At 61.6% G+C, this 53,684-nt stretch carries 68 protein-coding genes (1 of these 68 running past the window's edge); 13 read left to right on the forward strand and 55 right to left on the reverse strand.

The window, feature by feature from the left end; translation table 11 throughout:
* Positions 1-194: 194 nt before the first annotated feature.
* The 3 genes from ACODSZ_RS21285 to ACODSZ_RS21295 form a co-directional block, all read right to left on the reverse strand.
* Positions 195-1,133, reverse strand: coding sequence for a delta(1)-pyrroline-2-carboxylate reductase family protein (locus tag ACODSZ_RS21285; protein WP_488928499.1), 939 nt, complete (start codon positions 1,131-1,133; stop codon positions 195-197).
* A gap of 18 nt (positions 1,134-1,151) precedes the next feature.
* A complete protein-coding gene (lhpH, locus tag ACODSZ_RS21290) occupies positions 1,152-2,162 on the reverse strand; it encodes a trans-3-hydroxy-L-proline dehydratase (protein WP_488928500.1) in 1,011 nt (336 codons plus the stop codon).
* Positions 2,163-2,370: 208 nt separating this feature from the next.
* Entirely contained in the window at positions 2,371-3,507 is a 1,137-nt protein-coding gene (locus ACODSZ_RS21295) for a branched-chain amino acid ABC transporter substrate-binding protein (protein WP_175344730.1), read from the reverse strand.
* Positions 3,508-3,885: 378 nt separating this feature from the next.
* Here ACODSZ_RS21295 and ACODSZ_RS21300 point away from each other — a divergent pair, with 378 nt between their 5' ends.
* Positions 3,886-4,350 carry an Lrp/AsnC ligand binding domain-containing protein gene (locus tag ACODSZ_RS21300; protein WP_008334229.1) on the forward strand — a complete coding sequence of 155 codons (465 nt, stop codon included), beginning with the start codon at positions 3,886-3,888 and terminating at the stop codon, positions 4,348-4,350.
* On the opposite strand, the gene ACODSZ_RS21305 is transcribed toward ACODSZ_RS21300, so the two are convergent.
* Entirely contained in the window at positions 4,340-5,311 is a 972-nt protein-coding gene (locus tag ACODSZ_RS21305) for an AraC family transcriptional regulator (protein WP_175344729.1), read from the reverse strand. The two genes, ACODSZ_RS21300 and ACODSZ_RS21305, sit on opposite strands and share 11 nt — an antisense overlap.
* 152 nt (positions 5,312-5,463) lie before the next feature.
* Here ACODSZ_RS21305 and ACODSZ_RS21310 point away from each other — a divergent pair, with 152 nt between their 5' ends.
* Positions 5,464-5,997 carry a carboxymuconolactone decarboxylase family protein gene (locus ACODSZ_RS21310; protein ID WP_488928501.1) on the forward strand — a complete coding sequence of 178 codons (534 nt, stop codon included), beginning with the start codon at positions 5,464-5,466 and terminating at the stop codon, positions 5,995-5,997.
* A gap of 169 nt (positions 5,998-6,166) precedes the next feature.
* Here the strand turns inward: ACODSZ_RS21310 and ACODSZ_RS21315 are convergent, their stop codons facing one another.
* The 7 genes from ACODSZ_RS21315 to gpmA form a co-directional block, all read right to left on the reverse strand.
* The gene (locus ACODSZ_RS21315) at positions 6,167-8,239 is read right to left on the reverse strand and encodes a TonB-dependent receptor (protein WP_175344727.1); all 2,073 of its coding nucleotides are present in this window, start codon (positions 8,237-8,239) and stop codon (positions 6,167-6,169) included.
* A 181-nt stretch (positions 8,240-8,420) separates the two neighbouring features.
* Complete coding sequence (locus ACODSZ_RS21320) at positions 8,421-8,822, reverse strand: hypothetical protein (RefSeq protein WP_488928502.1); 402 nt, start codon at positions 8,820-8,822, stop codon at positions 8,421-8,423.
* 79 nt (positions 8,823-8,901) lie between these two features.
* A complete protein-coding gene (gene dksA / locus ACODSZ_RS21325; protein ID WP_175344725.1) occupies positions 8,902-9,387 on the reverse strand; it encodes an RNA polymerase-binding protein DksA in 486 nt (161 codons plus the stop codon).
* Between the two features lie 444 nt (positions 9,388-9,831).
* On the reverse strand, positions 9,832-10,587 hold the full coding sequence (locus tag ACODSZ_RS21330; RefSeq protein ID WP_008334218.1) for a HesA/MoeB/ThiF family protein: 756 nt from the start codon (positions 10,585-10,587) through the stop codon (positions 9,832-9,834).
* An 83-nt stretch (positions 10,588-10,670) separates the two neighbouring features.
* Positions 10,671-12,167: a S41 family peptidase gene (locus ACODSZ_RS21335; RefSeq protein ID WP_175344724.1), complete on the reverse strand. Its 1,497-nt coding sequence runs from the start codon at positions 12,165-12,167 to the stop codon at positions 10,671-10,673.
* Positions 12,168-12,170: 3 nt separating this feature from the next.
* Complete coding sequence (locus tag ACODSZ_RS21340; RefSeq protein ID WP_175344733.1) at positions 12,171-13,538, reverse strand: murein hydrolase activator EnvC family protein; 1,368 nt, start codon at positions 13,536-13,538, stop codon at positions 12,171-12,173.
* A gap of 137 nt (positions 13,539-13,675) precedes the next feature.
* A complete protein-coding gene (gene gpmA / locus ACODSZ_RS21345) occupies positions 13,676-14,422 on the reverse strand; it encodes a 2,3-diphosphoglycerate-dependent phosphoglycerate mutase (protein ID WP_008334213.1) in 747 nt (248 codons plus the stop codon).
* A 159-nt stretch (positions 14,423-14,581) separates the two neighbouring features.
* On the opposite strand from gpmA, the gene ACODSZ_RS21350 reads away from it, so the two are divergent.
* From ACODSZ_RS21350 to ACODSZ_RS21370, 5 genes are all read left to right on the forward strand, one after another.
* Complete coding sequence (locus ACODSZ_RS21350) at positions 14,582-14,995, forward strand: rhodanese-like domain-containing protein (RefSeq protein WP_008334209.1); 414 nt, start codon at positions 14,582-14,584, stop codon at positions 14,993-14,995.
* A complete protein-coding gene (gene grxC / locus ACODSZ_RS21355; protein ID WP_008334207.1) occupies positions 14,992-15,252 on the forward strand; it encodes a glutaredoxin 3 in 261 nt (86 codons plus the stop codon). The genes ACODSZ_RS21350 and grxC overlap by 4 nt, the downstream gene beginning before the upstream one ends.
* Positions 15,253-15,303: 51 nt before the next feature.
* Positions 15,304-15,798: a protein-export chaperone SecB gene (gene secB / locus ACODSZ_RS21360; RefSeq protein ID WP_008334205.1), complete on the forward strand. Its 495-nt coding sequence runs from the start codon at positions 15,304-15,306 to the stop codon at positions 15,796-15,798.
* Positions 15,799-15,916: 118 nt separating this feature from the next.
* Complete coding sequence (locus tag ACODSZ_RS21365; protein WP_241822344.1) at positions 15,917-16,366, forward strand: SH3 domain-containing protein; 450 nt, start codon at positions 15,917-15,919, stop codon at positions 16,364-16,366.
* A 17-nt stretch (positions 16,367-16,383) separates the two neighbouring features.
* Positions 16,384-17,388, forward strand: a complete 1,005-nt coding sequence (locus tag ACODSZ_RS21370; RefSeq protein WP_008334202.1) for an NAD(P)H-dependent glycerol-3-phosphate dehydrogenase — start codon at positions 16,384-16,386, stop codon at positions 17,386-17,388.
* Between the two features lie 164 nt (positions 17,389-17,552).
* Here ACODSZ_RS21370 and ACODSZ_RS21375 read toward each other — a convergent pair whose 3' ends face one another.
* The gene (locus ACODSZ_RS21375; protein WP_008334201.1) at positions 17,553-17,807 is read right to left on the reverse strand and encodes a hypothetical protein; all 255 of its coding nucleotides are present in this window, start codon (positions 17,805-17,807) and stop codon (positions 17,553-17,555) included.
* Between the two features lie 228 nt (positions 17,808-18,035).
* Here ACODSZ_RS21375 and ACODSZ_RS21380 point away from each other — a divergent pair, with 228 nt between their 5' ends.
* Complete coding sequence (locus ACODSZ_RS21380) at positions 18,036-18,209, forward strand: hypothetical protein (protein WP_192811596.1); 174 nt, start codon at positions 18,036-18,038, stop codon at positions 18,207-18,209.
* Positions 18,210-18,242: 33 nt separating this feature from the next.
* On the opposite strand, the gene ACODSZ_RS21385 is transcribed toward ACODSZ_RS21380, so the two are convergent.
* From ACODSZ_RS21385 to ACODSZ_RS21405, 5 genes are all read right to left on the reverse strand, one after another.
* Positions 18,243-18,833, reverse strand: a complete 591-nt coding sequence (locus tag ACODSZ_RS21385; protein WP_034351565.1) for a GNAT family N-acetyltransferase — start codon at positions 18,831-18,833, stop codon at positions 18,243-18,245.
* Between the two features lie 68 nt (positions 18,834-18,901).
* On the reverse strand, positions 18,902-19,549 hold the full coding sequence (locus tag ACODSZ_RS21390; RefSeq protein ID WP_008334199.1) for an HAD family hydrolase: 648 nt from the start codon (positions 19,547-19,549) through the stop codon (positions 18,902-18,904).
* A gap of 59 nt (positions 19,550-19,608) precedes the next feature.
* Positions 19,609-20,763 carry a c-type cytochrome biogenesis protein CcsB gene (gene ccsB / locus ACODSZ_RS21395; RefSeq protein ID WP_008334198.1) on the reverse strand — a complete coding sequence of 385 codons (1,155 nt, stop codon included), beginning with the start codon at positions 20,761-20,763 and terminating at the stop codon, positions 19,609-19,611.
* 78 nt (positions 20,764-20,841) lie between these two features.
* Positions 20,842-23,007, reverse strand: a complete 2,166-nt coding sequence (locus ACODSZ_RS21400; RefSeq protein ID WP_488928503.1) for a cytochrome c biogenesis protein ResB — start codon at positions 23,005-23,007, stop codon at positions 20,842-20,844.
* 283 nt (positions 23,008-23,290) lie between these two features.
* Complete coding sequence (locus ACODSZ_RS21405) at positions 23,291-23,953, reverse strand: c-type cytochrome (RefSeq protein WP_008334189.1); 663 nt, start codon at positions 23,951-23,953, stop codon at positions 23,291-23,293.
* Between the two features lie 204 nt (positions 23,954-24,157).
* Between ACODSZ_RS21405 and yihA the strand changes: the two genes are divergently transcribed.
* The 4 genes from yihA to ACODSZ_RS21425 all read left to right on the forward strand — a co-directional run bounded on the left by yihA (position 24,158) and on the right by ACODSZ_RS21425 (position 27,777).
* On the forward strand, positions 24,158-24,892 hold the full coding sequence (gene yihA, locus ACODSZ_RS21410) for a ribosome biogenesis GTP-binding protein YihA/YsxC (protein ID WP_175344721.1): 735 nt from the start codon (positions 24,158-24,160) through the stop codon (positions 24,890-24,892).
* A gap of 291 nt (positions 24,893-25,183) precedes the next feature.
* Entirely contained in the window at positions 25,184-26,203 is a 1,020-nt protein-coding gene (hemB, locus tag ACODSZ_RS21415) for a porphobilinogen synthase (RefSeq protein ID WP_175344720.1), read from the forward strand.
* Between the two features lie 26 nt (positions 26,204-26,229).
* A complete protein-coding gene (gene sigJ / locus ACODSZ_RS21420) occupies positions 26,230-27,192 on the forward strand; it encodes an RNA polymerase sigma factor SigJ (RefSeq protein ID WP_488928504.1) in 963 nt (320 codons plus the stop codon).
* 123 nt (positions 27,193-27,315) lie between these two features.
* On the forward strand, positions 27,316-27,777 hold the full coding sequence (locus ACODSZ_RS21425; protein ID WP_008334185.1) for a carboxymuconolactone decarboxylase family protein: 462 nt from the start codon (positions 27,316-27,318) through the stop codon (positions 27,775-27,777).
* 148 nt (positions 27,778-27,925) lie between these two features.
* Here ACODSZ_RS21425 and ACODSZ_RS21430 read toward each other — a convergent pair whose 3' ends face one another.
* From ACODSZ_RS21430 to ACODSZ_RS21440, 3 genes are all read right to left on the reverse strand, one after another.
* Positions 27,926-29,137, reverse strand: a complete 1,212-nt coding sequence (locus ACODSZ_RS21430; protein WP_175344718.1) for an ABC transporter substrate-binding protein — start codon at positions 29,135-29,137, stop codon at positions 27,926-27,928.
* A gap of 119 nt (positions 29,138-29,256) precedes the next feature.
* Positions 29,257-30,846 carry an aldehyde dehydrogenase (NADP(+)) gene (locus ACODSZ_RS21435; protein ID WP_008334183.1) on the reverse strand — a complete coding sequence of 530 codons (1,590 nt, stop codon included), beginning with the start codon at positions 30,844-30,846 and terminating at the stop codon, positions 29,257-29,259.
* 140 nt (positions 30,847-30,986) lie between these two features.
* A complete protein-coding gene (locus tag ACODSZ_RS21440; RefSeq protein ID WP_488928505.1) occupies positions 30,987-32,126 on the reverse strand; it encodes an iron-containing alcohol dehydrogenase in 1,140 nt (379 codons plus the stop codon).
* A 218-nt stretch (positions 32,127-32,344) separates the two neighbouring features.
* On the opposite strand from ACODSZ_RS21440, the gene ACODSZ_RS21445 reads away from it, so the two are divergent.
* Complete coding sequence (locus tag ACODSZ_RS21445; protein WP_488928506.1) at positions 32,345-33,289, forward strand: LysR substrate-binding domain-containing protein; 945 nt, start codon at positions 32,345-32,347, stop codon at positions 33,287-33,289.
* Between the two features lie 10 nt (positions 33,290-33,299).
* On the opposite strand, the gene ACODSZ_RS21450 is transcribed toward ACODSZ_RS21445, so the two are convergent.
* The 35 genes from ACODSZ_RS21450 to rpsJ all read right to left on the reverse strand — a co-directional run.
* On the reverse strand, positions 33,300-34,280 hold the full coding sequence (locus ACODSZ_RS21450; RefSeq protein WP_488928507.1) for a type VI immunity family protein: 981 nt from the start codon (positions 34,278-34,280) through the stop codon (positions 33,300-33,302).
* A 6-nt stretch (positions 34,281-34,286) separates the two neighbouring features.
* Complete coding sequence (locus ACODSZ_RS21455; RefSeq protein WP_488928508.1) at positions 34,287-34,793, reverse strand: hypothetical protein; 507 nt, start codon at positions 34,791-34,793, stop codon at positions 34,287-34,289.
* Between the two features lie 18 nt (positions 34,794-34,811).
* A complete protein-coding gene (locus ACODSZ_RS21460; RefSeq protein WP_488928509.1) occupies positions 34,812-35,396 on the reverse strand; it encodes a DUF4150 domain-containing protein in 585 nt (194 codons plus the stop codon).
* A 909-nt stretch (positions 35,397-36,305) separates the two neighbouring features.
* Positions 36,306-36,944: a peroxiredoxin gene (locus tag ACODSZ_RS21465; protein WP_008334172.1), complete on the reverse strand. Its 639-nt coding sequence runs from the start codon at positions 36,942-36,944 to the stop codon at positions 36,306-36,308.
* A 111-nt stretch (positions 36,945-37,055) separates the two neighbouring features.
* A complete protein-coding gene (gene dsbD, locus ACODSZ_RS21470) occupies positions 37,056-38,846 on the reverse strand; it encodes a protein-disulfide reductase DsbD (protein WP_488928510.1) in 1,791 nt (596 codons plus the stop codon).
* Positions 38,847-38,880: 34 nt separating this feature from the next.
* Positions 38,881-39,228, reverse strand: a complete 348-nt coding sequence (gene cutA / locus ACODSZ_RS21475; protein ID WP_488928511.1) for a divalent-cation tolerance protein CutA — start codon at positions 39,226-39,228, stop codon at positions 38,881-38,883.
* 150 nt (positions 39,229-39,378) lie between these two features.
* Entirely contained in the window at positions 39,379-39,774 is a 396-nt protein-coding gene (rplQ, locus tag ACODSZ_RS21480; protein WP_008334167.1) for a 50S ribosomal protein L17, read from the reverse strand.
* A gap of 187 nt (positions 39,775-39,961) precedes the next feature.
* Positions 39,962-40,939: a DNA-directed RNA polymerase subunit alpha gene (locus ACODSZ_RS21485; RefSeq protein ID WP_006464909.1), complete on the reverse strand. Its 978-nt coding sequence runs from the start codon at positions 40,937-40,939 to the stop codon at positions 39,962-39,964.
* Positions 40,940-41,045: 106 nt separating this feature from the next.
* On the reverse strand, positions 41,046-41,669 hold the full coding sequence (gene rpsD, locus ACODSZ_RS21490; RefSeq protein ID WP_008334157.1) for a 30S ribosomal protein S4: 624 nt from the start codon (positions 41,667-41,669) through the stop codon (positions 41,046-41,048).
* 162 nt (positions 41,670-41,831) lie between these two features.
* Complete coding sequence (rpsK, locus tag ACODSZ_RS21495; RefSeq protein ID WP_006464911.1) at positions 41,832-42,236, reverse strand: 30S ribosomal protein S11; 405 nt, start codon at positions 42,234-42,236, stop codon at positions 41,832-41,834.
* Between the two features lie 42 nt (positions 42,237-42,278).
* Complete coding sequence (gene rpsM, locus ACODSZ_RS21500; protein ID WP_006464912.1) at positions 42,279-42,644, reverse strand: 30S ribosomal protein S13; 366 nt, start codon at positions 42,642-42,644, stop codon at positions 42,279-42,281.
* 28 nt (positions 42,645-42,672) lie between these two features.
* A complete protein-coding gene (gene rpmJ / locus ACODSZ_RS21505) occupies positions 42,673-42,786 on the reverse strand; it encodes a 50S ribosomal protein L36 (protein WP_006464913.1) in 114 nt (37 codons plus the stop codon).
* Between the two features lie 30 nt (positions 42,787-42,816).
* Positions 42,817-43,035 (reverse strand): translation initiation factor IF-1, encoded by a 219-nt coding sequence (gene infA, locus ACODSZ_RS21510; RefSeq protein ID WP_005663428.1) that lies wholly within the window; start codon positions 43,033-43,035, stop codon positions 42,817-42,819.
* A gap of 33 nt (positions 43,036-43,068) precedes the next feature.
* A complete protein-coding gene (gene secY / locus ACODSZ_RS21515) occupies positions 43,069-44,400 on the reverse strand; it encodes a preprotein translocase subunit SecY (RefSeq protein ID WP_034351560.1) in 1,332 nt (443 codons plus the stop codon).
* A 19-nt stretch (positions 44,401-44,419) separates the two neighbouring features.
* Positions 44,420-44,854, reverse strand: a complete 435-nt coding sequence (gene rplO, locus ACODSZ_RS21520) for a 50S ribosomal protein L15 (protein ID WP_008334147.1) — start codon at positions 44,852-44,854, stop codon at positions 44,420-44,422.
* Positions 44,855-44,880: 26 nt separating this feature from the next.
* Complete coding sequence (rpmD, locus tag ACODSZ_RS21525) at positions 44,881-45,060, reverse strand: 50S ribosomal protein L30 (protein WP_006464916.1); 180 nt, start codon at positions 45,058-45,060, stop codon at positions 44,881-44,883.
* A gap of 10 nt (positions 45,061-45,070) precedes the next feature.
* Complete coding sequence (gene rpsE, locus ACODSZ_RS21530) at positions 45,071-45,589, reverse strand: 30S ribosomal protein S5 (RefSeq protein ID WP_006464917.1); 519 nt, start codon at positions 45,587-45,589, stop codon at positions 45,071-45,073.
* A gap of 12 nt (positions 45,590-45,601) precedes the next feature.
* A complete protein-coding gene (gene rplR, locus ACODSZ_RS21535) occupies positions 45,602-45,964 on the reverse strand; it encodes a 50S ribosomal protein L18 (protein WP_008334143.1) in 363 nt (120 codons plus the stop codon).
* A gap of 12 nt (positions 45,965-45,976) precedes the next feature.
* Positions 45,977-46,510 carry a 50S ribosomal protein L6 gene (gene rplF, locus ACODSZ_RS21540; protein WP_008334141.1) on the reverse strand — a complete coding sequence of 178 codons (534 nt, stop codon included), beginning with the start codon at positions 46,508-46,510 and terminating at the stop codon, positions 45,977-45,979.
* A gap of 10 nt (positions 46,511-46,520) precedes the next feature.
* Complete coding sequence (gene rpsH / locus ACODSZ_RS21545) at positions 46,521-46,916, reverse strand: 30S ribosomal protein S8 (RefSeq protein ID WP_006464920.1); 396 nt, start codon at positions 46,914-46,916, stop codon at positions 46,521-46,523.
* Positions 46,917-46,930: 14 nt separating this feature from the next.
* A complete protein-coding gene (gene rpsN / locus ACODSZ_RS21550; RefSeq protein ID WP_008334139.1) occupies positions 46,931-47,236 on the reverse strand; it encodes a 30S ribosomal protein S14 in 306 nt (101 codons plus the stop codon).
* Positions 47,237-47,243: 7 nt separating this feature from the next.
* Positions 47,244-47,783, reverse strand: coding sequence for a 50S ribosomal protein L5 (rplE, locus tag ACODSZ_RS21555; RefSeq protein WP_006464922.1), 540 nt, complete (start codon positions 47,781-47,783; stop codon positions 47,244-47,246).
* Between the two features lie 5 nt (positions 47,784-47,788).
* Positions 47,789-48,103: a 50S ribosomal protein L24 gene (rplX, locus tag ACODSZ_RS21560; RefSeq protein WP_034339785.1), complete on the reverse strand. Its 315-nt coding sequence runs from the start codon at positions 48,101-48,103 to the stop codon at positions 47,789-47,791.
* Between the two features lie 9 nt (positions 48,104-48,112).
* Positions 48,113-48,481: a 50S ribosomal protein L14 gene (gene rplN / locus ACODSZ_RS21565; protein ID WP_006464924.1), complete on the reverse strand. Its 369-nt coding sequence runs from the start codon at positions 48,479-48,481 to the stop codon at positions 48,113-48,115.
* Positions 48,482-48,677: 196 nt separating this feature from the next.
* Positions 48,678-48,950: a 30S ribosomal protein S17 gene (gene rpsQ / locus ACODSZ_RS21570; RefSeq protein ID WP_008334137.1), complete on the reverse strand. Its 273-nt coding sequence runs from the start codon at positions 48,948-48,950 to the stop codon at positions 48,678-48,680.
* The gene (gene rpmC / locus ACODSZ_RS21575) at positions 48,947-49,141 is read right to left on the reverse strand and encodes a 50S ribosomal protein L29 (RefSeq protein WP_006464926.1); all 195 of its coding nucleotides are present in this window, start codon (positions 49,139-49,141) and stop codon (positions 48,947-48,949) included. The genes rpsQ and rpmC overlap by 4 nt, the downstream gene beginning before the upstream one ends.
* A gap of 13 nt (positions 49,142-49,154) precedes the next feature.
* On the reverse strand, positions 49,155-49,574 hold the full coding sequence (gene rplP / locus ACODSZ_RS21580; protein ID WP_008334136.1) for a 50S ribosomal protein L16: 420 nt from the start codon (positions 49,572-49,574) through the stop codon (positions 49,155-49,157).
* 2 nt (positions 49,575-49,576) lie between these two features.
* Positions 49,577-50,395: a 30S ribosomal protein S3 gene (gene rpsC, locus ACODSZ_RS21585; protein ID WP_008334135.1), complete on the reverse strand. Its 819-nt coding sequence runs from the start codon at positions 50,393-50,395 to the stop codon at positions 49,577-49,579.
* 9 nt (positions 50,396-50,404) lie between these two features.
* The gene (gene rplV, locus ACODSZ_RS21590) at positions 50,405-50,737 is read right to left on the reverse strand and encodes a 50S ribosomal protein L22 (RefSeq protein WP_008334132.1); all 333 of its coding nucleotides are present in this window, start codon (positions 50,735-50,737) and stop codon (positions 50,405-50,407) included.
* 6 nt (positions 50,738-50,743) lie between these two features.
* Positions 50,744-51,019: a 30S ribosomal protein S19 gene (gene rpsS / locus ACODSZ_RS21595; RefSeq protein ID WP_006464930.1), complete on the reverse strand. Its 276-nt coding sequence runs from the start codon at positions 51,017-51,019 to the stop codon at positions 50,744-50,746.
* A 10-nt stretch (positions 51,020-51,029) separates the two neighbouring features.
* Positions 51,030-51,857, reverse strand: a complete 828-nt coding sequence (gene rplB / locus ACODSZ_RS21600) for a 50S ribosomal protein L2 (protein WP_006464931.1) — start codon at positions 51,855-51,857, stop codon at positions 51,030-51,032.
* Positions 51,857-52,174, reverse strand: a complete 318-nt coding sequence (rplW, locus tag ACODSZ_RS21605; RefSeq protein ID WP_006464932.1) for a 50S ribosomal protein L23 — start codon at positions 52,172-52,174, stop codon at positions 51,857-51,859. Before rplW ends, rplB begins: the two co-directional genes overlap by 1 nt.
* Entirely contained in the window at positions 52,171-52,791 is a 621-nt protein-coding gene (gene rplD, locus ACODSZ_RS21610) for a 50S ribosomal protein L4 (protein ID WP_006464933.1), read from the reverse strand. Before rplD ends, rplW begins: the two co-directional genes overlap by 4 nt.
* A 2-nt stretch (positions 52,792-52,793) precedes the next feature.
* Positions 52,794-53,462 carry a 50S ribosomal protein L3 gene (gene rplC, locus ACODSZ_RS21615; RefSeq protein ID WP_013232185.1) on the reverse strand — a complete coding sequence of 223 codons (669 nt, stop codon included), beginning with the start codon at positions 53,460-53,462 and terminating at the stop codon, positions 52,794-52,796.
* 151 nt (positions 53,463-53,613) lie between these two features.
* A protein-coding gene (gene rpsJ / locus ACODSZ_RS21620; RefSeq protein ID WP_006464935.1) for a 30S ribosomal protein S10 crosses the window boundary here: on the reverse strand, positions 53,614-53,684 show its 3' end. Its footprint extends 247 nt past the window's final position; 71 of the gene's 318 nt are visible here — the last part of the coding sequence; its start codon lies beyond the right edge, outside the window; it ends in the stop codon at positions 53,614-53,616.

The following is a 53,684-nucleotide window of genomic DNA, read 5'->3' on the forward strand; positions in this document are numbered from 1 at the left end:
AGCCCAGGGCGATCAGTGCGTACATGCTGCCTAGCACCAATCCGTTGATGATCTGTTGGAGGAAAATATCCATGAAACGGTGTCTCCTTCAGGAGGATGATTGTTGTGAAACGTCAGGAAACCGCAAACGCGTGAACGTCCGCGAAAAAAGCGTAAATTATTTATCAAATTAGGCGCGCATGCACGCGCAAATTTCAAAGCCCCAGTGTGGTGCGCATCACGCGCGCTGCCGCCAGGTCCCATGCAGCCTGGCCCACGGTCTTGAACACCGGCAGCGCCCCCGCGCCATGCAGTGTATCGACAGGGGTCTTGCCGGCCAGCACATCGCCGATGCCCACCACCCCGGACCAATCAACCTTGGCCTGGATCAGATCCCCGGCTTCGTGATGCGCACCGGCCAGGTCGTCGACCACAATGCGGCGAGCGTGCAGCAGGCTGGCCGGGAACTCCACCATGTCCGGCTTGAAGGCGCCCACGCCGATGGCCAGCGTATCAGCGGCGATCTGTTCAGGAATCACGGCCACGCGCGACGTGGTCAAGGCAATCACCACATCGGTGCGTGGCAGATCCTGTTGCAACATCTGTGCCGGGAGTGGACTGGCCACCACTTGCGGATGGCGTTCGCTGATGGCCTGGCAGAAAGCCTGGGTACGCGCGAGGTCACGCGCGGCCACCCAGAATTGACGGACACCGAATACTTCGGCCAGCGCATCGGCATGTGCCGCTGCCTGGGCGCCGGTGCCGATGAGCAGCGCCGATTGCGGCCTGCGCGGCAGCAGCGTACGAATGCCCAGCATGCTCATGGCAGCGGTGCGACGCGCGGTGACGGTGGGACCATCCATCAAGGCCAGGCGGCGGCCGGTGTGGGTCTCGAAGACGATCACCTCACCCTGGATCGCCGGCAGCTGATGGCGTGCATTGTCGCCATGCACGGTGATGAGCTTGGTCACCGAGAGATCCTCGGCAATGGCCGGCATGCCCAGCAAGACGCTGTTGCCATCGATGGGAACGACCTGGCGTTCGGGCGCGCGGATGGCGCCGCTGGCCAGTTCCTGCGCGGCCCGCGCGAGGGCATCGACCAGCGCGGCATAAGGCAGGGCAGCGGCGGTCTGGCGGGATTCAAGAATGTGCATGGGAATCCTTGGAGAAGGTCAGCGCAGGAAGAAGCCGGTCGGGAAAGGATCGGCGTCTTCCAGCACCCACTGGTTGGTACTCATGATGTGGGCGTAGCCGCTCACTTCGGTGAGTGCACCGTCGAAATCGCCCACCTTGGTGGCAGCGGTCACGCGCACGCCGAAGTTGCTGCCGACGATGCTGCCGTTGACGTAGGACTGGTTCAGCGCCAGCCGGCCGCGCAGGAACAACTGGGCCGCACGGCCCGAGGTGCCGGTACCGGTGGGCGAACGATCCACTTCGCGGTCGGCGAAGATGCAGACGTTGGACTGGTCCGCCCCCGGGAAATTGGGTTCGCTGTCGATGATGGTGCCGTACAGCGTATTGAGGCCGGGCTCCAGCGGATGCGCGATGGCGACCTTGGCCATCACCGCAGCCTTGGTTTCGGCGCCCAGCTGGATCAGTTGGCGTACCAGTTCCGGCTTGACCGTCAGGCCGGCCTGCCCGGCATTGATGTAGTAGTAGAAGGCGCCACCGAAGACGATGTCACCGACGATCTTGCCAAACCCGGGCGTCTCGACTTCGACGTCACGGCGATAGATGAAAGCGGGTACGTTGTTGAAGCTGACCTTGCCGGCGCGCACGCCATCCCACTCGACGAAGGCTTCGATGAAGCCGGCCGGGGCATCGAAGCAGATGCGGGTCTGCGGCTGGGTGCGTTCGACGTAGCCCATCTCGACCAGCACCTTGCCCAGGGCAATGATGCCGTGGCCGCACATGTCGCTGTAGCCTTCGTTGTGAATGAAAATGACGCCGAAGTCGGCACCGGCCGTGACCGGCGGCAGCAGGTAGGCGCCGTACATGTCGGCATGGCCACGCGGTTCGTTCATCAGGAAGCGGCGCAGGTCGTCGCGATGTTCACGCAGCCAGGCACGCTGCTCCAGGATGGTGCCGGCCGGGATCTTGGGCAGGCCCGAGACCACGATGCGCAGCGGTTCGCCGCCGGTGTGGGCATCGATGGTCTGGACGGTACGGGTATAGCTGAGCATGGTCTTCCTTCCGGGTGTGCTGCGGGTCCGCCAGGGCAGAGGGTAACACTGCCGGGGATGAGGTCGGCACCGCAAGCGGGTACGGCAAACCGCTCCCGGGCCGGTCGAAACCGGCGGGAAGCGGGGCACTGCACAGTGGAGCTGGGCTGGAAGCCTGGCAAGCCGCCCGCCATGGCGGGCGGCAGGATCAGGCCAGGGGAAGGAGCGATCAGTAGCTGGTCAGGGGGACCGGCAGACCGTCCTTGAAGCGATAGACCGTCACCGGCGATTGCTTCAGGTCGTGGTTGGCGTCGAAGTCGTACTGGCCGGCCACACCCTTGTAGCTGATCTTGGCCAGGGCCGGACCGAAGGCCTTGGGCTCGACCGAGTTGGCCTGCTTCATGGCCTGGGCGATGAGCATCATGCCATCGTAGAAGGAAACTGCATAGGTCTCGGCAGGACGGCTGTATTTCTTCTGGTAGTCGTCAGCGAAGACCTTGCCATCCTTGGCCTTGTCCAGCATGGTGCCGCCCTGGGTGCAGTAGACGCTCTCGCCGATGGCATCACCACCGAGGCGACCCATTTCCGGCGAGCAGATGCCGTCGCCGCCCATCAGGGGCACGTCGATGCCCAACTGCTTCATCTGGCGCTTGATCGGACCACCCTGGGGAGCGTAGCCGCCCAGGAACACGGCGTCGGGCTTCTTGCCCTTGATCGAGGTCAGGATGGCGGTAAAGTCGGTGGCCTTGTCGTTGGTGAAGTCCTTGCTGATGACTTCAATGCCGTTGGCCTTGGCGACCTTGGTGAATTCCTCGGCCAGGCCCTGACCATAGGCGGTGCGGTCATCGATCACGGCCACGCGCTTGAACTTCAGTTCCTTGGCAGCATACAGGGCCATCTTGCCGCCCAGCTGGCTGTCGCTGGCGGCCACGCGGAACAGGGTGGCGAAACCTTGCTGGGTGATCTTGGGATTGGAGGCCACGGTAGCCACCACGATGCCGGCATCGTTGTAGACGCGCGAGGCGGGGATGGTCACGCCCGAGTTGTAGGGACCGACGATGGCCTTGACGCCCTCGTCAGCCAGCTTCTGTGCCACGGCCACGCCCTGCTTGGGATCGGCCTGGTCATCTTCGGCGATGACTTCGAACTTGATCTTCTTGCCGCCCACGGTGATGGGTTGCGCATTCAGACGCTCGACGGCCATCATCAGGCCGCCCTGGTTGTCCTTGCCGGCCGATGCCTGGGGACCGGTCAGCGGGCTGGAGAAACCGATCTTGACGACCTGGGTATCCTGCGCCATGGCGAAAGCAGGGATCAGCGCCAGCGAGGCGGCGATGATGTTGAGTCCGGAGACGCGCTTGAACATGGGGTGTTTCCTCTCTTCTAGAAAGTCAGACTGCGGTGGGTAATTGCATTGAAAACGCCGGAAAAGCAGGATCTGCACCATCCCCCGCCTCGTGGGCCGGAGCGGTGCATTCCGTTGATGCCGTGCTGGCCGCGTGAGGCCGGTCTTTACCGCCACGCGCTGGCAAGCCTGCAAACAAAACTCGTCAACATCCATTGCCGAGATACTGCTGTGATCCGCGCAGAAGCGAGGTGAACTTCGCTTCATGCCCGCATTACGTTATGTTTTTTATGAGGGAGGATTCTATTGACTCTTCCTTGATATTAGGCCCGCTTATTCCCCTTATAATCGGAATAAAATTTTCTCAATATATTTTTAACTGAATAAAGTTCAGAAACCATGGCCGGACTCGACAAGATCAGCAAGAAAATTCTGGCGGAGCTGCAAAACGATGGCCGCATCAGCAACGTCGACCTGGCCGCGCGCGTGAACCTGTCGCCGGCCGCTTGCCTGGAGCGGGTTCGCAAGCTGCAGGAAGCCGGCTACATCCTGGGTTATGCAGCGCAATTGAATCCGGAATTGCTGGATGTCTCGCTGCTGGTCTTCATCGAAGTGGTGCTGGACCGCACCACGCCGGATGTCTTTGCCGAATTCAAGAAGAGCGTGCAGAGCATCCCCGAGATCATGGAATGCCACATGGTGGCCGGCGGCTTCGACTATCTGGTCAAGTCGCGCGTCAAGGACATGAACGCCTATCGCGAATTTCTGGGCAAGTCGCTGCTGCAATTGAAGGGCGTGCGCGAAACCCACACCTATGCCGTGATGGAAGAAGTGAAGAACACCATCCGCCTGCCTATCCGCTGATCCCCTGCGGCGGCGCCTGCCGCCCAGTGCGCCGGTAGGCGCCCGGTCCCATCCCGCTGAATTTCTTGAACACCCGGTTGAAGGCCGCCTCCGACTGATACCCCACCGCTTCGCCGATCTGCGCAGTGGGCAGTTTGCTGTAGCTCAGCAGTTGTGCGGCGCGCGCCATGCGCAATTGCTGCAGGACCTCACCCGGCGTTGTATTGCCGACCGCCTGGAAACGCCGCACGAAGGTCGCGCGCGACAGGTGGCACAGCGCGGCCAGGCGAGGCAAGGTCCAATCCTGTTGCGGTGCCTCCAGCATGGCCTGCATCGCGGGCTGCAGGCCGGGATGGGCCAGCAGCGCCAGCAAACCCGGCTGCGGTCCGCCCTGGGCCAGCCAGGCGCGCAGGGCCAGTCCGAACAGCGCCGCCGCCAGCCCGGCCACCACGGCCTGGGCACCGGCGCGCAATTCTCCACGGCCATCGGCACCGCCGCATTCGCTGCGCAGCAGCGTAGCCAGTGTGCGCAGGCCATCGCCCTCGGGCAGCAAGGCTCCCCTCACCAGCAAGACTTCCGGCAGGGCCTGCACCAGAGCGTTGGAATGCGGGGCATCGAAATGGAATTGTCCGCAAAGGAAATCCGACAAGGCTTGCGCACCGCCGGCCGCATCATCGTTCACATGCAGCCGCACCGGCGCCGCCGTCACGTCCAGACGCGCCCCGATGGCCTCGGCGGCGGGCGCAATGAAGAGATCATGGGCCGCACCCCGCGTGAGTACCACCAGGTCGCCCGCTTCCAGCGGCAGCGCCGCACCCGTGGCCAGTTGCAGCTGCGCCCTGCCCTCCAGGATGAAGTGATATGGCGCCACCCCAGCCGGCAAGGCCGCATGCGGGAGATTCCACGGCTGGCCGAAGCGGCAGCGGATGTCCAGCGCAGCACGCACCGGGTGCAGGGACAGGAGGCGACTGAGGGCATCCATGGATTTCCTTCAATGAGATTGATGAGCAATTTTATGTCATTTTCTGGCATTAATAATTTCATTCAAGAGGCCTACAGTACGTCCATGCGCAACACGGACCACCGGCAATCCCGCCCAGGCCGCCGCGCTTGTCCTCATCAAGGAGAACCATCATGTCCCGTTTGAACATTGCCCCCCTCAGCGAAGCCAGCGGTCAGGCCGCCCAACTGTTTGCCGCCATCAAGTCCGCCGTGGGCATGGTGCCCAATGCCTACGCCGGCATCGGCACCTTGAGCCCGGTGGCGCTGGAATCAGCCCTGCATCTGGACGGCGCGCTGCGCAAGAGCAGCCTGTCGGCCAAGGAAATCGAGGCCATCAAGCTGGCCGTGAGTGAACAGGCCGGCTGCGACTACTGCGTGGCGGCCCACGCGCTCATGGGCAAGAAGGTCGGCCTGCCGGCCCAGGCCATCGATGGCGTACGTCACGCCCGGCCCTCGGGCGATGACAAACTGGACGTACTGGCCGATTTCGCCCGCAGCCTGGTGGCCACACGCGGCACCGTCGAGGCCAGCGCGGTCGAGCGCGTGCGAGCCGTCTACAGTGATGCCCAGATCGTCGATACGCTGCTGGCGGTCACTGCCATTACCTTCACTAATCTGTTCAACCGTGTGAACGATACTGTTCTGGATTTCCCTCCGGCACCGTAATCGGCCAGAAAAAAATCCGAAAAATTACCCATTCGTTCATACGCGAAAAAAAAGCCCGGCGGCCTCCTTGCGGAGGCAGCCGGGCAAGCCGCGCTGGCGGGAGGCGCAGTCTCCCGCTGGCACCCGGGGACGTCGCTGCCTGAGGCAGCTGACGTTTCATTCATATCGGTCAAAAAGCGGTGCGTACCCCCACGATGAAGTTGCGGCCCCCCAGCGGTACCGTCTCGCGCAGCACCGAGGTGGACAGGCGGATGTCCTGGTTCAGCAGGTTGCGGGCCAGCGCGAACCAGGTCAGCTTCACGCCGTTGAGGCGCTGGGTGTAGGACAGGTTGGCGTCCAGCTGGGTATAGGACGGGGTCTCGTAGGTTTCGAAGGACGCCAGGCGATCCTGCTTTTGCGCGCGCAAGACCTTCACGCCGCTGGCCCAGGGGCCGGTCTTGTAGCCCAGTTCGATACCATAGCGGGTGGCCGGCTGCAGGGGCAGATTGCCCTGGTTGTCGAGCGTACCGCGCGAGGTATCGGCAAATACCCGGCCGGAGACGCCTTCGCCATTCCAGTTGTAGGTGACCTCGGCTTCCACGCCGCGAATGGTGGCGTCGCCCTGCGACCAGAAGCGCTGCGTGAACTCGCCATTGGCATCGGCCGTGCCGGTATCGTCGACCTGGCCATTGGTCCGGCCGTAGATGTAGTTATTGACCTTGTTGCGGAACACGTTGCCCTTCCAGCGCACCAACCCCTCGGTCTTCTGCAGGCTCAGTTCGATGTTGTGTGACGTTTCCTTCTTCAACTGGTTGTCGCCGATGTCGTAGGTCGAGGTCGATTCATGCGGACCGTTGGAGTACAGCTCCTCTACCGTCGGCGCACGCTGGGCGAAGGAGTAGGTCAGGCCCAGGCCGTAACCGGGCTGGAAGCTCCACAGCCCACCGGTGGACCAGGAGATCAGGCTGAAATTGCGTCCCGGCAGGCCGCTACCGCTGTCCGGACGCCGGCTCACGCTCTCGGCGCGCAGGCCGGCGCTGGCCAGCACCTGGCCAAACTGGCGTTCTTCCACCAGGAAGCCGGCAAAGGAGGATGAGCGGGTCGGCGGGGTCAGTTCGGACACGCCGGTATCGGGTGTCAGGGCCGAGTAGTTGCTCTGCTCGGTCTGCACGCCGAAGGTGCCGTGCCAGCCGGCCAGGGGTGCGTGCGTCAGCTCCCAGCGGGTCTGTTGGGAGCGGTTGGAGAAGACCGTGTTGGGCGTACCATCCTGCGCCTTCTCGATGTGGGTGTAGTCGGTGTAACCCATGCGGACCCGGAACTTCTCGATACCGGCGAAGGGCTGGTTGACCACGGTGTCGAGGTCGTAGCGGTTCTGGTGCAGGTCGATGAAGGACATTTCATCGGTCGGGATACCGTAGTGATCATCCAGGGTCGCCGCCGACAGGCCGATGTAGCCCCAGTTGGTCACGTAGGAAATGCCGGCACCCAGGCTGGTCTCATGCGTGAAGGAGTTGGGCAGGCGGCCCGAGGCACTGCTGCTGTCGCCCTGGCGGGCGTTACCCGGGATCTTGTAGTTGTCGGTGTCGCGATAGTTGCCGTCCAGGTGCAGGCCGATCTGGCCGGCCGAGGTATCCAGCGAGAAAGAGCTGTTCTTTTCGCCGTCAACCGTACCGTAACGTCCTTCGACGGTGCCGGTGGGCTTGCCGACCAGCTCGGTGGGGATACGGTCATTGACCACGTTGACCAGGCCGCCGATGGCACCCGAGCCATACAGCAGCGCCGCCGGACCACGCAGGATCTCGATCTGGCGGGCAGTGGCCGCTTCGGTGGCGACCGCATGGTCGTTGGAGACGGTGGAGACGTCGGAGACGCCCATGCCGTTCTGCAGAATCATCACGCGCGGCCCTTCCATGCCGCGGATGATGGGACGGGAAGCCCCGGCACCGAAGGCCGAAGCCGATACGCCCAGTTCGTTGGAGAGCGTGTCACCCAGCGAATTGCCAAGCTTGTTGCGCAGTTCGTCACCGGTAATGACCTTGGCCGGTGCCAGCACCTGCACATCTTCCTCCGAGGCGAAGGGGGTGGCGGTGACGACGATGGGTTGCAGGGCCGGTTGGGCCGCAGGGGTTGTAGAAGTATTGGCGGTGTTAGCGGTATTGGTAGTGGCAGCGGTGCTGTCTGCAGTCTGCGCTGCAGCGGAAACAGACCAGGCCGCCAGGGCCGTGAGGACAGCCGAGGCAATGTGTTGGCGTTGAAGAGCCATGTGAATTCCTTGTTGTGCACGAAGCGCCGCCCGCTCTGTCGTGAGGGTGACGGGGCGGCGCGGATACACCGGCCGTCGGCACGCGATCACGCGCGGCGGCGTCAGGACGACGCAACGCCGCGCACGGATGCGCGAGGGACAACCGGTAACCAGTCATGAGGGTCTTGCAGGAGGAAGGAATTCAGCGCGGCGGGGCGCGCGAGAAGAAATGGCAGTTCAGCGGGGCGTCCCAGGACGCGAAGGCCTGCCACAGGGCCAGTACGCGCACCGGCGGCAACAGCGGCAGGGGAGGAAAATCAAAGTATGCACCCGCCGACAGGGCGGCCGCATCATAGGCGACGCAGGAGTGGTGCAGGTCGTGGGCATGGTGGTGATGGGCAGGCTGCCCATCGGCGGCAGCGAGTTCGGCATGTGCCTCCTCGCCCTCATCGAACAGGGCTTCGCTGATCAGCGAATGGACCGTTCCCGGTGCCCAGCCGGCGTGCGCAATCCCGTGCACGAAACCCAGCATCTGCGCGAACAACAGCGACATCGCCAGCAAGGCGATGACGATGGAGCTTCGCAGGGCGCGCAGACGGTTCATGGGACAGTACCAGGTAAAAACGACAGCGGCACTGCACCTGCGCACCGCAAGGCGCAGGCGTCATCGTGCGTGGCGAGGATCAGTCGCCGTAGAGTTTCTGCTTCAGTTCGCGGCGTTGCTGGGCTTCCAGCGACAGGGTCGCGGTCGGACGCGCCAGCAGGCGGGGGATGCCTATCGGTTCACCCGTTTCTTCACACCAGCCGTACTCGCCATTGTCGATGGCCACGATGGATTGCTGCACCTTCTTGAGCAGCTTGCGCTCGCGGTCGCGGGTGCGCAATTCCAGGGCGTGTTCTTCCTCGATGGTGGCGCGGTCGGCCGGGTCCGGCACCAGCACGGTTTCGCGCAGGTGTTCGGTGGTTTCGTCCGCGTTCTTGAGCAGATCCTTTTCCAGTTGCTGGAGACGGGCCTTGAAGAAAGCAAGCTGCGCTTCGTTCATGTAGTCCTTCTCGTCCATCTTGAGGATCTGTTCCTCGGTCAGCAACTGCGCTGCAGGGGTAGTTTTGGGAGTCTTGGTTGCCACTTCGCTTACTTTCAATACTACGGGTTTTTCAACTATATCCATTATCCCGGCTGATGCACGGCTGCCGGAACAGGTCGCTTGTGAATCCACTTCCCTTGCCGCGTTGGCACCTCTTCGATTGACGTTGACGCGATCGGCTGGCCCGCCCGGTGTCTCCAGGCCGCGGCGCTGCGGATGGCGCACGCTTTTTCGCGGTCAAGGATTGTACACCAACGATTCCGGATGCCAAGCCTTTGGCGCAGCGGCCCGGGTGCCATCATGGCGGGGGGCGACGTGCGGCCAGCGGTCCGGTTCATGGAGCGGTTCATGACTTCCCCTGTGACGGGCTAGGCGGGGCGGGCTGATCGCGCTTATGAATTGTCGTCGTTCCGAACATCAGCCTGGCGCATGCGGCATGCTATTTGCATTGCAACATCCATCCGTGTTTATACCAGAAGAACGGGGCAGGATGGAAGCGGCGAAGCGTGCGGCCTGCGGGCGCCGTGATTATCCGTGTCGCCGGGCGCACACCGGGCACTGGCGGTCGCGTCCGATGGCAATGCGGGTCCACTCCATCTCGCGCGCATCCAGAATCAGCAGGTACCCGGCCAGCGAACGGCCAATGCCGGCCACCAGCTTGATGGCCTCAGCCGCCTGCATGGTGCCGATGATGCCCACCAGCGGCGAAAACACGCCCATGGTCGCGCATTGCACTTCCTCGAATTCACGCTCCGGCGGGAACAGGCAGGCATAGCAGGGACTGGCGTCCTGACGCGGGTCGAACACGCTGACCTGGCCATCGAAACGGATCGCCGCGCCCGATACCAGCGGTACCCCCGCCGCCACGCAGGCGCGGTTGATGGCGTGGCGGGTGGCGAAGTTGTCACTGCAGTCCAGCACCACGTCGGCTGCGGCCACCAGGGCCTGCAGGCGCTCCCCCTCGACCCGTTCGGCCAGGGCGGTGACCTGCACGCCGGGGTTGATCTGCTGCAACGCCTGGCGACCGGATTGCACCTTGGGCTGGCCCACGCGCTCGGTGGTGTGCATGATCTGGCGCTGCAAATTGGTCAGGTCGACGGTGTCGTGATCGACCAGGGTGATGTGGCCCATGCCGGCCGAGGCCAGGTACATGGCCGCCGGCGAGCCCAGGCCGCCGGCTCCGATCACCAGCGCATGACCTTGCAGCAGGCGGGTCTGGCCTTCGATATCGATCTCGTCGAGCAGGATGTGGCGCGAGTAGCGCAGCAACTGTTGGTCATCCATCGTCAGATCTGCCCTGATTGATATGAAAAAAAGGGCCGCTGGCAAGTGCTAGCGGCCCGATGTGCCTGCCCGGAGGCGGCGTATTACTTGGTGGTATCGATCTTCTCGGCCGGCGCCTTGTTGTCACGGCGCTCGTCCTTGACCGGGGTGGCGTTCTTGCCTTCTTCGTTGCGCACTTCGGGCTTGGCGTTGGAGACCTTGACCGGCAAGCCCTTGAGCTGGTTCAGGGCCTGCATCAGCTGGAAGTCGTCCTTGCTGCCGAACTCCAGCGGCTTGCGCTTCTTCTCGGCGGCGATCAGGCGTTCTTCGGACTGTTCATCCATCGATTGCGCCTTGACCTCGGCGGACTTGTCCGTGTCGTTGGTGAGGTGCTTGGAGAGATCGGCCTCACGCAGGCGCAGGCCGTTCAAGCCATCGCCATCGGGATACTCGTCCACCATGATGTCCGGCACGATGCCACGGGCCTGGATGGAACGGCCCTTGGGCGTGTAGTAACGGGCGGTGGTCAGCTTGACCGCGGTGTTCTTCTCGGGCGGCAGCGCGATCACCGATTGCACCGAACCCTTGCCGAAGGACTGCGTGCCCATGATGGTGGCGCGCTTGTAATCCTGCAGGGCGCCGGCCACGATTTCGGAGGCCGACGCCGAGCCGCTGTTGATCAGAACCACCATCGGTACCTTCTTGATGGCATCCGGCAGGCGCGACAGCGGATCCGACAGCGGGTTGGAAGCGTAGTACTCGCGCTTGGCGTAGAAGGTCTGCTTGGAGCTGGGAAGCTGGCCGTTGGTGGAGACCACCACCGAATCCTTGGGCAGGAAGGTCGCGGCCACGCCGATGGCGCCCGGCAGCACGCCACCCGGGTCATTGCGCAGGTCCAGCACGAGGCCCTTCAGGTTGGGTTCCTGGGCGTAGATGGCAGCGAGCTTCTTGGACATGTCGTCCACCGTCGGTTCCTGGAACTGGGTCACGCGCACCCAGGCATAACCGGGCTCGACCACCTTGGACTTGACGCTCTGCACACGGATTTCCTGGCGGGTGATGGTCAGGATGATGGGCTTGTCTTCGTCCTTGCGGGCAATCGTCAGGGTGATCTTGGTGTTGGGTTCGCCGCGCATCTTCTTGACGGCTTCGTCCAGGGTCAGGCCCTTGACCGGGGTGCTGTCCAGACGGGTGATCAGGTCACCGGCCTTGATGCCGGCGCGGAAAGCCGGCGAATCCTCGATGGGAGAGATGACCTTGACATAGCCGTCCTCCATGCCGACCTCGATGCCCAGGCCCACGAACTTGCCCATGGTCCCTTCGCGCAGCTCCTTGTAAGCCTTCTTGTCCAGATAGGCGGAGTGCGGGTCGAGCGAGGCGACCATGCCGGAAATGGCTTCGGTCAACAGCTTCCTGTCATCGACCGGCTCGACGTAATCCGATTTGATGAGACCGAATACGTCGGCCATCTGGCGCAGCTCCTCCAGGGGCAGCGACGCCGTTGCATTCTTTTGCGCGATGGCGTCGAACTGAATCATCGCAGTGGCTCCAGCCACCATGCCCAAACCGATCAAACTGATATTCTTGAGTTTGCTGCCCATGTGTCACCTAGAAGTTACCCACCCCTGTGGGTCGAATGCGCGGCCTTGATACCGCATTTCAAAGTATAAACCCGATTGCTCATTACCGCCGCTGTTGCCTGCAGTGGCGATGGTTTCCCCGGCCTTGACCAGGTCGCCGGCGCGTTTCAATACCGACTGGTTGTTGCCGTAAATCGTCATGTACTGGTTGCCGTGGTCCACGATGATCAGATTGCCAAACCCGCGCAACCAATCCGCGAAGACCACCCGTCCTGCCGCCACCGCGCGCACTTCGGCCCCTTCAGGGGCGCGGATGAACAGGCCACGACTGGCCGGTCCGTCGCCGCGACGGGTGCCGAATTTCGACATCAGTTCACCCTTGACCGGCAGGTGCAATTGTCCGCGCAGGCTGGCAAAGGGCTTGCCAAAATTGTCCGCCTGCAGCTCGGGCAGGGTATCGTTGCGGCCCAGTGAGGCCTGTTGCGGCGGTTCGTCATCATCGATGGCGTCGGCCGGATCGGGCATCTTCGGTGCCGGCTTGCCTTCCCTGGCGGCCCGGGCCGCTTCGGCGGCGCGCTTCTCGGCGCGGGCGCGCTGTTCGGCCAGACGCTTCTCGCGTTCGGCCCTGGCTTTGGCCAATTGTTCCTGACGACGTCTCTCGCGGGCTTCGGCTTCGGCCTTTTTCTGCTGCTCGATGATCTGCGCCAGCTTGTCCACCAGGCTGGACAGACGCCGCTGGTCCTGCTCGAGATGGCCGGCTTGCTGGCGCTGGGCATTGAGTTTGGTGGACAGCTGCGTCAACAGGGCCTGGCGACGGCCCTTTTCGCGTTCCAGCACTTTCTTCTGCTCCAGTTCTTCCTGGGCGATTTCTTCCAGTTCGAACTTGGCGTTCTGGGTGTCGGCCTTGTTGGCGCGGATCGCCTGCTGGTTGGCGCGCAGGGTGTCGATCAGCCTGGCCTGGGCCTGCGAGACATAGCCCATGTACTGCAGCTCGCGGTTGATGCGATTGGGATTGTCACCGGAGAGCAGCAGCTTGATGCGGTCCTCATTGCCGGCTACGTATTGCTCGCGCAGCAGCCTGGAGAGCTGCGCCTGCTGGGCGTTGACCAGCACGGTCAGTTCGTTCAACTGCTTGACCAGTTGCGCCAGGCGCGCTTCGGTGGCCTGCTGTTCCTGTGCCAGATCGCGCAGTGAACGATTGGCCTTGGAAATGGCCTGTTCCGAGGCCGCCAGCGCGTCGGCGGCATTGTCCTTGGCGGTTTCGGTCTGGTCGATATCGCGCTTGAGCGCGGCGAGGCGTTGTTGCAGGTCGGCCTGCTCCTTCTCGGCGGCCTGCTTCTGCCGAGTGCGCTCGGTGAGCGGTTGGCCCTGCACCGCAGCGCACAGCAGCATGCCCGCCGCCAGCGCCGAGAGCAAGCGCACAGCGACTCGCGGCGCGCCCGACAACAGGGCCGAACGCGCCGGTGGAATGCACTTGACGGTAAGGGACGCCGCCTGTGCGGCCGGCGTCTTGCTGGAGAAACGCAGTTTTATTTCGACTTCCCTTGATTGGCCACCGCCTTGAGGGCTGCCTCGATGGCGGACTGGTCGCCCAGATAGTAACTCTTGATGGGCTTGAGGTCGGCATCCAGTTCATAGACCAGCGGCTGGCCGTTGGGGATGTTCAGGCCGACGATATCGTCATCGCTGATGCCGTCCAGATACTTGATCAGGGCACGCAGGCTGTTGCCGTGGGCCGAAATGATGATCTGCCTGCCGGCGCGGATGGCCGGGGCGATGGCGTCATTCCAGGCCGGCAGCACGCGGGCCACGGTGTCCTTGAGGCACTCGGTCAGCGGCACCTGCTCGCGCGAGAGACCGGCGTAGCGGGCATCGCCAAACGCGTCGCGCTCTTCGCCCGGGGTCAGGGGATTGGGCGGGGTGTCGTAGCTGCGGCGCCAGACCAGCACCTGCTCGTCGCCATACTGGGCGGCGGTCTCGGCCTTGTTCAAGCCTTGCAGGGCGCCGTAGTGGCGTTCGTTCAAGCGCCAGTCGTTCTTGATCGGGATGTACATCTGGTCCATTTCGTCCAGCGTGGTCCAGAGGGTGCGGATGGCGCGCTTCAACACTGAGGTATAGGCCAGGTCGAAGGAGAAACCGGCTTCCTTGAGCAGCTTGCCGGCCTGGCGGGCTTCGGCCACGCCCTTCTCGGTCAGGTCGACATCGACCCAGCCGGTGAAGCGGTTGGCCAGGTTCCAGGTCGATTCGCCGTGGCGCATGAATACGATTTTGTACATAGCAGGACTAGATTGATGATGGATAAACCGCTGCGGCTGCCCTAAAGATCGACTACGCGAAACCGGATACAAGCCGTAGACTAGACTGTTCGGTCCGAATGCAAACCGCGAATGCTTCTATTTTATAATGCCGGGATTCAGTAAACTCATTGGACTGCCGTGAAATTCATCATCGACAATATTTTCCTGATCGCCCTGGCCTTGGTCTCCGGCGGTGCGCTGCTGGTTCCCTACCTGCAGCAGCGCGGCAACAAGCTGAGCCTGCTGCAGGCCACGCAGATGCTCAACCAGGGCAAGGTACTGGTGCTGGACGTGCGTGAGGCCGAGCAATTCGCCGCCGGCCACCTGCGCGACGCCCGCAACATCCCCCTGAAAGAGTTGCCGCAGCGCATCGGCGAGCTCGACAAGCTCAAGGCCCGCCCGGTCATCGTGGTCTGCCAGACCGGCACCCAGGCCAACCGCGCCGAGGCTTCGCTGAAGAAGGCCGGCTTCACCGAGGTCTACGGCCTGAACGGCGGCATCGCCGCCTGGCAGGGCCAGGGCCTGCCGCTGACCACCAAGGAGGCCAAATGAGCGCTTCCGTAACCATGTACTGCACCGCCGTGTGCCCGTACTGCATGATGGCCGAGCGTCTGCTGGCCAGCAAGGGAATCACGCAGATCGAGAAGATCCGCGTGGATCTCGACCCTCAGCAGCGTGAGCTGATGATGCAAAAGACCGGCCGCCGCACCGTGCCCCAGATCTATGTCGGCGACACCCATGTCGGCGGCTTCGATGATCTGAGCGCGCTGGACCGCGCCGGCAAGCTGGACCCGCTGCTGCAGGCTTGATGCCAGGGCAGCAAACTCCCCCTATCGATTCACCGAACCTGAAAGAGATCCATGTCGGAACAGAACCAAGAAGCCCAACAGCAACCCGTTTTCCAGATCCAGCGCGTGTACCTGAAGGATCTGTCGCTGGAACAGCCGAATTCCCCGGCCATCTTCCTGGAACAGGAAGCGCCTTCGATCGAAGTGTCGGTGGACGTCGGTGCCGAAGCGCTGGCTGAAGGCGTGTTCGAATCGACCGTGACCATCACCGTCACCGCCAAGGTCAAGGACAAGGTGGCCTTCCTGGTCGAGGGCAAGCAGGCCGGCATCTTCGAGATCCGCAACGTGCCCGCTGAACAGCTGGACCCGCTGCTTGGCATCGGCTGCCCCAACATCATCTATCCGTACCTGCGCGCCAACATCGCCGACGCCATTACCCGCGCCGGCTTCCCGCCGGTGCACCTGGCCGAGATCAACTTCGAGGTGTTCTACCAGCAACGCCTGCAGGCCCTGGCCGAGCAGCAAGGCGCCACCCTGGTCAACAACGGCTCCAACGCCGTCAACTGATCGGACTTCACCCGCTGTCCGCCTGCCGGGCGCCCCGCATCCCCGGCGGCAGCCCGGTACGACAACAAGCCGCCGCAGCCTGTGCTGCGGCGCTTTCCCTTCTGCGGAGACCTTCACGATGAAACGCCTTCCCCTGATTCTTTGCGCTACCCTGCTCGGCGCCTTCATGGCCAAGGACGCCCTGGCCCTGGACTTCAAGTCGGTCGGCGCCTCGCCTGCCATCATGTACGACGCGCCCTCCGAAAAGGGTCGCCGCGTCTACGTGGCGCCGCGCGGCATGCCGGTCGAGGTGGTGCTGACCTATGGTGAATGGAGCAAGGTACGGGATGCCGCCGGTACGCTGTCCTGGATCTCCTCCAAGGCGCTCACGCCCAAGCGCATGCTGGTGGTCTCGGTGGCCAATGCGCGCATCTTCGGCGCCGCCGATGAGAGCAGCCCGGTGGTCTTCACCGCCGACAAGTCGGTCCTGCTGGAGATGCTGGAAAGTCCCAACAATGGCTGGGTCAAGGTGCGCCACCGCGATGGCCAGAGCGGCTTCGTGAAGGCCGGCGAGGTCTGGGGCGATTGAGCGAAGAAGCAGCGACAATGAAGATCTCCATTCTGGGCGCTGGCGCGTGGGGTACTGCGCTGGCCATTCCCCTGGCCCGCAAGCACCAGGTCGTGCTGTGGGGACGCAATGCCCAGGCCATGCAGCACGCCAGCCTGCAGCGCGAGAACAGTCTGTACCTGCCGGGATTTGCGCTGCCGCCTGAACTGACGGTGAGTTCGGATTTCGATGCCGCCGTGCGGCATGTCTGCGACGAGCCTGAAGATTCGCTGCTTATTGCGGCCTCGTCGGTGTCGGGCCTGCGTGAGCTGGCCGGACAATTGCGCGCCTATCCCATCCCCAACCTGGTCTGGCTGTGCAAGGGACTGGAAGAAGGTACGCGCCTGCTGCCGCATCAGGTGGTGCAGGAAGTACTGGGTTCGACGCTGGCCGCCGGCGTACTCTCCGGGCCCTCCTTTGCCCAGGAAGTGGCGCGCGGCCTGCCCTGCGCACTGACCATCGCCGGTGCCGACGCGGCCCTGTGCGAACGCGCGGTCGCAGCCGTGCACGGCAACAACATTCGCATCTATTCCAGCGATGACCTGGTGGGCGTGGAGATCGGTGGCGCGGTCAAGAACATCCTGGCCATTGCCACCGGCGTGGCCGACGGCCTGCAACTGGGCTTGAACGCCCGCGCCGCCTTGATCACCCGCGGCCTGGCCGAAATCACCCGACTCGGCGTAGCGCTGGGTGGGCGTGCAGAAACCTTCATGGGACTATCGGGCGTGGGCGACCTGATCCTCACCTGCACCGGCGACCTCTCGCGCAACCGGCGTGTGGGACTCGGGTTGGCACAGAACAAGAAGCTGGAAGATATCGTCGCCGAACTCGGTCACGTGGCCGAGGGAGTGCGCTGCGCACAGGCCGTGCGCGCCCTGGCGCACGAAAAAGGGATCGAGATGCCGATCACCGATGCGGTGGCGGCGGCCTTGTTCGACGGGGTATCGGTGCAGGACATGGTGGCCCGGCTGCTGGCGCGGGACCCGCGCGAGGAAAGCCTGTAGGCAGGCCTTTCCCGCGCCTCCATCCGGGCGGGAGATTCACCAATCCTCACTGCGCAAGTAAAGCCAAGAAAATGACAGCCGGAGCAGACATGCCTCCGGCTGTTTTTTTATCACGCGGGGATTCACCGGGATCCAGGCTGCAAACCGCCTGAATCCGACCTGCCTCAACGCGCGATGATGTCGCTTTCCATCTTGGGGCGCTTGAAGCGCTGCGGCGAACCGCCTTCGAGCGCGTCATCCATCTGCTTGGAGATCTTGTCGTAACGCGCACTGCAGTCATCGTCCTGACGGGCGGCTTCGGCGCCCTTGAGGCGCTTGGCCAGACGGGAACTGCGCGCGTCCCCGCCCATGACGTATTGCTGGGCGGCGCGGCCGGCGTGGTTATTGTTCGTGGTCTTGTTGCGTTGTATGGCTTGCATCGTATTTCCTCTTACGTCGCTGACGCTCAACGTTCTTCCATCCTGAGTTGTTGTTCGGAAGAACACGCAGCGCCCCGGAAGATGTTGCCTGCCAACTTGATTCCGGGAGACTGCTCCAGATACACAAGCGCTACGTTTCTTGACAGCGCTTTAGGTATGTAACGCCCGAACCGCATTTTGGAATACGCGAAAAGTCAGTATTTTGTCAGCCAAATTGAAATTACTTGCGTGAAACAATCCTTTGCGGCTGTGCACAAACGGCGCAAACCCGCATCCATCAAGGCTGACGGCGCTGTCAGATTGCTCCGCGCCGTGCGCTTTTACTCAACAAAAATAGAGAAAAAAAGTGTTGCGAAACGTATCGTCCTTCAGTTTTCGCGACAAAAAAGCGACGAAGAATGACTCAACTGCTGGAGGGTCTGGCGCCGTGACGGTTCATGGATGCACAGGAACGAGCAGCCCCAGGTCGGCCGGCACCAGTGAAAAAACCTTCGCATCGCGTGGTTCGCCATGAAAGACCAGGCGATTGCGGGCCAGGCATTCCAGCGTGGCTCCAGCCTTCTCGGCCACCCGCTGGCTGCGCAGGTTACCGGCCTGGGCCACGATTTCCAGCCGGGTCAGGCCGGCCCGGGAAAAGGCGAAAGCCGCCGCCGCCCGCGCGGCCAGGGCGGCGATGCCACGCCCGGTATAACCCTCGCGCACCCAGTAGCCCAAGTTGGCCATCTGGTTCAGCTGGCTGACCTGGTTGATGGCGACCGAGCCGATCACCAGGCCGTTGCTGCGATCGATGATGTTGAAGTCGTAGGCCGCGTGAACATGCCATTGCTCGATGGAACGTTGCAGGAACAGCTTGGCATCCAGCAGGCCGTATTCGGGCGTGCACCAGGCTTCCCACTGGCTGATGGCGGCGCGCGACTGGTGTACTGCGTCATACAGCGCCGGGGCCTCGCGCAGGCCCAGCGGACGCACTTCAATGGCGCGGTCGCAATGGATGATTTGCCGTTCGCGGTCTAGGGAGCGGAGCATGGGAACCGTTGGGTGAAGTTTCTTGCTGATCTTACCGAAATCGGGCGCAGCGGGAACTGTCCCTGCGGTCAGCCCAGTTGCGCACGCAACTGCGCCAGATGGGTGATGACCGCCACCTCCTCCGGCATCTCCGGATGCACGCCATGCTCCTGCAGGGCGATCACCTGCATGCCCGCTGCCAGTCCGGCCTGCACGCCCGGCAGGCTGTCTTCCACCACCGCGCAGCGCTGCGGGGCCACCCCCAGGCGTTCGGCGGCGAACAGGAACAGGGCAGGATCGGGTTTCCAGCGCTGCACGTCGTAGGCACTGAAGATGCGGCCGGCGAAATGCGGCAGCAGGCCGGTGACCCGCAGGCACAGCTCGATCTTGTGATGCGGGGCATTGGAGGCCAGGGCGAAGGGTAGATGCAGCTGCTCCACCATCTCCAGGGCACCGCTGATGGGTTGCAGGTGCCGCTCCAGCATGACGCCCATGCGCGCGCGCAACTCCTGCTCGAAATGCCCCGGCAGTGCCTGGCCGCTCAATTGCTCGATATGCGAGATGCACCACTTCATGCTCACCCCGCGAAAGCGCGCCAGCGCTTCCTCGGGACTGAGTACGACGCCATACCCGGCGACATATTCGGACCAGGCACGCGCGGCCACCACTTCGCTGTCGACCAGGGTGCCGTCGCAGTCGAAGATGACCAGTTCCGGCGCGGCAGAGGGGTGCTTCATCGTTGCTCCTTGTGATTCAGAAGGCAGGGGCCGCCCTCTTCAAGGAGCCGCCGACGCCATCAAAGTTCGCCGTAGGAATGCAGGCCCGAGAGGAACATGTTCACGCCCAGGAAGGCGAAGGTCGTCACCAGCAAGCCTACCAGCGCCCACCAGGCTGCGGTCCGCCCACGCAGGCCCTTCATGAGGCGCATATGCAGCCAGGCCGCATAGTTGAGCCAGACGATCAGGGCCCAGGTTTCCTTCGGATCCCAGGACCAGTATCCCCCCCAGGCCTCGGCCGCCCACAGTGCACCGAGGATGGTGGCGATGGTGAAGAAGGCAAAGCCGACTGCAATGGCCTTGTACATCACGTCATCGAGCACCTCCAGCGTGGGCAGGCGGTCGGCCAGGATACCTCGCTCGCGCAGCAGATAGGCCACCGCCACCATGGCAGCCAGGGCAAAGGTGCCGTAGCCGATGAAGTTGGCCGGCACGTGGATCTTCATCCACCAGCTCTGCAGGGCCGGCACCAGCGGCTGAATCTCGGCCGCATCCCGGGACACGGTATACCACATCAGGAAACCCACCGCCGCCGTGATGACCGTCAGCACGAAGGCGCCGAGCTGGCGCGTTGCGTAACGTTCTTCGTAGTACAGGTAGAAAAGCGCCGTGATCAGGCAGAACAGGACGAAAACTTCATATAAATTGGAAATCGGGATGTGGCCCACATCCGCACCGATCAGGTAGGACTCATACCAGCGCACCATCATGCCGGTGAAGCCCAGCACCACGGCGGACCAGCACAGGCGTGAGCCGATCGCGCTGCCGGTGCCGGCGGTGGTGGCCAGGCCGCCCCAGTAGAACAGGGTGGACAGGCAGAACAGCGCGCTCATCCAGAGGATGGCGGACTGGCTGGAGAGCAGGTATTTCAGCAAGAATTTCTTGTCGGCCATTTCCAGCGCGCCACCATACATGGCAATGGCACCCAGCGAGAGCACCGCGATCACCAGCATCAGCAGGCGTACCGGCTTCCAGTGCCAGCCCAGCCCGGCGAAGGTGGGAGCGGCCAGCAGCAGCACGGCCTTCTCGTAATAGTCCATGTAGCCGCCGAAGCGTCCCAAGGCATACAGCGATGCTGCCACCAGCGCGGCAGCATAGATCCAGTCGACGATGCCGAGGCGCCGGAAATAGCCTTGCTCTTGCTCGTAGGCCTGGTTTGCTTGAGTCAATTCCATTGCGTTCTCCAATACTGCTGTCCCGGACCATGCTGCGCGCGCCGGGGGTTCCCGCCGGAGCCCGGCGGCATGAGGGATCTAGGCCGAGGGACCTGGGGCGGATGGTCCCGCACCGGTCAGACGACCCTTCATCTGTTCGAATTCCTTGTCGAAGTCCAGCGTGCGGCGCTGCGTGCTCATGGCCAGCAGCGCCTGGCTGCCCTGCCCCTCGGGGCCGGGCTTGATCCAGATCCACAGGCGTCGTTCACGAATGTACAGCATCGAGAACACGCCCAGCACCAGGAACAGGCAACCGAGGTAGACCACCTTCTTGCCGGGCGAGCGCGTCACCTGCAGCACCGAGGCCTTGATCTCCTGGAAGCTGGTCAGTTGCAGGAACACCGGCGCCGGGTAGAAGGCCGCATCGGCCAGGGCATTGATGGCCAGTTGCAGATAGCGGCCATGTTTCTCGTCGCTGCTCACCGGGCCCAGACCATCCCGGGCGCGCGCGGCTTGCCACAACTCCCACATGCTGCCGTTGAGGATCTTCATGAAGATGTCGGCGGCCTTTTCCTGTTCGGCGGCGGGCAGTTGCTCCAGGAAGCGCGTCACGGCGATGTAGCCGGAGACCTTGCCGTCACCGGCAAAGATGCTCAGGCCGCGCAGGGCCGACTGCTCCAGTTGCTCGCGCAGCACGGGTGAAGCGTCGCGTCCGTTGCTGATGGCCTGGCGGGCGTAGCGGCGCGCCGCTTCCTCGCGCAGGGAGGGATTGGCCAGGGCGGCGCGCAGGCGCATCCATTCGGCCACGCTGTCGTTGTCATCGGCGGGAATGCGCAGGTAGCGGAACGGCTGGTCGGGCTGCTCGCGCATGCCGGCCAGGAAGACGTCGGCGCCATCAATGGGCAGCGACTGCATGTAGTTGAAATATTCGCGCGCCTGCCCGGTCTTGTCGCGCAGCTTGTATTGCACGCTCGGACCGACATTCTTGAAGTCCTTGCTGTTGGCGTTCTTGGCACCGGAGCCGAGATGCTTGTCGAGATCGGCGATGAAGCCGCCATTGACGCTCTTGCCGACATTGACCGCACGGGCATCGCCCGCAGTCGGGCCCGACGTCTGGCCGGAAGCGGCCGCCTGCATGTTCTCCACGTTGAACGGACGGAAACCGCTCCATTCGATGGTGTAATCGCCCATGCCCGCCGGCAGCGGCGTGCTGCCGTTGACTTCGCCGGACAGGTCGAAGTGGCTGTTGCTACCGCCGCGCATCGGATAGGCAACCAGCTTGAGCTTGCTGCCGCCGTCCTCGAAGCTGGACTGGTAGATCGCCACACCGTGATAGATCAGCGGTTCGTTGACCTTGATGGTGGCGGCGGTCTCCTTGCCGGTTTCGTGGTCGCGCACCACCACTTCGCTGGCGAAGAGCTTGGGCATGCCGGTCGAGTAAAAGTCGATGATGAAGCGCTTCAACTGGATGGTAAAGGGCAGGTCCTGGATCATCACGCCATCCTTCTGCGGGATGATGGCGGTGCTGCTGCTGGAACCTTCCGGAATCAAGGTGTTGCCACGGAAAGTCGGATTGTTCAGGCCCAGGCGATAGCGTTCGGGAATCTCGGAAATGATGCCATTGCCGGCAAAGGCCGATTTGCCGTAGAACCATTGCTGGAAGCGGATCGGCAAGTCCGAATCGAGCAGGCCGCCCAGGCAGATGATGACGATGGCGGCGTGGGCGAAGATGTAGCCCCACTTGTTGGCCGCCCCCTGCTTGGCCGCCAGCAGCATGCCGCCTTCCTTGTCGGCCAGCCTGGTCTTGTAGCCGCGCGCGCCCACCTGGCGCCGTAGCCGGGCAGCGGCGTCGGCCGGCGCTTCGGCCGTGGTCCACTCATGCTTGTGATGGAAATTGCGCAGTGACTGCTCGCGGACGTTGTCGCGCCAGCTCTTGATGTCGCGCAGCATCTTGGGGCCGTTGCGGGCGATGCAAAGCGAGGTCGACAGCACCAGGAAACCCATGATCAGCAGGAACCACCAGGCCGAATACACCGCATACAAACCCAGCTTGCCGAAGATCTCGAACCAGAACGGGCCGAACTGGTTCACGTAGTTGGGCATGGGTTCGTTCTGCTTCATCACGGTGCCGATCACCGAGGCGATGGCAATGAGCGTGAGCAGGCTGATCGCAAAGCGCATCGATGAGATCAGTTCCACGGCCTCGCCCAGCCAGCGCTGGCGGGTCCTGATCTGGATTCCTTGGGTACTGCTGCCCGTCGTCATATTCCTGCCTTACCGGACCGGGCCTGCCGGTTCCGCTTACCTTGGGGGGATCTCCTTGCCAGCAGGCAAAGCGATGCGAACCCGGAATTCTACCGCTCCGGGAGAAAGTCCGTGATACGCGCCTGCGTAACCCGGGTATGTCGGGACGCTTATCTGGTCCGGCCAAAGGCCATCATGCCGTGCAACGGCGCCCCGGCACTACGATGTACGTCAATCCACATGAAAAAAGGCGGCACGTCGGCCGCCCCTTTCCTGACCCGCACCGTCTGGCGGCGGTGCCTGATTACTTCAGGCCGGCGATGTAGTCGGCCACGGCCTTGATTTCCTTGTCCGACAGGCGATCGGCGATGGCGTTCATCTGGACGCTGTTGGACCGGGCACCGCCCCGGAAGTTGGTCAGCTGGGCCACCGTGTAGTCCTGGTGCTGGCCGGCCAGGCGCGGATACTGGGCCGGGATGCCGGCGCCGTTGGGGCTGTGGCAGCCGGCACAGGCCGGCACGTTCTTGGCGGCGATGCCGGCGCGCCAGATGTGCTTGCCCAGGTCGATGGTGTCCTTGTTCTTGGCCGCGCCCGGCTTGGGTGCCTGGGCCGCCAGGTAGGCGGCGATGTTGTGGATGTCTTCATCCGAGAGCGCCTTGGCCATCGGTGACATCACGGGATTGTTGCGCTCGGGCGTGCGGAAGTTCAGCAGCTGCTTGGCGATGTAGGCCTCGTGCTGGCCCGCCAGCTTGGGATTCTGGGTGATGGTCGAATTGCCGGCCGCGCCGTGGCAGGACACGCAGGCCACGATGTTGCGGGCATTGTCGCCATTGGTGTAGAGGGCTTCCCCCTTGGCCGGGTCGGCCTTGATCGGGGCTTTCTTGTCATCGGCCGCATGGGCCGCCGAGGACACTGCCAGCACGGCAGCAAGAACGGTATACAACAGTGGGGAAAAGGCACGGTTCATTCGTCACCCTAATACTTATTGTGGAATTGAGAGATTTTGCCCGTTCGGCGGCTGGCTGCCCCCTGCCCAAATGCCTGTTGTTTGACCTGTCTCCAACGGCCGCCATATTTTTTGCTTGCCTGGCGTCAACGAGGCGTTGGGTTTCGGGCCATTGTACAATAGCTTCTCCGCGTTTTTCCCTCCTCTTTCGGATTTCCCCCCACCATGTCGCAACTTTGGCAAGCCCGTTTCTTCACCACCGTCAATCACCTGCGGGACCTGCCCAAGACCAGTGTGCCGGAAATCGCCTTCGCCGGCCGTTCCAACGCCGGCAAGTCCAGCGCCATCAACGTGCTGTGCAACCAGAAGCGCCTGGCCTTTGCCTCCAAGACGCCGGGACGTACCCAGCACATCAACTATTTCTCGCTGGGCGGCGCCCATGTGGGCCAGCACCGCAATGACGAGGCGCGCCCCGACGAGATCCGCGCCATGCTGGTGGACTTGCCCGGTTACGGCTATGCAGAAGTGTCCGGCTCGGCCAAGCATCACTGGCAAGCCTTGTTGGGTGACTACGTGCGCCAGCGCGAACAGCTGGCGGCACTGGTGATGATCGTCGATTCGCGGCGCCCCTTCACCGATCTGGATATCCAGATGATCGAGTGGTTCGCCCCCACCGGCAAACCCATCCATTGCATCCTGAGCAAGGCCGACAAGCTCAACCGCAACGAATCCACCAATGCCCTGCGCCAGGCCCAGACCTACCTGAGCAGCTATGTGGATGAGCATGGACAGCCCTTCCCCTTCACGGCCCAGTTGTTCTCGGCCTTGAAGCGCATCGGTCTCGAAGAAGCCAACGACAAGATCCTTGAACTGGCCGGTCTCAACGACGCCGCCACACCGGTGGACCAGGCCCAAGGTGAAGGAAAAGGCGGGACCCAGCCCGAAACCCCGCAAGCCTGATCGCCGACAAGGCAGAATCCCTGCAAACGGAGTACAACGCATGAATAAAAAAACCCCGGAGAACAGGGAAATTCTCCGGGGAAGAACGCTTTTCGCTTGCGCGATCAGCCCCGCTCAGGGAGGGAAGGGGAAGCGGGAGGTGAAAAAATCACCTGCAGCCAAGATAATGTAAGTCGCGGAAATTTGGGCGGATTTGCAATCAAAGGAATCAAATCTCCGAAGATAGCGATATTTGTCTCGAAATAATTCCAAGATCGCCTCAAATAACATCTAATTTTTGAAAGCTGACCTATGTCCTTGACCGATTTCAGTTCCAACGCCGGCTACCCTGCCCTGCGCATGCGTCGCATGCGCCGCGACGCCTTCTCGCGCGCCCTGATGGCCGAAAACGTCATCACCAGCGCCGACCTGATCTATCCGGTCTTTGTGCAGGAAGGCCAGAACCTGCGCACGCCCGTGGCCTCGCTGCCGGGCGTGGAGCGCCTGTCGCTGGATGCGCTGCTGCCGGTGGCCGAGGAATGCGTCAAGCTGGGCGTGCCGGTGCTGGCCTTGTTCCCGGTGATCGATCCGGCCCTGAAGACGCCTGACGGCATCGAAGCCACCAACCCCGACGGCCTGGTGCCGCGCGTGGTGCGCGCGCTCAAGGAGCGCTTCCCCGAACTGGGCGTGCTGTGCGACGTAGCGCTGGACCCCTACACCAGCCACGGCCAGGACGGTGTGCTCGACGAGACCGGCTACATCCTCAACGATGAAACCATCGCGCTGCTGGTCAAGCAGGCGCAAACCCAGGCCGATGCCGGCGTGGACGTGGTGGCCCCCTCGGACATGATGGACGGCCGCATCGCCGCCATCCGCGCCATGCTGGAAGCCCAAGGCCACATCTACACCCGCATCATGGCCTACTCGGCCAAGTACGCCTCGGCCTTCTACGGCCCCTTCCGCGACGCCGTCGGCTCGGCCGCCAACCTGGGCAAGGGCAGCAAATCCACCTACCAGATGGATCCGGCCAACAGCGACGAAGCCCTGCGCGAAGTGGCGCTGGACCTGCAGGAAGGCGCCGACATGGTCATGGTCAAGCCCGGCATGCCCTACCTGGACATCGTGCGCCGCGTGAAGGATGAATTCCGCGTGCCCACCTTCGCCTACCAGGTCAGCGGCGAATACGCCATGATCAAGGCCGCCGCCCAGAATGGCTGGCTGGACCACGACAAGACCATGATGGAAGCCATGATGGCCTTCAAGCGTGCTGGCGCCGATGGCGTGCTGACCTACTTCGCGCTGGACATCGCGCGCAAGCTCAAGCAGGGCTGATCCCTCTGCCACCCCAGGCCCGGCCGATGACCGACGATCCCGTACTCGCCCTGTTCACACAGCTGCGGCCACGCCTGTTCGGCGTGGCCTACCGCATGCTGGCCTCGCGCAGCGAGGCCGACGACGTCCTGCAGGACGCCTGGCTGCGCTGGCATGCCCAGGACAAGTCGGTCCTGAACTCGGCCGAAGCCTGGCTGGTCACGGTGGTCACGCGCCTGTGCATCGACCGCCTGCGCCAGCTGCAGCAGGAGCGCCAGCACTACGTCGGCCACTGGCTGCCGGAGCCGCTGGTGGGCCTGGCCGACCCGACGCCGGAGATCGACCTGTTCGGCGCGGCCCGCCTGGCCCCCTCGCCGGAAGCCCTGCTGGAACAGCAAAGTGACGTTTCCTTCGCCTACCTGCTGCTGCTGGAGCGCCTCAAGCCCGAGGAACGCGCGGCTTTCCTGCTACGTGAAGTATTTGACAACGACTACCCCGACATCGCCGCCATCCTCCAGAAGTCCGAAGCCAATTGCCGCCAGCTGGTGCATCGCGCCCGCGAGCGGCTGGCGCGACAGGAGGCCGATGGCATCACCCGCACCTCAGTACGCGCCGCTTCCAGCCCCGTCACGCGCGAAACCCACGCCCTGCTGCTGGAGAAATTCATGCAGGCCGTGCAAAGCGGCCAGCGCGAGGCCATGCTGGGCCTGCTGGCCGAGGATGCGCGCCTGATCGGCGACGGTGGCGGCAAGGTGGCCTCGTTCCCGCACCCGCTGGCCGGTGGCGAGCGCATCTCCTGGCTCTACTACGCCAACGTGCGGCGCTTCGCCCGGCGCATCGTCTATCGCGCGGCCTGGATCAACGGCAGCCCGGGCTTGCTGCGCTACGTCGATGGCGCGCTGGAATCGGCCCAGGTGCTGGAATCGGATGGCCTGCGCATCCACGCCATCTATGTGGTGCGCAACCCCGACAAGCTGGCCGCCATCGTCCAGCAGAACACGCCGCCCTGAGATTTTTCAGATTTCTTCATTTATTTTTGATCGAATCTGTCACAAGGGGCGAGCCCACTCCGTCTAGAAGGGGAACAGCGGCGATTGGCGTCGTTGTCACCTTTTCCCCGATGGAGAATCCTCATGTCCGACTTCAAGCAACGTCTGCCCCATGCCAAGCTCGCCGCACCCGCCTTCAATGGCCTGCTCAAGGCCAGCGAGGTGGTCCACCAGAGCGGTGTCGATCCCAAGCTGCTGGAACTGATATTCCTGCGCGTATCGCAACTGAACGGCTGCGCCTTCTGCGTGGACATGCACTCCCATGACCTGCTGCAGAAAGGCGAAGACCAGCAGCGCCTCAACACCCTGGCGGCCTGGCGCGAAATCCCCTTCTTCACCGACGCCGAGCGCGCCGCGCTGAACTGGGCCGAGCGCTTCACCCACCTGCACCAGCAGGACGCCGACAAGGAAGATGCCGCCTTCGCCCAACTGCAAGAGCATTTCAGCGATACCGAGATCGCCAACCTGACCTTCGCGGTCGCCATCATCAACGCCTGGAATCGCCTGGGTGTGGCCATGCGCCCGCAAGTGGCGCGTCGCACCTGAGCCATCGGCGCCCAGGCGAAAAAAAACGCACCCCGGTCACCCGGGATGCGTTGAACATGGTCCGATCCACATCAGACTTCTTGCTCAAAAACTGGCGGGCGGCGGCATCACGCGCGCCACCCGGCTTGATTTGATTACGTCGGTGCGCTCACTTCCACAGTGCACATTTGGATTCGGCCTTGGTCATGTAGGCTTGCTCGCCGGGGATGGTCTGCACCAGCTTGTAGTAGTCCCAGGGACGCTTGGATTCGGAAGGTTTCTTCACTTCCATCAGGTACATGTCGTGCACCATGCGGCCGTCCGGACGCACCACGCCATTGCTGGTGAAGAAATCATCGATACGATGCTTGCGCAGGTAATCCATGACCTGATCGGCATCGGTACTGCCCACGGCCTTGACCGCCTTCAGGTACTGGCCCACGGCCGAAGCGTCGCCGGCCTGGAACATGGAGGGCATCTTCTTCATCTTCAGGAAATAACGATTGGCCCAGGCGCGGCTCCGGTCGTTCAGGTCCCAGTACCAGCCATCGGTCAGGTACATCCCTTGGGTCAGTTGCAGGCCCAGCGAATGGGTATCGTTGATGAAGATCAGCAGCCCGGCCAGCTTCATGGTCTTGTTCACGCCGAATTCATTGGCGGCCTTGATGGCATTGATGACGTCACCACCGGCCACGGCCAGGCCCAGGATCTGGGCCTTGGACGACTGCGCCTGCAACAGGAAGGACGAGAAATCCGAGGTCGCCAGCGGCACCCGCGTCGCGCCCACGACGTTACCGCCATTGCTCTTGACGACGTCGCTGGTGTCCTTTTCCAGCGAGGTGCCAAAGGCATAGTCCGCCGTCAGGAAATACCAGGACTTGCCGCCCTGGCGCGTGATGGCCGCGCCCGTGCCTCGCGCCAGAGCCGTGGTGTCGTAAGCGTACTGGATGGTGTAGGCATTGCATTCCTCGTTGGTCTGGCGCGTGGTGCCGGCTCCGACGGAGAGGAAGATCTTCTTCTTTTCGGCCGCCACCTTGCCCATGGCCAGGCTGGCCGCCGAATTCACCCCGCCCACCAGCATGTCCACGCCGTCGCGGTCAAACCATTCGCGGGCCTTGTTGGCGGCGATGTCGGCCTTGTTCTGGTGGTCGGCAAAGACCAGTTCCACTTTCTTGCCGTTGATGGTGCCGCCGGCATCGGCAATGGCCATGCGGATGGCTTCGACACCGCCCTGGCCGTCGAAGTCAGCATAGGTGCCAGACATGTCGGTGATGAAGCCGATCTTGATGGTATCGCCCGCCGCGTGAGCGGATGGCAGGGTGGCTGCGCCCAGCAGGGCACAGGCGGCCGACAGCGCGGCGCGCCGGATGAATGCGGTCATGGGGGTCTCCTCCTCTAGGGGTCTTGGAATGTCGTTCTTGTTGCGACCCCGCAATCGAGTGCGGGGAAGGTCTTGCGGGACCGGCAGTCCCTTGCCGGTCCGGTCTTGCGTACGGACAATCAGCCGACGGTAGCGCGCGTCTGTTCGCCATCGACCAGGCGCATCAGGCCCAGCGGGTTGGCGTTTTGCAGTGCGGCCGGCAGCATCGCGTCCGGGTAGTTCTGGTAGCACACCGGGCGCAGGAAGCGCTCGATGGCCAGCGTGCCCACCGAAGTGCCACGGGCGTCGGACGTGGCCGGATACGGGCCGCCGTGCACCATCGCATCGCACACCTCGACACCGGTCGGGAAGCCGTTCAAGAGCAGGCGGCCTGCCTTCTGTTCGAGGATGGCAATGAGGTCCTGGTTGCCTTGCAGGTCGCCGATTTCGGCTTGCAGGGTGGCGGTCAGCTGGCCGTTCATCTTGGCGGCGAAGTCCAGCAGTTGCTCACGGCTTTCCAGCTCGACGATCACGGTGGAGGGGCCGAAGACTTCTTCTTCCAGCGGCGCTTCCTTGGAGAACAGCAGCGCGGCATCGGCCTTGAACAGGTGTGGCACGGCCTGGGTGTAGCTGGTGCCGCCGGTGGCGATGACCTTCACGCCCGGCAGCTGGGTCAGGCGAGCGACGCCGCCGTTGTAGTGGGTCAGGCCGCCGCTGTTGAGCATGGTGGCCGGATTGCTGCCGCCGAAGGCTGCCGACAGCTTCTCGATGAAGGCAGTCAGTTCCGGCGACCGCACACCCAGGAGCAGGCCCGGGCTGGTGCACAGCTGGCCCACGCCGACCGTGACGGAGCCGGCCAGGTCCTTGGCGATGGCGTCACCGCGCACCTTCAGGGCTTCGGACATCAGGATGATGGGGTTGATGCTGGACATCTCGGCAAACACCGGGATCGGCTGCGGACGCGCTGCGGCCATGTCGCACAGGGCGCGGCCACCGCGCAGCGAGCCGGTAAAGCCCACGGCCTGGATGCCGGCGCTCTTGACCAGCTGGGCACCGACGCGATCACCGTAGATCATGTTGAAGGTGCCGGCCGGCATGCCGGTCTTCTTGACGGCGCGCTCGATGGCATTGGCCACCAGTTCGGAGGTGACCAGGTGGCCGCTGTGGGCCTTGAACACCACCGGGCAGCCGGCCGCCAGGGCGGCAGCGGTATCACCACCGGCCACCGAGAACGCCAGCGGGAAGTTGCTGGCACCGAACACGGCCACCGGGCCCACGCCGATCTTGTACTGGCGGATGTCCGGACGCGGCAGCGGCTGGCGTTGCGGCAGGGCGGTATCGATGCGGGCACCGTAGAAGTCGCCACGGCGCAGGACCTTGGCGAACAGGCGCATCTGGCCGCTGGTGCGGGCGCGCTCACCGGCCAGGCGCGGGGTGGCCGGCAAGGCGGTTTCGCGGGCCACGCAGGCGAGGAAGTCCTCGCCCAGGGCGTCGATCTCGTCGGCGATGGCTTCCAGGAACAGCGCGCGCTGTTCGGCGGCAATGGCGCGGTACAGCGGATAGGCCTTCTCGGCCGCATCCACGGCGGCGGCGACTTCCTGCTCGGTGGCGGTCAGGAAGGGCGTCTCGAAGAGCGCGCCGGTGGTCGCGTCCACGCTGTGCAGGGCGACGTCGCCCTGGCCGCTGCGCTGGCCGCCGATGTAGTTGTGTCCTAGGATCTTGTCACTCACGTTGTGCTCCTGCTGGTGTCGTTGATGCCGCCCGGGGTCGGGTCAGGCAAGAAAGCTGCGCCCGCGCGAGGCGGGAGCAGCTGAGGGGAAGGTGCGAGGCAGGCCGCTCATGGCCTGCCCGCGCTGTCGATTGTCGGCCATCACATGGATTGCTGCAGCATGTTCAGGTAATCCTGTTCCGAGGCCTCACGCGGATTGGTCTTGTGGCTATGGTCGGCCAGCGCGCCCTGGATGATCTGCGGGAACTGCGATTGGCTCACGCCCAGCTCGCCCAGGCCGGCCGGCAAACCCAGGCGACGGCTCATGTCGCGGATCGCCGGACCGATCTCGGCACCGCTGGCCAGGCCCATGGCGTGGGCCATGCGGGCCATCTTGTTGTCCTTGACCATGCTGGGCGCGCTTTCATTGAAGGCAATGATGGCCGGCAGAAAGATCGCGTTCAGGGTGCCGTGGTGCAGCTTGGGATTGATGCCGCCCAGCGAGTGCGACAGGCTGTGTACGCAACCCAATCCCTTCTGGAAGGCCATGGCGCCCTGCATGGAGGCGCTCATCATGTTCAGCCGCGCTTGGCGGTCACCCGGTTCACGGGTAGCGCGCTCGATGTGCGCCCAGGCGCGCCACAGGCCGTCCAGGGCGATGCCGTCGGCAGGCGGGTTGAAGGCCGGGGCCATGAAGGTCTCCAGGCAGTGCGCGATGGCATCCATGCCGGTGGCGGCCGTCATCAGCGGCGGAAGGCCCAGGGTCAGTTCGGGGTCGCAGAGGGCCAGCTTGGGGACCAGGTGCGGTGAGATGATGCCGACCTTGCGGCCATCGTCGAGGATCAGGATGGCGCCCCGGCCGACTTCGCTGCCGGTGCCGGCGGTGGTCGGAATGGCGATCACCGGGGCGGTCTTGGCCGTAATGTTGGCCAGGCCACCTTCGATGAGGGCAAAGGATTTCAGCGGGCCTTCGTGGGTGCCGCAGACGGCCACGCCTTTGGCCAGGTCGATGGAGGAACCGCCGCCGACGGCCACGATGCCGTCACAACCCTGTTGGCGGAACAGCATCACCGCCGCGCGCACTGCGCCTTCGTTGGGGTTGGGCGGTGTCTGGTCATAGACCACTGCGCTGGCACCTTCCTTGAGCTGGCCCAGGACCTTGTCCAGCAGGCCGGCGTTGCGGATGCCCATGTCGGTCACCACCAGCGGCTTCTTGATACCCAGGCGGTCGCATTCCTGCTGCAGCAGCGCCAGCGCGCCATAGTCGAACTGCACCTGGGTAATGTAGTTGATGAGTGCCATTACATAGCCTTGATTTATAGATGTCTCCACCGGGTCCGCCATCGGCGGGCTTGCTCAGAAACCCTGCAGGAGCCAGCGTTTCCCAATAGGGGACCCGCTTTGGAAAGTCAGACTCTAAGCCATCAGGGGCTGCTTGGCTAATGAGAGCTGTTGATATGGGTATAACCAACGCTCATACTAGAACCCATGTTCTAGTGGCTTCTTTGAGGATGATTTCCATGCACACCGCCTTGCCCTCGCTGGCCTCCATCACCTCGCGCCTGCACCTGCGCCAGTTGCGGCTGCTCATCGCGCTGTCCGACCATGGTTCCCTGCTCAAGGCGGCCGAGCAGGTAGCGCTGACCCAGCCGGGCGCCAGCAAGGCCTTGCAGGAAATCGAGAGCACGCTCGGTGCGCAATTGTTCACCCGCACCAATCGCGGACTGGAGGCCACCGAGCTGGGCCATTGCGTGATCCGCTATGCGCGGCTGATCCAGACCGACCTGACTCACCTGCGTGAAGAAATGTTATCCATCATGCAAGGCCACGGTGGACGGCTGGCCGTGGGCACCATCATGGGCGCGGTGCCGCTCTTGACCGATGCGCTCACGCGATTGCTGGAGGCGCATCCGACGCTGTCGGTGGAAATTGTCGAAGACACCAGTGCGCGGCTACTGCGCCTGCTGGACCAGGGGCGGCTGGACCTGGCGATCTGCCGCACCAGCATCAGCCAGCGCCCGGACCTGTATGACGCCTTCAACATCCATGACGAAGAGCTGGCTGTGGTAGCCAGCGTGCAACATCCGCTGGCCGGGGCACAGAGCCTGCAACTGGCCGACCTGGCCGATTCGCGCTGGGTGGTCTATTCGGCCAACATGCCCATGCGCCTGACGCTGGAGCGCGAATTCCATGATGCCGACCTGCGCTTCCCGCTGCACCTGATGGAAACCACCTCGGCCTTCACGACCTTGTCGCTGCTGCAGAAGAATCCGCACTTCGTGGCGCTGCTGTCGGTGGATGTGGCGCAGTTCTGCACGCGCTTCGGCATGACGCGCATCCTGCCGCTGAAGCTGCATACGCGCAGCGAGCCCTATCAACTGGTGACACGGCGCGGTACGCTCCTGTCGCCGGTGGCGCGGTTGTTCGTGGATGGATTTGCGCGCGGGGTGGCGGCGCCGGGCTGACTCGGCCGAGTCAATCGAAGCGCCGAATCCATGCGAGGGTTTCTTCATTGTCGTCCAGACCCTGCGGGACGCGGAACAGACCGCTGCGATATGTCTCGAACCGGATCGCTTTGGTATAGCGGGCCACCAACCTGTAGGCTTCCGGAACCTCATCACGCCAGGTGTCGCCGATCTGCGGAAAGGCTCCGGCCTGGATCACCACTCCGCCGGGGTAGTCGTGCACCTCGCACACCGGCTCCAGCGCCGCTCGCATCTTGTCGCGTCCTCCCAATTCTTCAACCAGCACATCACACAGTACGGTCAGCCAGTTCACGCATTTGATGCGGTTGTGAATGGCTCGGGCCTGGAAGGAGAACGCCCCCGCATCCTGGAAATCGAACCCCGGAAAGCGTTTGAACAGTTGTTGGGTGTACTCACTCTTTTGGTCGTTCTCGAATATGAAGGCACACCCTGCACTACCGTGTACCGGCTGGCAAATAGCGCACCAGCGCAATGTGGCAGCCAGCAGCACCTCGAAGTTTGGCTCGCCCTGCCCGTTACAGATTTGGAAATGAGCGGTTACGCAGGAAAGCTCGTGTTCTTCTGCGCGGGAGACCAATACGTCGGCGCGGTACGGATCAACATGGTCAATCTTCATGCCAATGTCCACCATGCCCATGAGCGCCGCGCCGTAACCATTTAGCGGTGGAAGGTCAATATCGGATTGAATACGGCCGCGAGGGTCGCCAGAGAACTTGACTGCCCGTCTCGTGTCTCGGGCCAAAAAGCGGTTTACCTTGTCCGGAAAAGTCTTCCAATAATCCACCAAGAATTCCAGAGCACGCTGGCGTAGCACGGGCTGATCCGTCGGCACCATATAAAGCTCGGCCCCCAGACCGAATTTGCAGGCGACGGCATCGGTGTTGTAGGGCAGAGGGAATGCAATCTTGTCAAAAATGCAGATACCGCCTTCGCGCTTTACAAGTTCAGCGACGGCTTGGTTGATGTCCATAGGAAGTTATTCTCCTGGTTGATAGTGCGGAATGCGGTCAAGGGATGGGGATGGCATTGCGAGGCGGGAAGATCCGCGTAGCTTCAGAATGATCAGCGCGAGCACCAATAGCCCTCCTGTCAACTGCACACCGGTGCTCGAGTGGATCGCGTCGCCGAAATGGTCGATGAGGCTCTTCTTGGGCTCAGCCGCCGTGACCGGTGCCGGATGTTGCGAGGGAGGCTCGTCGTCGCAGTTACAGCGTTTACTGACTTCGAACTTCTCGAAATTCTTTTTGCTACCCGTGTGTCTTTCGGCAATCTTGCGGTAGTCCTTGGCTGCATCGTCTGTGAGCGGATCCTTCCCAAACTTCACATCGAAGATTTTGATCACCTTGCCATCCGGTCCGATACGGGCGACGTCCAGACGGCGTGAATCGGCCCACGGGTATTGCGAGCTGGGCAGGCCCGGGTTGGACTTGCTGCCGATCATCTCCCAGTTGTTGCCTCGGTCGAAGGACACTTCACGCCACATGCGGGCATCGGGATTGGGTTAACGACCGTTGCGGGCGTTGGCCGGCCCGCCGTAGTACTTGTCATCGATTTTCTTGCGCATCCATTCCTGGAACGTATGCCCCTTTGGCCGCGGCTGCGGCCCGTCTTTTTTGTGGGTATTCCAGCATTCGCAGGCCAGCTCGCAAATCTCGTCGAAAAAGTCCTGATCCGGCTTGGGCAGATCACGCTGCTTCAGCCCGGCCATGTTCACCGTGTTGCGGTGGTTCATGAACAGCTTGTCGGTGAGCCGACAGGCGGGCTTGCCCTCGAAGAATACGTCGAAGGAGTGGCTGATCCAGTCGGTCTCAGCCGAATGGGTGCCGGAGACCACGCCCCCCATCGACCCGGCTTCGTCGAACACACTCCTGGCGAATTGGCTACCATCCTTGGCAATGCTGTTGCCGCCGTCGGCGAACACGCTGACGGTCCCCTTGATGAGGTCGCGCGAGTAGGCCTCGTTCTGGTAGGGCAGCGGGATGCCCTTGTCGGGCGTCTTGCACACATTGGGCAGCGTGTTGTGGCTGACCCCGCCACTGACGTGATGGCACAGGCTCAGACCGTTGACGTTGATGGTGATCGCCATGCGCGAATCTCCGGAAGGTTCTCCGCAGACAAGCCAGTACCCGTTCCTCCAGGTCGGGCCATTGGCGGTTGTGCAGACCAACCAGTTTGAGTTGCTGCGCCATGGACAGGCAGTCGATGGCCGATGTCAGCAGCGCAGAGTCCGGTGCCCACTGCAACGCAGCCACCCTCGCGGGCATCAAGTCAGGGATCGCAGTGCTCAGTGCGCTGACAGCGTCGAAGAGCTCCGCATCCAGCGTGGCCAGTGCATAGCAAGTCACCGCGAACAGCTCGGCGCTGCGCACCGGTTCGCCAAGGAGCTTGCGCAAGTGTTGCCGTGCGGGCTCTCCCAGGTGAACCAGCGCGGTCAATGACGCCTGCATGCGGTCGTCGTAAGCAACAAGATCGGCGAAGTCCAACTCCGGGTTGGCCAGGCGATCAGGCCGACGACGCCATCCGAAGGCCAACTGATCCGTATGGCGGTCAGTCAGTTTCTCAGCGGTCGTCGCCACCAAATCAGGGAGGGCTGCAGCTTGCTTGACGTTCAGCATTGGCTGCGAGCGCCATCGTTTTTGCCAGCGCCGACTCCCGCGTCAGCGTTTGCAGTCGTGTCGACTGCACAGCAAATGGACCTGCTTCCCATACCGTCTCCAAATTGGCGAAACGGAATACGTTATCAAGATCGTTTGCGCTCGATAAGGCTCAGGACAGCAGGCGGAGCCGAAGCGGTGAAAAGGTCCACGGCCCTCGAAAAACCTCCTAGAAATCGTTCTATCAAGTCTTCGCCAGAACGCTTGGCTATTGCACCTTCGGCCAGCTACGTACGATTCCTCTGCGCATAAAAAACCCCGTGTTCGCAAACACGGGGTTGTCATGCCTCATCGTAAAGCGCTCCCTCAGAAGCGCTTTCGGGCCGTACAGCGGAACAGGCTTACTTGTTCGGCTGCGGCGTAATGCGCAGGTACGGACGCGGCGACTTGTAGCCCTTGGGATACTTCTGCTTGATGACTTCCTCATCCTTGATCGACAACGGGATGATGACGTCGTCGCCATCCTTCCAGTTGCCCGGGGTGGCCACGGTATAACCGTCGGTCAGTTGCAGGGCATCGATGACGCGCAGCACTTCGTCGAAGTTGCGGCCGGTGCTCATCGGGTAGGTGATGATGAGGCGCACCTTCTTCTTCGGGTCGATGATGAAGAGCGACCGCACGGTCGCAGTTTCGGACTGGTTGGGGTGGATCATGTCGTACAGACCCGCCACCTTCTTGTCCACGTCGGCCACGATGGGGAAGCCGACCACGGTCTGCTGGGTTTCCTCGATGTCCTTGATCCACTGGTTGTGGGCCTCGGCACCATCCACCGACAGGGCGATGGCCTTGACGTTGCGCTTGTCGAATTCGGGCTTGAGCTTGGCTGTCAGCCCCAGCTCGGTGGTACAGACCGGCGTGAAGTCGGCCGGGTGCGAGAACAGCACGACCCAGGAGTCTCCCGCCCAGTCGTGGAATTTGATCTTGCCGATCGAGGATTCTTGCTCGAAATCCGGTGCGGTATCGCCCAGGCGCAGCGTCATGATGGTCTCCTTGGTTGAACGAGTGAAAACGGGAAGGTTGACTATAACGCGAGGCCAGCCCGAGGCCAACGACTATAAAGTGGTTTTCAAATAACGTGATGCAATGAGCAATTACAGGTTCTGCAGGGTCGAAATGAACTTGTCTGCATCCTGATAACCGATCACACGACGCTGCGCCAGTTCCCGGCCATCGGCATCGAAGAACATGATGCCAGGCGGGCCGAACAGATCGAAACGTTTCAACATGGCGCGGTCATCGGCATTGTTGGCGGTCACGTCGATCTGCAGCAGCAGCATCTGGCCAAAACGTTCCTTCACGCGGGCATCGCTGAAGGTGAAGCGTTCCATTTCCTTGCAGGACACGCACCAATCGGCATAGAAATCCAGCATGACGGGACGACGCTCACCGGCAGCATTTTGCTGTAGCGCGGCATCGAGCTCGGCACCGGAACGGATGCGCACGAAGTCGGTAGCCCCTGCGGCGACCGACTGTCCACGCAGATGCGATAGCGGTGTCAGTGGATCGCGCCCACCCGTGGCGACACTGACCAGCTGCAACAAGCCCAGGGTGACCACCGCCAGCCCGAGCGCACGGGACATCCATCCGGCCGGACGCGTCCACAGCAGGAAGGCGCCATAGCCGATGCCCAGCGCGGCCCAGCCTGCCACCTGCAGCCAGGCCGGGATGACCGGCGACACCATCCACAGCGCCGTGCCCAGCATCAACACGCCAAAGAAGCGCTTGACCGCATCCATCCAGGCCCCGGCACGCGGCAGCAGTGTGCCGGCCGAGGCGCCGATCAGCAGCAGCGGCACGCTCATGCCCGCCGCCATCGCAAACAGGGCGCTACCGCCCAGCACGACATTGCCGGTCTGGCTGATATAGAGCAGCGCACCGGCCAGCGGGGCAGCTACGCACGGGCCGACGATCAATGCCGAGATCGCGCCCATCAGGAATACGCCCAGCCATTTGCCACTGCCACCGCCAGAGGCTGTGGATAATCTGGATTGCAGCGAAGCGGGTACCTGCAGCGTGTAGAGATCGAACATTGACAAGGCCAGTCCGGCCATCAGGAGTGCGAAGGCACCCAGTACCCAGGGATTCTGCAGGTAGGCGGACAGGCCTTCTCCCAGCATCCCGGCCGCTACGCCCAAGGCGGTATAGACCAGCGCCATGCCGAGCGAGTAATCCACCGAAAGCAGGAAGCTGCGGCCCCGGCTGCCCCCCGTCGTCGACTGCTGCCCAACGATGATGGACGACAGGATCGGCAGCATCGGCAACACGCAGGGCGTAAAGGACAAGCCGATGCCCAACAAGAAGAATAGCGTGAGGACAGGCCACAGCTTGCCTGCCCTGAGCACGGCGGTGATGCGGTCAACATCACTGCCACCGGAGCCGGCCGCTTCAGCGCCCGTACCGACCGGACTCACGCTCTGGCCGATGGCCTGGGGCGACAGGGACAGCTTCAAGGTCATCGGTGGATAACACAAGCCCTTGTCGGCACAACCTTGCGACACGGCCGAAATGACAAAATCCTTCACTGCACCGCTGACCGGAATACGTACGGTCACCGCCTGGTGGTAGGTTTCGACTTCCTTCTGGAAGTTTTCGTCATACTTGCGTTTACCCTCCGGAAACCGGGGTTCCCCCAGCGTGGCGCCCTCCGCGCTGAAGTGAAAACGATCCCGGTACATGTAGTAGCCATCGGCGATGCGATAACTCAGCTCCAGGGTCTGGGCATCGATCATGCGGCCGCTGAGCTGGAAGGCTTGTTCGGGCGGCAGGTAATCATCCGCCGCCCTGGCGGCCTTGGCCACCAGCAGGCCGAGCAGCGCCACGAGCGCCAGCACGACCAGCAGGGGAAATCTTGTCAGGCGCTCGCGCCGGTTGATGCGATTCAACGGTAGTCCTCGTTCGAAAGGGGGTGATCTGTGCTTACACGCGCAGGGGCCGTGCGGTCTCATCCTGCATCCACGCCAGGTAGGCCGGCAGGCCCGCGGCGATAGGAAAGGCAATGATCTCCGGCACGTCGTAGGGGTGGGCCCGGACGATAGCCTGCTCCAGCTCTTGATAGCGCGCCTGGGTCGTCTTGATCAGCAAGGGGATCTCGGTATCGCGCTCAACCTTGCCCTGCCAGCGATAGACCGACCGTACCGGCGCCAGCACATTGACGCAAGCGGCCAGGCCGTGTTCTACCAGCGCATCGGCAATGCGTTCGGCCAGGGCCTGGTCGGGCACATTGGCCAGTACCAGCAGTGGTTGATTCAGCAGGGATGCGGACATGGAAAGCTCTCCTAGCAGAGACCGTATTCAACCACATCCAGAGCCCGGGCGTGACGGCGCTCAGCAAGCGGATGAAAGAAAATGCAGGCGCGCAAAACAAAAAAGCCAGGCAGAGCCTGGCTTTTTCCTGGTGATGCAACGTCCGGTGAATTATTCAGCGGTCGGCGCGTCAGCAGCGTCGGTGACTTCCGGACGATCGACCAGCTCAACGAAGGCCATCGGTGCGTTGTCGCCTTGGCGGAAGCCCATCTTCAGGATGCGCAGGTAGCCGCCGTTACGGGCAGCGTAGCGCGGGCCCAGTTCGGAGAACAGCTTGCCGACGATTTCGCGGTCGCGCAGGCGGTTGAAGGCCAGGCGCTTGTTGGCCAGGGTGTCGGTCTTGCCCAGGGTCAGGATCGGCTCGACGACGCGGCGCAGTTCCTTGGCCTTCGGCAGGGTGGTCTTGATGGCTTCATGACGCAGCAGCGAAACAGTCATGTTGCGCAGCATGGCCAGACGGTGGGACGAAGTACGATTCAGTTTGCGGAGACCGTGACGGTGACGCATGGTAATTTCCTTTCAGGTTACAGTTTTGATCCAGTTCTTCTATCGGCAGGCCAGCTGGGCTGTCCGGACCGCGGACCGGTAAATATCGGATAAAAGTTCTTTGTTACGGAGATGACGACTACTTCAGGTACAGCCTCAAATCAGCCTGGCGGTGCGGCTTGCACCGCAGCCCGCCAGGTGACGTGAATTACTTTTCCAGACCAGCCGGCGGCCAGTTTTCCAGCTTCATGCCCAGGGTCAGGCCACGCGAAGCCAGGACTTCCTTGATTTCGTTCAGCGACTTGCGACCCAGATTCGGGGTCTTCAGCAGTTCGTTCTCGCTGCGCTGGATCAGGTCGCCGATGTAGTAGATGTTCTCGGCCTTCAGGCAGTTTGCCGAACGGACGGTCAGTTCCAGGTCGTCGACCGGACGCAGCAGGATAGGATCGACCTGCGGTGCGCGCGACGGTGCTTCTGCAGTCGCTTCGGTGCCTTCCAGGGCGGCGAACACGTTCAGCTGATCAACCAGCACGCGCGCCGATTGGCGGATCGCTTCTTCCGGGGTGATGACGCCGTTGGTCTCGATGTTCATGACCAGCTTGTCCAGGTCGGTACGCTGTTCCACACGCGCCGATTCGACCGCGTAGGACACACGACGCACCGGCGAGAACGACGCATCCAGGATGATGCGGCCGATGGTCTTGTTGGTGTCTTCGGACAGGCGACGCACGTTGCCCGGCACGTAGCCACGGCCCTTTTCGACCTTGATCTGCATGTCCAGCTTGCCGCCACCGGTCAGGTTGGCGATGACGTGATCCGGGTTGATCAGTTCGACGTCGTGCGGCAGATCGATATCGGAAGCCAGGACGGCGCCTTCGCCTTCCTTCTTCAGGGTCAGGGTGACTTCGTCACGGTTGTGCAGCTTGAAGACCACGCCCTTCAGGTTCAGCAGAATGTCGACCACGTCTTCCTGCACGCCGTCCAGCGACGAATATTCGTGCACCACACCAGCGATGGTCACTTCGGTGGGAGCGTAACCGCTCATGGTCGACAGCAGCACGCGACGCAGCGCGTTGCCCAGGGTGTGACCGTAACCACGCTCGAACGGCTCCATCACGACCTTTGCGTGACCGGGGGCCAGGGTTTCCACTTCGATGATGCGGGGCTTCAACAAACTGTTTTGCATGAATTGTCCTTTTCAATACCCTCGGCTCGTTACACCGATAAGGCTGATGGCAGTTCGGAAAAATGCCCACCATGAGGTGGGCACAGGGGTACGGCGGTACTACGAATTAACGCGAGTACAGTTCGACGATCAGCGATTCGTTGACGTCGGCAGCGATTTCGCTACGGTCCGGCGAGGACTTGAAGGTGCCTTCCAGCTTCTTCGAATCCACGGAAACCCACTGCGGGAAACCGTTCGATTCGGCCAGCGACAGGGCTTCGGCGATACGCACTTGCTTCTTGGCCTTTTCACGGATGGCGATGACGTCGCCAGCCTTGACGGAGTACGAAGCGATGTTGACGACTTGACCGTTCACGGTCAGGGCCTTGTGGGACACCAGCTGACGCGCTTCAGCGCGGGTCGAGCCGAAGCCCATGCGGTAGACGACGTTGTCCAGACGGGATTCCAGCAGCTTCAGCAGGGTTTCGCCGGTGTTGCCCTTGCGGCGGTCGGCTTCAGCGAAGTAGCGGCGGAACTGACGCTCGAGGACGCCGTACATGCGCTTGACCTTCTGCTTTTCACGCAGCTGGTTGCCGTAGTCGGAGGTGCGGGCGCCCGAGGTGCGGCCGTGTTGACCCGGCTTGGAATCCAGCTTGCACTTGGAATCCAGCGAGCGGCGTGCGCTCTTCAGGAACAGGTCGGTGCCTTCGCGGCGGGAGAGTTTTGCTTTCGGTCCGATATAACGTGCCACGGTATTTCCTTTATCAATGACGTCCCATGTTGCCGGACGCTAGTCTGACCTGCATGCGGCCAGACAGTGGTCTTAAGAACAAAACCCGCCAAGGTGATTGGCGGGTGATTTGCCTGCGCTTTTGCCTGACTGACAGGCGAAAGCGCAAGATTATACTACAACTTAGATGCGACGGCGCTTCGGCGGACGGCAGCCGTTGTGCGGGACCGGGGTCACGTCCTGGATCTGGGTGATCTTGATGCCCAGGTTGTTCAGAGCGCGCACTGCGGATTCACGGCCCGGGCCGGGGCCCTTGATACGCACTTCCAGGTTCTTGATGCCGCATTCGATGGCAACCTTGCCGGCGCTTTCAGCGGCGACCTGGGCTGCGAACGGAGTCGACTTGCGCGAACCCTTGAAGCCAGCACCACCCGAAGTTGCCCACGACAGAGCGTTGCCCTGACGGTCGGTGATCGTGATGATGGTGTTGTTGAACGAAGCGTGAACGTGCGCGATGCCTTCAGCAACGTTCTTCTTGACTTTCTTGCGAACACGCGATGCTGCTGCGTTGTTGGGGGACTTTGCCATAATTTCTTCCTTGAATCCGACCAGTGCTTGCGCCTGCCGGGATTATTTCTTCAGCGATTGAGCGGCCTTGCGCGGACCCTTGCGAGTACGGGCGTTGGTGCGGGTGCGTTGACCACGGACCGGCAGACCACGACGGTGACGCAGGCCGCGGTAGCAACCCAGGTCCATCAAACGCTTGATGTTCATGGACAACTCACGGCGCAGATCGCCTTCCACGACGAACTTGGCGATTTCGTCACGCAGCTTTTCCAGCTCGTTATCGTCCAGGTCCTTGACCTTCTTGTTGGTCGGAACGCCGGTAGCAGCGCAAATGTCTTGTGCGCGCGGACGGCCAATACCATAGATGGCGGTCAGGCCGATCACGGTGTGCTGATGGTTGGGGATGTTGACCCCTGCAATACGTGCCATTCGTTATTCCTCGATCAATAACGTTAAGTTAACCCTGGCGCTGCTTATGGCGGGGTTCGGTGCAGATCACGCGAACGACGCCATTGCGCTTGATGATTTTGCAGTTGCGGCAGATCCGCTTGACTGATGCGAGCACTTTCATTGTGGCCCTCTTTCTTTCAATGTTTCACTGTTACTTGGTTCGGAACACGATACGTGCCCGGCTCAAATCGTAAGGCGTCAGTTCCACCGTTACCTTATCGCCGGGCAAGATACGGATGTAATTCATGCGCATCTTGCCGGAAATATGGCCGAGTACAACGTGACCGTTTTCCAACTTAACCCTGAATGTCGCGTTGGGCAGATTTTCAAGAATCTCGCCCTGCATCTGAATAACGTCGTCTTTTGCCATTCCGTGTCTTCTTCCTCTGGAGCATGAGCCCGCTTATCGCGGTGTCATGCCACCCTTGAAATTAGCTTTGCGGAGCAACGATTCATACTGCTGAGACATCACATAGTTCTGCACTTGGGCCATGAAATCCATCGTCACGACCACAATGATCAGCAGCGATGTGCCACCGAAGTAGAACGGAACCTTCCAGCGTGCGATCAGGAACTCTGGCAGCAGGCACACCAGGGTGATGTACACGGCGCCGGCCAGGGTCAGGCGCATCAAGATCTTGTCGATATAACGCGCGGTCTGGTCACCCGGACGGATACCCGGAACAAACGCACCACTCTTCTTCAGGTTGTCTGCCGTTTCCTTGCTGTTGAACACCAGTGCGGTGTAGAAGAAGCAGAAGAAGACGATAGCTACCGCATACAGCAACGCATGGATCGGTTCGCCTGGTGCCATCGATGCCGCCAGATCCTTCAGGAAACGAATGAAGGGGTTCGACGTATCACCGGAGGTGAACCAGCTGGTGATCGTGGCCGGGAACAGAATGATCGACGATGCAAAGATCGGCGGAATCACACCAGCCATGTTCAGCTTCAGCGGCAAGTGGCTGCTCTGGCCACCGTAGATCTTGTTGCCGACCTGACGCTTCGCATAATTCACCAGGATCTTGCGCTGACCACGTTCGATGAAGACCACCAGGAACGTTACCAGCGCCACGATCGCACAGATCAGGATTGCCGAGAGGGCATTCATCGAACCGGTACGAACCAGCTCGAACAGGCCACCCAGAGCATTCGGCAGACCCGCCGCAATACCGGCGAAGATGATGATCGAGATGCCATTGCCCAGACCACGCTCAGTGATCTGTTCACCCAGCCACATCAGGAACATCGTACCGGTAATCAAGGTCACCACCGTGGTCAGACGGAAGGCCAGACCCGGATCCAGCACCAGGCCGGCTTGCGATTCCAGCGCCACCGCAATGCCCAGCGCCTGGAAGGTCGCCAGCACCAGGGTGCCGTAACGGGTGTACTGCGTGATCTTGCGACGACCGGCTTCACCCTCTTTCTTCAATGCTTCCAGCTGCGGCGAAACCACCGACAGCAGCTGCATGATGATCGATGCCGAGATATACGGCATGATCCCCAGTGCGAAGATCGTAAAGCGCGACAGGGCACCACCGGAGAACATGTTGAACATGCCCAGAATGCCGCCCTGATTCTGCTTGAACAGCTGCGCCAACTGCGTCGGATCAATACCCGGAACCGGGATATGTGCACCGATGCGATAAACGATCAACGCCCCCAGCAGGAACCACAAACGACCCCAGGGGAATCCTTTTGCGGCGCCTTTTGCTAATTGAGGAGTAGTTGCCAATTAATGCTCCGGGACCGGATCACTCAGCGATGGAACCACCGGCAGCTTCAATAGCGGCCTTGGCACCAGCGGTTGCGATCAGACCCTTGACGGTTACCTTCTTGGTCAGTTCGCCAGCCTTGATGATACGCACGACACGAGCCAGTTCCGACACGAGGCCGGCTTGCTTCAGTGCCAGCACGTCGATCTCGGCGACGGGCAGCTTTTCCAGGTCGGACAGGCGCACTTCAGCCTTGTAAGGCGTAGCCAGCGACTTGAAACCGCGCTTGGGCAGACGACGTTGCAGGGGCATCTGGCCGCCTTCAAAGCCGACCTTGTGGAAACCGCCCGAACGCGACTTCTGACCCTTGTGGCCGCGACCAGCGGTCTTGCCCAGGCCAGAGCCGATACCACGACCGACGCGACGCTTAGCGTGCTTGGCGCCGTCTGCGGGTTGGATAGTGTTTAATTGCATGATTCGCTCCGTTCGCAAGCCGCGGCTTACGACACAACTTTCACAAGATAGGACACTTTGTTGATCATGCCGCGCACCGACGGGGTGTCTTCCAGTTCGGACACCGAGTTGACGCGACGCAGACCCAAACCGCGCACGGTAGCGCGGTGGTCCTGACGAGTACCGATCAGACCCTTGACCAGCTTGACTTTGATTGTGTTAGCCATCTCGATCACCTTAGCCCAGGATTTCTTCGACCGACTTGCCGCGCTTGGCAGCAATTTCAGCCGGAGTGTTCATCTTCGACAGACCGTCCAGGGTGGCACGGACCATGTTGTAGGGGTTGGTCGAACCAGTCGACTTGGCCACCACGTTGGTCACGCCCATCACCTCGAAGATCGCGCGCATCGGACCACCGGCGATGACGCCAGTACCGTCCTTGGCCGGCGAGATCATCACCGACGAAGCGCCGTGCTTGCCGATGACGGTGTGTTGCACGGTACCGTTCTTCAGGGTCACCTTGATCAGCTTGCGACGAGCTTCTTCCATCGCCTTCTGCACGGCCACGGGCACTTCCTTGGACTTGCCCTTGCCCATGCCGATACGGCCATCGCCGTCACCGACCACTGCCAGCGCTGCGAAACCCATGATGCGGCCGCCCTTCACCACCTTGGTGACGCGGTTGACCGCGATCATTTTTTCGCGCATGCCGTCATCAGGCTTGTCGCTTTGCGTTTTCGATTGCATTTTTGCCATGATCGATAATCCTTAGAACTTCAGGCCGGCTTCACGCGCAGCCTCAGCCAGCGCCTTGACGCGACCGTGATAACGGAAACCGGAGCGGTCGAATGCGACTTCAGTCACACCGGCCTTCAGAGCCTTCTCCGCCACGCGCTTGCCGATCAGGGCAGCAGCGGCAGCATTGCCGCCCTTGCCGGTCTGACCTGCCAGCTGGGCGCGGACTTCTGCTTCCAGGGTGGAAGCGGAAGCCAGCACGTTGGCGTCGGGGCCGATGACGCTGGCGTAGATGTGCGTGTTGGTACGGTGCACAGCCAGACGATTCACCTTCAGTTCTGCGATCTTGGCGCGAGTCTGAGTCGCACGGCGCAGGCGAGATTGTTTCTTGTCCATCGTCAACCCCTATTACTTCTTCTTGGTTTCTTTGAGCGTCACCACTTCGTCAGCGTAGCGCACACCCTTGCCCTTGTAGGGTTCGGGTTCGCGGTACGCGCGAATTTCAGCGGCGACCTGGCCAACCACCTGGCGATCGATACCCTTGATCAGGATTTCGGTCTGGGTCGGGGTCTCAACCTTGATGCCGGCGGGCATCTGGTGAACGATGGGGTGCGAGAAGCCCAGCGACAGGTTCAGCTTGTCGCCTTGTGCTTGTGCACGGAAACCCACGCCAACCAGGTTCAGCTTCTTTTCGAAGCCCTTGGTGACGCCGTTGACCATGTTGTTGACCAGAGCACGCAGGGTGCCCGACATCGCGTTGGCTTCGCGGCTGTCATCAGCCACTTCGAAGCTCAGCGAGCCATTGTTGTTGACCACCTTGACCTTCTTGGTCAGCGGTTGGGTCAAGGAGCCCAGCGGGCCCTTGACGGTGATTTGCTCTGCAGTGATGGTCGCTTCCGCGCCATTCGGCAGTGCAACAGGCATTTTACCTACACGAGACATCTTGCACTCCTTAGGCCACGTAGCAAATCACTTCGCCACCGACACCGGTTGCGCGTGCTTTGCGATCAGTCATCACGCCGCGCGGGGTGGACACGATTGCCACACCCAGGCCGTTCATGACGTTGGGGATATCGTCCTTGCCCTTGTAGATGCGCAGACCCGGACGGGACACGCGCTCCAGGCGCTCGATGACCGGACGGCCAGCGTAATACTTCAAACCGATTTTCAATTCAGCCTTGCCATCAGCGGCAACAACGGCGAAATCTTCGATATAGCCCTCGTCCTTGAGGACGTTGGCAATGGCGACCTTCACTTTGGAAGACGGCATGACGACGGTAGTCTTGTTCACGCCTTGCGCATTGCGGATACGGGTCAGCATATCGGCGATAGGATCGCTCATACTCATTGCTTCTTCTCCTATTACCAGCTAGCTTTGGTCAAACCCGGGATTTCGCCGCGCATGGCGATTTCACGGACCTTGATACGGCCCAATCCGAACTTGCGGAAAGTACCACGGGGACGGCCAGTCAGTGCGCAACGGTTGCGCTGACGGGTCGGAGCGGAGTTACGCGGCAGAGCCTGCAGCTTCAGGCGGGCTTCGTAACGCTCTTCTTCCGACTTCGATTGGTCGTCGATAATAGCCTTCAACTCGGCGCGCTTGGCAGCATACTTCTTCACCATTTCTGCGCGCTTCTGTTCACGGTTAATCAGTGCCAGTTTTGCCATGGCATCCTCAGTTTCTGAACGGGAATTTAAATGCGGCGAGAAGCGCCTTCGCTTCGTCGTCGGTCTTTGCAGTCGTGGTGATGCTGATGTTCATGCCACGCAGTGCATCGATCTTGTCGTACTCAATTTCGGGGAAGATGATCTGCTCTTTCACACCGATGTTGTAGTTGCCACGACCATCGAACGCACGACCCGACACGCCACGGAAGTCACGCACGCGCGGCAGGGCCACGGTGATCAGACGATCCAGGAATTCGTACATGCGGGCGCCACGCAGGGTCACCATGCAGCCGATCGGGTAGCCTTCGCGGATCTTGAAACCTGCGATAGCCTTGCGAGCCTTGGTCACCACCGGCTTCTGGCCAGCGATCTTGGTCAGATCGCCAACGGCGTGCTCGATGATCTTCTTGTCCGCAACTGCTTCGGACAGACCCATGTTCAGGGTGATCTTCAGGATGCGCGGAACTTCCATCACCGACTTGTACGAATACTTCGTAGTCAGATCGGCGACGACCTTATCTTTATAAAACTGTTGAAGACGTGCCATGATGTTTAAACCTTAACGACTTCGCCGTTGGACTTGTAAGCGCGGACCTTCTTGCCGTCCACTTCCTTGTAAGCCACACGATCTGCCTTGCCGGTCGCAGCGTTGAACAACGCGACGTTCGACACATGAATTGGCATCAGCTTATCGACGATGCCGCCAGTTGCACCCGTCATCGGGTTCGGACGGGTCGCCTTCTTTGCGACGTTCACGCCTTCCACGATGACATAATCGGCGTCCACACGAGCAGTCACGACACCGCGCTTGCCCTTGTCTTTGCCGGTCAACACGATGACTTCATCGTTTTTACGAATCTTTGCCATGACTACTCCTTACAGAACTTCAGGCGCCAGGGAGACGATCTTCATGAAGCGCTCTGTACGCAGCTCACGAGTCACCGGCCCAAAGATACGGGTGCCGATGGGCTCCAGCTTGGCGTTCAGCAGGACGGCAGCATTACCATCGAACTTGACCAGCGAACCATCCTGACGACGCACGCCCTTGGCGGTGCGAACGACGACAGCGTTATAAATTTCACCCTTCTTGACGCGACCACGCGGTGCTGCGCTCTTGACAGTAACCTTGATCACATCGCCAATGCCCGCATAGCGGCGCTTGGAACCACCCAAGACCTTGATGCACAGAACTTCACGCGCACCAGTGTTGTCGGCCACTTCGAGCCGGCTTTCAGTTTGAATCATGATATTTTCTTTCCCAACTTAATCCGCTTCGCAGGATGCGCTGGCGGTCAGTCTTGGTCCTGTTAGCAAGCGAACTCGCTAGTTAGGGGACGAATAGAGCTACTCTTGAGCCTCTCTTCGCAAACTTTATTTTGCAAAGAAAGAGCTCGATATTATGGCACCATAATATCGAGCACGCAAGTACTACCTTTACTGCTTAAACGATTTGTGCTTCCTGTACCACACGGGTCACAGTCCACGCCTTCGTCTTGGAGATCGGACGGCTTTCGGTGATTTCCACCACATCGCCGGCCTTCGCCGAGTTTTGCTCATCATGCGCGTGGTACTTCTTGGTGCGCTTGATGATCTTGCCATACAGCGGGTGCTTCATTTGACGCTCGATTTCGACAGTGACGGTCTTATCCATCTTGTCCGACACAACTTTGCCAATCAGCGTGCGCTTGAGCGCTTGTTTCACTTGATCGTTCATTGTTGGCCATCCTTCGAGTTGATCACAGTTTTCACACGTGCGATGTCGCGACGTACCTTCTTCAGCTGTGCGGTATTGTTCAGTTGCTGGGTCGCAATTTGCATGCGCAGGCTGAACTGAGCTTTCAACAGCTCGCCCAGTTCCTTTTCCAGTCCTGCCTTGTCCTTACCGCGGAGTTCAGATGCTTTCATGTTCCGCTCCTAATTATTGACCGACTTGGCGAACAACGAAAGTCGTCGACAGCGGCAATTTGGCAGCAGCCAAACGGAACGCCTCGCGCGCCAGGGCTTCGTCCACACCGTCCATCTCGTACAGTACCTTACCCGGCTGGATTTCAGCCACGTAGTACTCCGGATTACCCTTGCCGTTACCCATACGCACTTCTGCGGGCTTCTGGGAAATTGGCTTGTCCGGGAAAACGCGGATCCAGATACGACCACCGCGCTTGATGTGACGGGTCATCGCACGACGAGCAGCTTCGATCTGACGGGCAGTGATACGGCCGCGGCCGGTTGCCTTCAGACCAAAATCGCCGAACGAGACGGCAGTTCCGCGGGTGTGCGAAATGCCGGTGTTACGACCTTTTTGTTCTTTACGATATTTTCTACGTGCTGGTTGCAGCATGATTATTCTCCTGCTTTCTCAGCCGATACACCGGCATCGGCAGCTTGAGGACGACCACCGCCACGCTTTGCACCGGCGCCAGGAGCACCAGTCTTGGAGCGGGGACGTGCACCCGGCTTGCCGTCGTCACGACGGGGACCACGACGCTTCTTGTCGTCTTCCAGTTCGCCGACCAGCACCGGCGATTCGCCGTTTGCCAGGCGATCGCCCTTGTAGACCCACACCTTCACACCGATGATGCCGTAGGTGGTTTCAGCTTCGCCGAAGCCATAATCGATATCGGCGCGCAGGGTGTGCAGAGGCACGCGACCTTCGCGGTACCATTCGGTACGTGCGATTTCGATGCCGTTCAGACGACCCGACGACATGATCTTGATGCCTTGAGCGCCCAGACGCATGGCGTTCTGCATCGCACGCTTCATGGCGCGACGGAACATGATGCGCTTTTCCAGCTGCTGGCAGATCGAGTCAGCGATCAGCTGAGCATCGGCTTCCGGCTTGCGGATTTCTTCGATGTTGACGTGCACGGGCACGCCCATCAGCTTGGCCAGTGCCGACTTCAGCACTTCGATGTCTTCACCCTTCTTGCCAATCACAACGCCCGGACGGGAGCTGTAAATGGTGATGCGGGCGTTCTTGGCCGGACGCTCGATGACCACGCGGCCAACCGAAGCGTTCTTCAGCTTCTTCTTCAGGTAAGCGCGGACCTTCAGGTCCTCGTTGAGCATGTCGGCAAAGTTGTTGTTGCCTGCATACCAACGCGAGCCCCAGTTACGCGTAACCGCCAGACGGAAACCGGTTGGATGAATCTTCTGTCCCATCGTGACTCCTTAGTTTCCGACGGTCACGTAAATGTGACACGACTGCTTGGAAATACGATCACCACGGCCCTTAGCACGCGCCGTGAAGCGCTTGAGGACCGCACCCTTTTCCACATAAATGGTCTTGACTTTCAGCTCGTCAATGTCGGCACCATCGTTGTGTTCGGCGTTCGCGATGGCGGACTCCAGAACCTTCTTGATGATGACCGCGCCCTTCTTGGGGCTGAAGGCCAAGATATTCAGTGCCTGATCAACTTTTTTACCGCGGATCAGGTCTGCAACCAGGCGGCCTTTCTGGGCCGACAGGTGCACACCGCGCAGAGTAGCTTTAGTTTCCATCATAGGACCTTATTTCTTAGCCTTCTTATCGGCAGCGTGACCCTTGAAAGTACGGGTCAGCGCGAATTCGCCGAGCTTGTGACCAACCATGTTTTCCGACACATAGACCGGCACGTGTGCCTTGCCATTGTGCACGGCAATCGTCAGGCCGATGAAGTCCGGCATGATGGTCGAACGACGCGACCAGGTCTTGATCGGCTTCTTGTCCTTGGTAGCCTGGGCAGCCTCAACCTTTTTCACCAGGTGGGCGTCGCAGAAAGGACCTTTTTTCAATGAACGTGTCATGTTTTATCCTTTATTTCTTGCCGCGACGCGAGACAATCATCGAAGTCGTACGCTTGTTGCTACGCGTCTTCTTGCCCTTGGTCTGCTGGCCCCACGGGGAAACCGGGTGACGGCCAGCGGCGGTCTTGCCTTCACCACCACCGTGCGGGTGATCCACCGGGTTCATGACAACGCCACGAACGGTCGGACGCACACCGCGCCAACGGGTTGCACCGGCCTTACCGATCTTGCGCAGGTTGTGCTCGCCGTTACCGACTTCACCGATGGTAGCGCGGCATTCGATGTGAACGCGACGCACTTCACCGGAGCGCAGACGAACCTGAGCGTAGGTGCCTTCACGTGCCATCAGCACGACAGCGGCGCCAGCGGTACGGGCGATTTGCGCACCCTTGCCCGGCAGCATTTCCACGCAGTGGATGGTGGTACCGACGGGGATGTTGCGGATCGGCAGAGTGTTGCCCGACTTGATCGGAGCTTCAGAACCGCTGATCAGCTGATCGCCAACCGACACGCCCTTGGGAGCGATGATGTACTTGCGCTCGCCGTCCGCGTAGCACAGCAGTGCAATGTGCGCGGTACGGTTCGGGTCGTATTCGATACGCTCAACCTTGGCAGGGATACCATCCTTGTTGCGACGGAAGTCGACAACACGGTAGTGCTGCTTGTGACCACCGCCGATGTGGCGGGTGGTGATGTGGCCGTTGTTGTTACGGCCGGCGGTCTTGGACTTCTTTTCGACCAGCGATGCCAGCGGACGGCCCTTGTACAGGTCGGGATTGACGACCTTGACCATGCCGCGCCGACCGGGCGAGGTCGGCTTCACTTTTACGAGTGCCATTATTTAGCCTCCTCGGTGAAGTTGATTTCTTGACCCGGCTTCAGGCTGACGAAAGCACGGCGGGTGTGGTTGCGGCGGCCCATACCGTTGCGCGAGCGCTTCTGCTTGCCCTGACGGTTGGCGACTTGCACCGATTCCACTTCCACCTTGAACAGCAGTTCGACGGCGGCCTTGACTTCCAGCTTGGTGGCGTCCTTGGCAACCAGGAAGACGACTTGCTCGTTCTTCTCGGCGACAAAGGTTGCCTTTTCGGAGATCACCGGTGCCAGCAGCACCTTCATCAGGCGCTCTTCGCTATGTTTCACGATTGCGTTCATGCCAGCAACTCCTCAATCTTTGCCAGAGCCGGCTTGGTGATCAAGACATTCTTGAAGTACACCAGCGACACGGGATCAGCTTGACGCGGCTCGACCACCAGCACGCCCGGCAGGTTGCGCGAGGCCAGCAGCAGCTTTTCGTCCAGGCTGTCGGTAATAACCAGCACCGATTCCATGCCCATGCCCTTCAACTTCTGGGCCAGCAGCTTGGTCTTCGGGGCTTCGACGGCGAACTCTTCGACGACCGACAGGCGGCCTTCACGAGCCAACTGGGACAGGATCGAGCAGACACCTGCGCGATACATCTTCTTGTTGACCTTGTGGGTGAAGTTTTCGTCAGGCGAGTTCGGGAAGATACGGCCACCACCGCGCCACAGAGGCGACGAGGACATACCGGCACGTGCACGGCCAGTACCCTTTTGACGCCAGGGCTTCTTGGTGGTGTGGCTGACTTCTTCACGATCCTTTTGCTTGCGATTGCCGCTACGAGCGTTGGCTTGGTAGGCAACCACGACCTGGTGGATCAGGGCTTCGTTGTAGTCACGACCGAAAATGGTATCCGGTGCGGCGACGTTCGAAGCAGCTTGACCTTGGTCATTCAGGAGCTTCAGTTCCATTATTAAGCCCCCTTCTTCGCTTTGACTTTGACTGCCGGCGAAACGATCACTTGACCGTTCTTGGCGCCAGGAACGGCACCCTTGACCAGCAGCAGCTGACGCTCTGCGTCCACACGGGCGATTTCCAGGTTCTGGACGGTGGTCTTGACATCACCCAGATGACCGGTCATGCGCTTGCCGGGGAACACGCGACCCGGATCCTGCGCCATACCGATGGAGCCAGGAACGTTGTGCGAGCGGGAGTTACCGTGGGTCGCGCGACCCGACGAGAAGTTGTAACGCTTGATGGTACCGGCGTAGCCCTTACCGATCGACACGCCTTGCACGTCGACTTTCTGGCCAGCTTCAAACATGCCGATGCCAACGACGTCGCCAGCCTTCAGTTCGGCAGCCTTGGAAGCGTCAACACGGAATTCTTTGAGGACAGTACCTGCCTCTACGCCAGCTTTGGCGAAGTGGCCGGCGGCGGCTTTCACCACGCGCGAAGCGCGGCGTTGACCGAAGGTCACCTGAACAGCGGAATAACCATCCACTTCAGGCGTTTTGATTTGAGTCACGCGGTTGTTGGACACGTCCAGCACGGTCACAGGGATCGAATCCCCATCTTCCGTGAAGATGCGCATCATACCAACCTTGCGACCAACAAGGCCCAGGCTCATTGTTTTCTCCATTCCCGCCTGCGATTGGGCGGGGCTGATGTTCGTACTACCATAAATTATGGGTCTTGCAAACGCAAAACCCACATCGAAGCCGAGCATTATAGCCCGTAAAACAAAAGCGCACAACCGAGGTTGTGCGCTTTTCCAACACTATGCCAGCTGATTACTGCAGCTTGATTTCAACATCAACGCCAGCGGGCAGGTCCAGCTTCATCAATGCGTCAACCGTCTTGT

This window comes from Herbaspirillum sp. FG34, from assembly GCF_057809315.1.

Coding starts and splice junctions, on each gene's coding strand:
- ACODSZ_RS21285 (WP_488928499.1), bottom strand. CDS start 1,133: ATGCACATTCTTGAATCCCGCCAGACCGCCGCTGCCCTGCCTTATGCC.
- lhpH (WP_488928500.1), bottom strand. CDS start 2,162: ATGCTCAGCTATACCCGTACCGTCCAGACCATCGATGCCCACACCGGC.
- ACODSZ_RS21295 (WP_175344730.1), bottom strand. CDS start 3,507: ATGTTCAAGCGCGTCTCCGGACTCAACATCATCGCCGCCTCGCTGGCG.
- ACODSZ_RS21300 (WP_008334229.1), top strand. CDS start 3,886: ATGGCCGGACTCGACAAGATCAGCAAGAAAATTCTGGCGGAGCTGCAA.
- ACODSZ_RS21305 (WP_175344729.1), bottom strand. CDS start 5,311: ATGGATGCCCTCAGTCGCCTCCTGTCCCTGCACCCGGTGCGTGCTGCG.
- ACODSZ_RS21310 (WP_488928501.1), top strand. CDS start 5,464: ATGTCCCGTTTGAACATTGCCCCCCTCAGCGAAGCCAGCGGTCAGGCC.
- ACODSZ_RS21315 (WP_175344727.1), bottom strand. CDS start 8,239: ATGGCTCTTCAACGCCAACACATTGCCTCGGCTGTCCTCACGGCCCTG.
- ACODSZ_RS21320 (WP_488928502.1), bottom strand. CDS start 8,822: ATGAACCGTCTGCGCGCCCTGCGAAGCTCCATCGTCATCGCCTTGCTG.
- dksA (WP_175344725.1), bottom strand. CDS start 9,387: ATGGATATAGTTGAAAAACCCGTAGTATTGAAAGTAAGCGAAGTGGCA.
- ACODSZ_RS21330 (WP_008334218.1), bottom strand. CDS start 10,587: ATGGATGACCAACAGTTGCTGCGCTACTCGCGCCACATCCTGCTCGAC.
- ACODSZ_RS21335 (WP_175344724.1), bottom strand. CDS start 12,167: ATGGGCAGCAAACTCAAGAATATCAGTTTGATCGGTTTGGGCATGGTG.
- ACODSZ_RS21340 (WP_175344733.1), bottom strand. CDS start 13,538: ATGCTGCTGTGCGCTGCGGTGCAGGGCCAACCGCTCACCGAGCGCACT.
- gpmA (WP_008334213.1), bottom strand. CDS start 14,422: ATGTACAAAATCGTATTCATGCGCCACGGCGAATCGACCTGGAACCTG.
- grxC (WP_008334207.1), top strand. CDS start 14,992: ATGAGCGCTTCCGTAACCATGTACTGCACCGCCGTGTGCCCGTACTGC.
- secB (WP_008334205.1), top strand. CDS start 15,304: ATGTCGGAACAGAACCAAGAAGCCCAACAGCAACCCGTTTTCCAGATC.
- ACODSZ_RS21365 (WP_241822344.1), top strand. CDS start 15,917: ATGAAACGCCTTCCCCTGATTCTTTGCGCTACCCTGCTCGGCGCCTTC.
- ACODSZ_RS21370 (WP_008334202.1), top strand. CDS start 16,384: ATGAAGATCTCCATTCTGGGCGCTGGCGCGTGGGGTACTGCGCTGGCC.
- ACODSZ_RS21375 (WP_008334201.1), bottom strand. CDS start 17,807: ATGCAAGCCATACAACGCAACAAGACCACGAACAATAACCACGCCGGC.
- ACODSZ_RS21385 (WP_034351565.1), bottom strand. CDS start 18,833: ATGCTCCGCTCCCTAGACCGCGAACGGCAAATCATCCATTGCGACCGC.
- ACODSZ_RS21390 (WP_008334199.1), bottom strand. CDS start 19,549: ATGAAGCACCCCTCTGCCGCGCCGGAACTGGTCATCTTCGACTGCGAC.
- ccsB (WP_008334198.1), bottom strand. CDS start 20,763: ATGGAATTGACTCAAGCAAACCAGGCCTACGAGCAAGAGCAAGGCTAT.
- ACODSZ_RS21400 (WP_488928503.1), bottom strand. CDS start 23,007: ATGACGACGGGCAGCAGTACCCAAGGAATCCAGATCAGGACCCGCCAG.
- ACODSZ_RS21405 (WP_008334189.1), bottom strand. CDS start 23,953: ATGAACCGTGCCTTTTCCCCACTGTTGTATACCGTTCTTGCTGCCGTG.
- yihA (WP_175344721.1), top strand. CDS start 24,158: ATGTCGCAACTTTGGCAAGCCCGTTTCTTCACCACCGTCAATCACCTG.
- hemB (WP_175344720.1), top strand. CDS start 25,184: ATGTCCTTGACCGATTTCAGTTCCAACGCCGGCTACCCTGCCCTGCGC.
- sigJ (WP_488928504.1), top strand. CDS start 26,230: ATGACCGACGATCCCGTACTCGCCCTGTTCACACAGCTGCGGCCACGC.
- ACODSZ_RS21425 (WP_008334185.1), top strand. CDS start 27,316: ATGTCCGACTTCAAGCAACGTCTGCCCCATGCCAAGCTCGCCGCACCC.
- ACODSZ_RS21430 (WP_175344718.1), bottom strand. CDS start 29,137: ATGACCGCATTCATCCGGCGCGCCGCGCTGTCGGCCGCCTGTGCCCTG.
- ACODSZ_RS21440 (WP_488928505.1), bottom strand. CDS start 32,126: ATGGCACTCATCAACTACATTACCCAGGTGCAGTTCGACTATGGCGCG.
- ACODSZ_RS21445 (WP_488928506.1), top strand. CDS start 32,345: ATGCACACCGCCTTGCCCTCGCTGGCCTCCATCACCTCGCGCCTGCAC.
- ACODSZ_RS21450 (WP_488928507.1), bottom strand. CDS start 34,280: ATGGACATCAACCAAGCCGTCGCTGAACTTGTAAAGCGCGAAGGCGGT.
- ACODSZ_RS21455 (WP_488928508.1), bottom strand. CDS start 34,793: ATGTGGCGTGAAGTGTCCTTCGACCGAGGCAACAACTGGGAGATGATC.
- ACODSZ_RS21460 (WP_488928509.1), bottom strand. CDS start 35,396: ATGGCGATCACCATCAACGTCAACGGTCTGAGCCTGTGCCATCACGTC.
- ACODSZ_RS21465 (WP_008334172.1), bottom strand. CDS start 36,944: ATGACGCTGCGCCTGGGCGATACCGCACCGGATTTCGAGCAAGAATCC.
- cutA (WP_488928511.1), bottom strand. CDS start 39,228: ATGTCCGCATCCCTGCTGAATCAACCACTGCTGGTACTGGCCAATGTG.
- rplQ (WP_008334167.1), bottom strand. CDS start 39,774: ATGCGTCACCGTCACGGTCTCCGCAAACTGAATCGTACTTCGTCCCAC.
- ACODSZ_RS21485 (WP_006464909.1), bottom strand. CDS start 40,939: ATGCAAAACAGTTTGTTGAAGCCCCGCATCATCGAAGTGGAAACCCTG.
- rpsK (WP_006464911.1), bottom strand. CDS start 42,236: ATGGCAAAGTCCCCCAACAACGCAGCAGCATCGCGTGTTCGCAAGAAA.
- rpsM (WP_006464912.1), bottom strand. CDS start 42,644: ATGGCACGTATTGCAGGGGTCAACATCCCCAACCATCAGCACACCGTG.
- rpmJ (WP_006464913.1), bottom strand. CDS start 42,786: ATGAAAGTGCTCGCATCAGTCAAGCGGATCTGCCGCAACTGCAAAATC.
- infA (WP_005663428.1), bottom strand. CDS start 43,035: ATGGCAAAAGACGACGTTATTCAGATGCAGGGCGAGATTCTTGAAAAT.
- rplO (WP_008334147.1), bottom strand. CDS start 44,854: ATGCAATTAAACACTATCCAACCCGCAGACGGCGCCAAGCACGCTAAG.
- rpmD (WP_006464916.1), bottom strand. CDS start 45,060: ATGGCTAACACAATCAAAGTCAAGCTGGTCAAGGGTCTGATCGGTACT.
- rpsE (WP_006464917.1), bottom strand. CDS start 45,589: ATGGCAAAAATGCAATCGAAAACGCAAAGCGACAAGCCTGATGACGGC.
- rplR (WP_008334143.1), bottom strand. CDS start 45,964: ATGGACAAGAAACAATCTCGCCTGCGCCGTGCGACTCAGACTCGCGCC.
- rplF (WP_008334141.1), bottom strand. CDS start 46,510: ATGTCTCGTGTAGGTAAAATGCCTGTTGCACTGCCGAATGGCGCGGAA.
- rpsH (WP_006464920.1), bottom strand. CDS start 46,916: ATGAGTATGAGCGATCCTATCGCCGATATGCTGACCCGTATCCGCAAT.
- rpsN (WP_008334139.1), bottom strand. CDS start 47,236: ATGGCAAAACTGGCACTGATTAACCGTGAACAGAAGCGCGCAGAAATG.
- rplE (WP_006464922.1), bottom strand. CDS start 47,783: ATGGCACGTCTTCAACAGTTTTATAAAGATAAGGTCGTCGCCGATCTG.
- rplX (WP_034339785.1), bottom strand. CDS start 48,103: ATGGCAAAGATTCGTAAAAACGATGAAGTCATCGTGTTGACCGGCAAA.
- rplN (WP_006464924.1), bottom strand. CDS start 48,481: ATGATTCAAACTGAAAGCCGGCTCGAAGTGGCCGACAACACTGGTGCG.
- rpsQ (WP_008334137.1), bottom strand. CDS start 48,950: ATGAACGATCAAGTGAAACAAGCGCTCAAGCGCACGCTGATTGGCAAA.
- rpmC (WP_006464926.1), bottom strand. CDS start 49,141: ATGAAAGCATCTGAACTCCGCGGTAAGGACAAGGCAGGACTGGAAAAG.
- rplP (WP_008334136.1), bottom strand. CDS start 49,574: ATGCTGCAACCAGCACGTAGAAAATATCGTAAAGAACAAAAAGGTCGT.
- rpsC (WP_008334135.1), bottom strand. CDS start 50,395: ATGGGACAGAAGATTCATCCAACCGGTTTCCGTCTGGCGGTTACGCGT.
- rplV (WP_008334132.1), bottom strand. CDS start 50,737: ATGATGGAAACTAAAGCTACTCTGCGCGGTGTGCACCTGTCGGCCCAG.
- rpsS (WP_006464930.1), bottom strand. CDS start 51,019: ATGACACGTTCATTGAAAAAAGGTCCTTTCTGCGACGCCCACCTGGTG.
- rplB (WP_006464931.1), bottom strand. CDS start 51,857: ATGGCACTCGTAAAAGTGAAGCCGACCTCGCCCGGTCGGCGCGGCATG.
- rplW (WP_006464932.1), bottom strand. CDS start 52,174: ATGAACGCAATCGTGAAACATAGCGAAGAGCGCCTGATGAAGGTGCTG.
- rplD (WP_006464933.1), bottom strand. CDS start 52,791: ATGGAACTGAAGCTCCTGAATGACCAAGGTCAAGCTGCTTCGAACGTC.
- rplC (WP_013232185.1), bottom strand. CDS start 53,462: ATGGAGAAAACAATGAGCCTGGGCCTTGTTGGTCGCAAGGTTGGTATG.